49 protein-coding genes are annotated in these 50201 nt (G+C 71.7%); 17 read left to right on the forward strand and 32 right to left on the reverse strand.

The window, feature by feature from the left end:
- Window positions 1-215: 215 nt before the first annotated feature.
- The 3 genes from ACFHWE_RS20540 to ACFHWE_RS20550 form a co-directional block, all read right to left on the reverse strand.
- Window positions 216-1769, reverse strand: coding sequence for a BCCT family transporter (locus ACFHWE_RS20540; RefSeq protein WP_416603356.1), 1554 nt, complete (start codon window positions 1767-1769; stop codon window positions 216-218).
- Between the two features lie 233 nt (window positions 1770-2002).
- Entirely contained in the window at window positions 2003-2827 is an 825-nt protein-coding gene (locus ACFHWE_RS20545) for an aldo/keto reductase (protein ID WP_416603357.1), read from the reverse strand.
- An 89-nt stretch (window positions 2828-2916) separates the two neighbouring features.
- Window positions 2917-3927, reverse strand: a complete 1011-nt coding sequence (locus tag ACFHWE_RS20550; protein ID WP_416603359.1) for an NADP-dependent oxidoreductase — start codon at window positions 3925-3927, stop codon at window positions 2917-2919.
- Window positions 3928-4120: 193 nt separating this feature from the next.
- Here ACFHWE_RS20550 and ACFHWE_RS20555 point away from each other — a divergent pair, with 193 nt between their 5' ends.
- Both ACFHWE_RS20555 and ACFHWE_RS20560 read left to right on the forward strand, forming a co-directional pair.
- Window positions 4121-5170 carry an endonuclease/exonuclease/phosphatase family protein gene (locus ACFHWE_RS20555; protein ID WP_416603360.1) on the forward strand — a complete coding sequence of 350 codons (1050 nt, stop codon included), beginning with the start codon at window positions 4121-4123 and terminating at the stop codon, window positions 5168-5170.
- A 45-nt stretch (window positions 5171-5215) separates the two neighbouring features.
- On the forward strand, window positions 5216-5533 hold the full coding sequence (locus ACFHWE_RS20560) for a type II toxin-antitoxin system PemK/MazF family toxin (RefSeq protein WP_416603361.1): 318 nt from the start codon (window positions 5216-5218) through the stop codon (window positions 5531-5533).
- Between the two features lie 24 nt (window positions 5534-5557).
- Here ACFHWE_RS20560 and ACFHWE_RS20565 read toward each other — a convergent pair whose 3' ends face one another.
- The gene (locus tag ACFHWE_RS20565; RefSeq protein WP_416603362.1) at window positions 5558-6514 is read right to left on the reverse strand and encodes an AraC family transcriptional regulator; all 957 of its coding nucleotides are present in this window, start codon (window positions 6512-6514) and stop codon (window positions 5558-5560) included.
- A gap of 90 nt (window positions 6515-6604) precedes the next feature.
- On the opposite strand from ACFHWE_RS20565, the gene ACFHWE_RS20570 reads away from it, so the two are divergent.
- The gene (locus ACFHWE_RS20570) at window positions 6605-7429 is read left to right on the forward strand and encodes an NAD-dependent epimerase/dehydratase family protein (RefSeq protein ID WP_416603363.1); all 825 of its coding nucleotides are present in this window, start codon (window positions 6605-6607) and stop codon (window positions 7427-7429) included.
- Between the two features lie 38 nt (window positions 7430-7467).
- Here ACFHWE_RS20570 and ACFHWE_RS20575 read toward each other — a convergent pair whose 3' ends face one another.
- On the reverse strand, window positions 7468-7947 hold the full coding sequence (locus ACFHWE_RS20575; protein WP_416603365.1) for a hypothetical protein: 480 nt from the start codon (window positions 7945-7947) through the stop codon (window positions 7468-7470).
- A gap of 290 nt (window positions 7948-8237) precedes the next feature.
- On the opposite strand from ACFHWE_RS20575, the gene ACFHWE_RS20580 reads away from it, so the two are divergent.
- Window positions 8238-8846 (forward strand): hypothetical protein, encoded by a 609-nt coding sequence (locus ACFHWE_RS20580; RefSeq protein ID WP_416603366.1) that lies wholly within the window; start codon window positions 8238-8240, stop codon window positions 8844-8846.
- Window positions 8847-8922: 76 nt separating this feature from the next.
- On the opposite strand, the gene ACFHWE_RS20585 is transcribed toward ACFHWE_RS20580, so the two are convergent.
- From ACFHWE_RS20585 to ACFHWE_RS20605, 5 genes are read right to left on the reverse strand one after another with little or no spacing between them, the layout of a single operon-like run.
- Entirely contained in the window at window positions 8923-9789 is an 867-nt protein-coding gene (locus ACFHWE_RS20585; protein WP_416603367.1) for a biotin-dependent carboxyltransferase family protein, read from the reverse strand.
- Window positions 9786-10400: a 5-oxoprolinase subunit B family protein gene (locus ACFHWE_RS20590; RefSeq protein ID WP_416603369.1), complete on the reverse strand. Its 615-nt coding sequence runs from the start codon at window positions 10398-10400 to the stop codon at window positions 9786-9788. Before ACFHWE_RS20590 ends, ACFHWE_RS20585 begins: the two co-directional genes overlap by 4 nt.
- 17 nt (window positions 10401-10417) lie before the next feature.
- On the reverse strand, window positions 10418-11176 hold the full coding sequence (locus ACFHWE_RS20595) for a LamB/YcsF family protein (RefSeq protein ID WP_416603370.1): 759 nt from the start codon (window positions 11174-11176) through the stop codon (window positions 10418-10420).
- 29 nt (window positions 11177-11205) lie between these two features.
- Window positions 11206-12702 carry an SDR family oxidoreductase gene (locus ACFHWE_RS20600; protein ID WP_416603371.1) on the reverse strand — a complete coding sequence of 499 codons (1497 nt, stop codon included), beginning with the start codon at window positions 12700-12702 and terminating at the stop codon, window positions 11206-11208.
- Window positions 12674-13177 (reverse strand): DUF4383 domain-containing protein, encoded by a 504-nt coding sequence (locus ACFHWE_RS20605; RefSeq protein WP_416603374.1) that lies wholly within the window; start codon window positions 13175-13177, stop codon window positions 12674-12676. The genes ACFHWE_RS20600 and ACFHWE_RS20605 overlap by 29 nt, the downstream gene beginning before the upstream one ends.
- Window positions 13178-13271: 94 nt before the next feature.
- On the opposite strand from ACFHWE_RS20605, the gene ACFHWE_RS20610 reads away from it, so the two are divergent.
- Entirely contained in the window at window positions 13272-14222 is a 951-nt protein-coding gene (locus ACFHWE_RS20610; protein WP_416603376.1) for a MerR family transcriptional regulator, read from the forward strand.
- A gap of 52 nt (window positions 14223-14274) precedes the next feature.
- On the opposite strand, the gene ACFHWE_RS20615 is transcribed toward ACFHWE_RS20610, so the two are convergent.
- Window positions 14275-16476 carry an MMPL family transporter gene (locus tag ACFHWE_RS20615; RefSeq protein ID WP_416603379.1) on the reverse strand — a complete coding sequence of 734 codons (2202 nt, stop codon included), beginning with the start codon at window positions 16474-16476 and terminating at the stop codon, window positions 14275-14277.
- Window positions 16477-16587: 111 nt separating this feature from the next.
- Window positions 16588-17775, reverse strand: a complete 1188-nt coding sequence (locus tag ACFHWE_RS20620) for a lycopene cyclase family protein (protein WP_416603380.1) — start codon at window positions 17773-17775, stop codon at window positions 16588-16590.
- A gap of 62 nt (window positions 17776-17837) precedes the next feature.
- Between ACFHWE_RS20620 and ACFHWE_RS20625 the strand changes: the two genes are divergently transcribed.
- Together ACFHWE_RS20625 and ACFHWE_RS20630 are read left to right on the forward strand one after the other, a co-directional pair.
- Window positions 17838-18587, forward strand: coding sequence for a class I SAM-dependent methyltransferase (locus ACFHWE_RS20625; RefSeq protein WP_416603382.1), 750 nt, complete (start codon window positions 17838-17840; stop codon window positions 18585-18587).
- Window positions 18577-20157: an FAD-dependent oxidoreductase gene (locus tag ACFHWE_RS20630; RefSeq protein WP_416603383.1), complete on the forward strand. Its 1581-nt coding sequence runs from the start codon at window positions 18577-18579 to the stop codon at window positions 20155-20157. The genes ACFHWE_RS20625 and ACFHWE_RS20630 overlap by 11 nt, the downstream gene beginning before the upstream one ends.
- A 225-nt stretch (window positions 20158-20382) precedes the next feature.
- On the opposite strand, the gene ACFHWE_RS20635 is transcribed toward ACFHWE_RS20630, so the two are convergent.
- The 4 genes from ACFHWE_RS20635 to ACFHWE_RS20650 are packed head-to-tail and all read right to left on the reverse strand — an operon-like array spanning window position 20383 to window position 24990.
- Entirely contained in the window at window positions 20383-21393 is a 1011-nt protein-coding gene (locus tag ACFHWE_RS20635; protein WP_416603386.1) for a DUF5914 domain-containing protein, read from the reverse strand.
- Window positions 21390-22409, reverse strand: coding sequence for a phytoene/squalene synthase family protein (locus tag ACFHWE_RS20640; RefSeq protein ID WP_416603388.1), 1020 nt, complete (start codon window positions 22407-22409; stop codon window positions 21390-21392). The genes ACFHWE_RS20635 and ACFHWE_RS20640 overlap by 4 nt, the downstream gene beginning before the upstream one ends.
- A complete protein-coding gene (gene crtI, locus ACFHWE_RS20645; RefSeq protein ID WP_416603420.1) occupies window positions 22406-23866 on the reverse strand; it encodes a phytoene desaturase family protein in 1461 nt (486 codons plus the stop codon). The genes ACFHWE_RS20640 and crtI overlap by 4 nt, the downstream gene beginning before the upstream one ends.
- 14 nt (window positions 23867-23880) lie before the next feature.
- Window positions 23881-24990 carry a polyprenyl synthetase family protein gene (locus ACFHWE_RS20650; RefSeq protein WP_416603421.1) on the reverse strand — a complete coding sequence of 370 codons (1110 nt, stop codon included), beginning with the start codon at window positions 24988-24990 and terminating at the stop codon, window positions 23881-23883.
- Window positions 24991-25213: 223 nt separating this feature from the next.
- On the opposite strand from ACFHWE_RS20650, the gene ACFHWE_RS20655 reads away from it, so the two are divergent.
- The 6 genes from ACFHWE_RS20655 (at window position 25214) to ACFHWE_RS20680 (ending at window position 30909) form a co-directional block, all read left to right on the forward strand.
- Window positions 25214-25729, forward strand: coding sequence for a MarR family winged helix-turn-helix transcriptional regulator (locus tag ACFHWE_RS20655; RefSeq protein WP_416603389.1), 516 nt, complete (start codon window positions 25214-25216; stop codon window positions 25727-25729).
- 68 nt (window positions 25730-25797) lie between these two features.
- A complete protein-coding gene (locus ACFHWE_RS20660) occupies window positions 25798-26589 on the forward strand; it encodes an aminotransferase class IV family protein (RefSeq protein WP_416603390.1) in 792 nt (263 codons plus the stop codon).
- Window positions 26590-26789: 200 nt separating this feature from the next.
- Entirely contained in the window at window positions 26790-28394 is a 1605-nt protein-coding gene (locus ACFHWE_RS20665; RefSeq protein ID WP_416603422.1) for a BCCT family transporter, read from the forward strand.
- 37 nt (window positions 28395-28431) lie between these two features.
- A complete protein-coding gene (locus ACFHWE_RS20670) occupies window positions 28432-28905 on the forward strand; it encodes an Hsp20/alpha crystallin family protein (protein ID WP_416603392.1) in 474 nt (157 codons plus the stop codon).
- Window positions 28906-29059: 154 nt separating this feature from the next.
- Window positions 29060-29680, forward strand: a complete 621-nt coding sequence (locus tag ACFHWE_RS20675; RefSeq protein ID WP_416603393.1) for a copper chaperone PCu(A)C — start codon at window positions 29060-29062, stop codon at window positions 29678-29680.
- Window positions 29680-30909 (forward strand): Dyp-type peroxidase, encoded by a 1230-nt coding sequence (locus ACFHWE_RS20680; RefSeq protein WP_416603396.1) that lies wholly within the window; start codon window positions 29680-29682, stop codon window positions 30907-30909. Before ACFHWE_RS20675 ends, ACFHWE_RS20680 begins: the two co-directional genes overlap by 1 nt.
- 303 nt (window positions 30910-31212) lie before the next feature.
- Here ACFHWE_RS20680 and ACFHWE_RS20685 read toward each other — a convergent pair whose 3' ends face one another.
- Complete coding sequence (locus tag ACFHWE_RS20685; RefSeq protein ID WP_416603397.1) at window positions 31213-31701, reverse strand: SUKH-3 domain-containing protein; 489 nt, start codon at window positions 31699-31701, stop codon at window positions 31213-31215.
- Window positions 31702-31710: 9 nt separating this feature from the next.
- Entirely contained in the window at window positions 31711-32412 is a 702-nt protein-coding gene (locus ACFHWE_RS20690) for a polymorphic toxin-type HINT domain-containing protein (RefSeq protein ID WP_416603399.1), read from the reverse strand.
- Here ACFHWE_RS20690 and ACFHWE_RS20695 point away from each other — a divergent pair.
- On the forward strand, window positions 32332-32622 hold the full coding sequence (locus ACFHWE_RS20695) for a hypothetical protein (RefSeq protein ID WP_416603424.1): 291 nt from the start codon (window positions 32332-32334) through the stop codon (window positions 32620-32622). The genes ACFHWE_RS20690 and ACFHWE_RS20695 overlap by 81 nt on opposite strands.
- A 247-nt stretch (window positions 32623-32869) precedes the next feature.
- Here ACFHWE_RS20695 and ACFHWE_RS20700 read toward each other — a convergent pair whose 3' ends face one another.
- The 4 genes from ACFHWE_RS20700 to ACFHWE_RS20715 are packed head-to-tail and all read right to left on the reverse strand — an operon-like array spanning window position 32870 to window position 37434.
- Window positions 32870-33250, reverse strand: coding sequence for a CPCC family cysteine-rich protein (locus tag ACFHWE_RS20700; RefSeq protein WP_416603400.1), 381 nt, complete (start codon window positions 33248-33250; stop codon window positions 32870-32872).
- An 8-nt stretch (window positions 33251-33258) separates the two neighbouring features.
- Window positions 33259-34959 carry an RHS repeat-associated core domain-containing protein gene (locus ACFHWE_RS20705; RefSeq protein ID WP_416603402.1) on the reverse strand — a complete coding sequence of 567 codons (1701 nt, stop codon included), beginning with the start codon at window positions 34957-34959 and terminating at the stop codon, window positions 33259-33261.
- A complete protein-coding gene (locus ACFHWE_RS20710; RefSeq protein WP_416603403.1) occupies window positions 34854-36980 on the reverse strand; it encodes a hypothetical protein in 2127 nt (708 codons plus the stop codon). The genes ACFHWE_RS20705 and ACFHWE_RS20710 overlap by 106 nt, the downstream gene beginning before the upstream one ends.
- Window positions 36981-36984: 4 nt before the next feature.
- Window positions 36985-37434 (reverse strand): ATP-binding protein, encoded by a 450-nt coding sequence (locus tag ACFHWE_RS20715; protein ID WP_416603404.1) that lies wholly within the window; start codon window positions 37432-37434, stop codon window positions 36985-36987.
- A gap of 195 nt (window positions 37435-37629) precedes the next feature.
- Between ACFHWE_RS20715 and ACFHWE_RS20720 the strand changes: the two genes are divergently transcribed.
- Complete coding sequence (locus tag ACFHWE_RS20720) at window positions 37630-38448, forward strand: helix-turn-helix domain-containing protein (RefSeq protein WP_416603406.1); 819 nt, start codon at window positions 37630-37632, stop codon at window positions 38446-38448.
- A complete protein-coding gene (locus ACFHWE_RS20725) occupies window positions 38445-38621 on the forward strand; it encodes a DUF397 domain-containing protein (protein WP_416603408.1) in 177 nt (58 codons plus the stop codon). Before ACFHWE_RS20720 ends, ACFHWE_RS20725 begins: the two co-directional genes overlap by 4 nt.
- 55 nt (window positions 38622-38676) lie before the next feature.
- Here the strand turns inward: ACFHWE_RS20725 and ACFHWE_RS20730 are convergent, their stop codons facing one another.
- From ACFHWE_RS20730 to ACFHWE_RS20745, 4 genes are all read right to left on the reverse strand, one after another.
- Entirely contained in the window at window positions 38677-40011 is a 1335-nt protein-coding gene (locus ACFHWE_RS20730; protein WP_416603410.1) for a M16 family metallopeptidase, read from the reverse strand.
- A gap of 128 nt (window positions 40012-40139) precedes the next feature.
- On the reverse strand, window positions 40140-42440 hold the full coding sequence (locus ACFHWE_RS20735) for a polyribonucleotide nucleotidyltransferase (RefSeq protein ID WP_416603411.1): 2301 nt from the start codon (window positions 42438-42440) through the stop codon (window positions 40140-40142).
- Between the two features lie 289 nt (window positions 42441-42729).
- Window positions 42730-42999, reverse strand: a complete 270-nt coding sequence (gene rpsO, locus ACFHWE_RS20740; RefSeq protein WP_028648340.1) for a 30S ribosomal protein S15 — start codon at window positions 42997-42999, stop codon at window positions 42730-42732.
- A gap of 242 nt (window positions 43000-43241) precedes the next feature.
- Window positions 43242-44189: a bifunctional riboflavin kinase/FAD synthetase gene (locus ACFHWE_RS20745; protein WP_416603412.1), complete on the reverse strand. Its 948-nt coding sequence runs from the start codon at window positions 44187-44189 to the stop codon at window positions 43242-43244.
- A gap of 202 nt (window positions 44190-44391) precedes the next feature.
- On the opposite strand from ACFHWE_RS20745, the gene ACFHWE_RS20750 reads away from it, so the two are divergent.
- Entirely contained in the window at window positions 44392-45267 is an 876-nt protein-coding gene (locus ACFHWE_RS20750) for an alpha/beta fold hydrolase (protein WP_416603414.1), read from the forward strand.
- 292 nt (window positions 45268-45559) lie between these two features.
- Here ACFHWE_RS20750 and ACFHWE_RS20755 read toward each other — a convergent pair whose 3' ends face one another.
- The 6 genes from ACFHWE_RS20755 to infB all read right to left on the reverse strand — a co-directional run.
- Window positions 45560-45844: a type II toxin-antitoxin system RelE family toxin gene (locus tag ACFHWE_RS20755; RefSeq protein ID WP_416603415.1), complete on the reverse strand. Its 285-nt coding sequence runs from the start codon at window positions 45842-45844 to the stop codon at window positions 45560-45562.
- Window positions 45837-46130, reverse strand: a complete 294-nt coding sequence (locus ACFHWE_RS20760; RefSeq protein ID WP_028648344.1) for a type II toxin-antitoxin system Phd/YefM family antitoxin — start codon at window positions 46128-46130, stop codon at window positions 45837-45839. Before ACFHWE_RS20760 ends, ACFHWE_RS20755 begins: the two co-directional genes overlap by 8 nt.
- A 57-nt stretch (window positions 46131-46187) precedes the next feature.
- Complete coding sequence (gene truB / locus ACFHWE_RS20765; RefSeq protein WP_416603416.1) at window positions 46188-47075, reverse strand: tRNA pseudouridine(55) synthase TruB; 888 nt, start codon at window positions 47073-47075, stop codon at window positions 46188-46190.
- A 57-nt stretch (window positions 47076-47132) separates the two neighbouring features.
- Window positions 47133-47570 (reverse strand): 30S ribosome-binding factor RbfA, encoded by a 438-nt coding sequence (gene rbfA, locus ACFHWE_RS20770; protein ID WP_416603417.1) that lies wholly within the window; start codon window positions 47568-47570, stop codon window positions 47133-47135.
- A 2-nt stretch (window positions 47571-47572) separates the two neighbouring features.
- Window positions 47573-47869 carry a DUF503 domain-containing protein gene (locus ACFHWE_RS20775; protein WP_416603423.1) on the reverse strand — a complete coding sequence of 99 codons (297 nt, stop codon included), beginning with the start codon at window positions 47867-47869 and terminating at the stop codon, window positions 47573-47575.
- Window positions 47870-47955: 86 nt separating this feature from the next.
- Window positions 47956-50201 (reverse strand): translation initiation factor IF-2 (gene infB, locus ACFHWE_RS20780; RefSeq protein WP_416603419.1); only part of this gene is annotated, 2246 nt, incomplete at its 5' end.

Consider the following 50201-nt stretch of genomic DNA (forward strand, 5'->3'; position numbering starts at 1 on the left):
CGGCGCCCTGGACGAGGGCAACGGGCGGATGGTGATCGACACCCTGCGCGCCATGGCCGCCCAGGGCTGCTCGGTGGCCATCGCCACCCACAATCCCTCCGTGCGCGACGTCTGCGACACCGTCCTCGACGTCTCCACCCGGCAACCGGCCGCCGCACGGGTGTGAACACACGCTCCCGGGGGTCGGCCGGTGCGCACCGGCCGACCCCCGGCGGTCACTGCACGTCGCGGATCTTGATCACGCCCGCGGCGGCCTCCTGCTTCAGGGAACGCACCAGCCCGGCCATCATGATGAACGCGATCACGAAGAACGGCAGCCCGAACACGATGATCGTCTGTTGCAGGGCGTCCAGGCCGCCCACACCCGACGCGGTGAGGACGGTCGCGGCGACCACGCCCTCGGTGACGCCCCAGAAGACGCGCTGGCGGGTGGGGCTGACGGGCGAGCCGGAGCAGAGCATGTCCACCACCAGCGACGCGGAGTCGGAGGAGGTGGTGAAGAAGATGACGACGATGAGGATCGACACCGCCGACACCAGCGTCGTCAGCGGGTAGTGGGTGAGGAAGGCGAACAGTGCCCCTGGCACGTCCTCCTCGACGACGACCCGTTCGACGAGCCCGCCGCCCTGGTTCCACTCGATGTCGAAGGAGGACAGGCCGAACACGCTGAACCAGATGATGCTGAACCCCGTGGGGACGGCCAGGGCTCCGATGACGAACTCGCGGATGGTGCGGCCCCGGGAGATGCGGGCGATGAAGATGCCCACGAACGGCGACCAGGTGATGGTCCACGCCCAGTAGAAGACCGTCCACGACCCCTGCCAGCCGCTGTCGTTGAAGGTGTCGTTCCAGAACGCCAGGGAGACGAGCGAGTCCAGGTAGATGCCGGTGGTCTCGATGATGCCGCGGGCCAGGTACACCGTGGAGCCCGTCACGAACACGAAGACCAGCAGCGACACGGCCATGACGATGTTGATCGAGGACAGCCACTTGATGCCGATGTCCAGGCCGGTGGCCACGGAGGTCACGGCGACGGCCGTGACGACGGTGATGAGGATCAACTGGGTGAGGCGGGTCTCGGGGACGCCGAACAGTTCGTTGAGGCCGCTGTTGATCTGCATGGTGCCCAGGCCGATGGTCACCGACACGCCGAACAGCGTGCCCAGGACGGCGACGATGTCGACGGCGCGGCCGATGGGCCCGTGGATGCCGTCGCCGAGGAAGGGGTGGAAGACCGAACTGACGCGGAAGGGCAGCCCCTTTCGGTACACGAAGTAGCCGAAGGCGAGCGCCGGCAGGCAGAAGATCGTCCAGGTGTGCAGGCCGAAGTGGTAGAGGGTGAAGGCCATGGCCTGCTCGGCCGCCGCCGCGGACTCGGGGGGCACGTCCTGCTTCGGCGGATCGGCGAAGTGGCTGATGGGTTCGGCCACGCCCCAGAACATGAGGATGCTGCCGATCCCGGCGGCGAAGAGCATGCAGAACCAGACGAGGCCGCCGTATTCGGGTTCGCTGTTCGGCGGCCCCAGCCGGACGCTGCCGTATCGGCTGAGCGCGATCCAGATGAGGAAGCCGAGGAACGTGGTCACGCCGAGGATGTAGAGCCAGCCGAGCTTGTCCATGATCCAGGTGGACACGGCCCCGAAGCCGGTGTCGACGGCCTCGGTGAAGAGGATCGCGCTCGCCACGAAGGCGATGACCAGGATGACGGAAACAGCGAAGATGACCGGATCCGTCCGGAAACCCATTCTTTTGGTCAGTTTGTCGATCATTCCCCGCGCTTTCTGTCGCACTTTTCCCGGGCCTGAAGCGGCATCGTGGTCCCTGGTCACAGCAGACTACGGCGCATGGGCGGGTTTTCCTTGGAGGGTGCGCGAGGGTGGACCTGATCATTCCGATATGAGGAACGTCTATTTGGTTTTGTCCGGAAAAGCGAAACCGCCCCGGCCTTCCCGGCCGGGGCGGTGCACCGGGCGGGCCCCGTTCCCGGGAGCCCCGCCGCGGCTCAGGCCACGTTGAAGGTGGCGGGGTCGGGACCGACCCGGGTGTCGCGGTTCAGCGCGGAGACCGCGGCCATCTGGTCACCGTCGAGTTCGAAGTCGAAGACGTCGATGTTCTCGCGGATCCGCGCCGGGGTCGCCGACTTGGGGATGACGACGTTGCCCAACTGGAGGTGCCAGCGCAGCACCACCTGGGCGGCGCTCTTGCCGTGCTCGGCGCCGATCCCGGCCAGCACCGGGTCGTCGAGCAGTCCCTTGCCCTGCCCCAGCGGGCTCCACGCCTCGGTCAGCACACCGCGCTCGGCGTCGGCCGCGCGCATGGCCTCCTGGGTGAGGTAGGGGTGCACCTCGATCTGGTTGAGGGCCGGAACGGTCTCGCACTCGGCGGCGAGGCGGTCCAGGTGGTCGGCGTTGAAGTTGGAGACGCCGATGGACGCGGCGCGTCCCTCCGACAGGATCCGCTCGAAGGCCTTCCAGGTCTCGACGTACAGGTCCCGCTCGGGGGTCGGCCAGTGGATCAGGTACAGGTCCACGTAGTCCAGGCCGAGCCGGTCCAGGCTGCCCTCGAAGGCCTTCAGCGTGGTGTCGAAGCCCTGGTCGGCGTTCCACAGCTTGGTGGTGACGAACAGGTCCTCGCGCGCGATCCCGGATTCGGCGACCGCCCGGCCCACACCTGCCTCGTTGCCGTACACCTTGGCGGTGTCGATGGAGCGGTAGCCGGCCTCCAGCGCGGTGGAGACCACCGCGTGGGCCTCCTCGTCGGAGATCTGGAAGACGCCGAACCCGAGCTGCGGCATCGTGCGGCCGTTGTTGAGGGTGACGTACTGCAAAGTATGCCCTTCCGTGGCTGTTCTGGTGTGAGGGGGTGTCCGGGCCCCGCGCGGGTCGTGCGCTCGGGGGGCAGGGGCCCGGCAGTATCTCAGGGCGCCAGGCGCACCAGCATCTTGCCGGTGTTGGCGCCGCGCATCATGTCGAGGAAGGCCCCGGCCGCGTTCTCGATCCCGGTGACGACGGTCTGCTCGATGTGCAGGTCACCGCTGGCCACCCATGCCGCGGCCCTCGGCACGTACTCGCGGGAGATATCGCCGTGGTCGGTGACGATGAACCCGCGCAGGCTCAGGCGCTTGCCGACCGCGAGGAAGAGGTTGTCGGGGCCGGGCACCGGCTCGGTGGCGTTGTAGGCGGAGATGGCGCCGCACATCGCGATCCGGCCGAAGGGGCGCATCGCGGCGATCGCCGCGCGCAGGTGGTCCCCGCCGACGTTGTCGAAGTACACGTCGATCCCCTTGGGCGCGGCCTCGGCGAGCTGCCCCTCCAGGTCGCCCTCCCTGTAGTCGATCGCGGCGTCGAAGCCGAAGTCCTCCAGCAGTCGGCGCTTCTTCTCCGGGCCTCCCGCCGATCCGACCACCCGGGTGGCGCCGAGGCGCCGCGCGATCTGGCCCGCGGTGCTGCCGACCGCGCCCGCCGCACCGGAGATGAACACGGTGTCGTTCTCGTTGACCGGCGCGATCCGGGTGAGGCCGACGTAGGCGGTGAGGCCGGGCATGCCCAGAGCGCCCAGGTAGGACTCGGCGGACACCTTGGAGGTGTCGACGACCTGCGCCTCGTGGGCGTCGAGCAGAGCGTACTCGCGCCAGCCCGCCTGGTGGAGGACGGTGGAGCCGACGGGGACCGTGTCCACCCCCGAGGCGGTGACGGTGCCGACCGCGCCGCCCTGCATCACCTCGCCGAGGCGGAACGGCGGCACGTAGGACTTGGCGTCGTTCATCCGGCCGCGCATGTACGGGTCCACGGACATCCAGTCGTTGCGCACCTGGACCTGGCCGGGTCCGGGATCGGCCACGGTGGTCTCGACCAGGGAGAAGTCGGACTGCTTCGGCTCTCCGACGGGTCGGGCGACGAGGTGGACTTCCCTGCTGGATACGGGCATGGTGCTCCCCTGTGTGCCGGTGGCGGTGTGGCCGGGCGGAACTGGTCCTCCCGGAGGGCGTACCCGCCCACACTAGCGACGGTCCCTCCCGTGGCGGCGGCGCGGCACGGCGATAGGCGCCCCGCGAACCACACCGCGCTCTCCGGAGTCCGACCGGAGGGAGACGGCGGCGGGACGACGGAGGGGACAGGGCATGGAGCGGTCGACAGGGGTGGCGGATCCGGCCGAGGGTGCCAGGCCGCGGAGGAGTGCCGCTCTGACCTGGCCTGTCGCGGTGTCCGCGGGCGCCTTCGCGGTGTTCGCCCTGGTACGGGCCTTCGGTCTGGAGCGGGGTTTCCCGGCCGTGCCGCTGCTGGCCTACACGCCCTACGTGCTGGCCGCCGCCCTGCCCGTCGCGGTGGGCGCGGCCGTGCTCCGCCGGTGGGCGTCCGCGGCGGTGCTGGCCCTGGCGGTGCTCGTGCTGGCGGTGGCGGTGGTGCCGCGCGCGGTCCCCCACGGGATCACCGGCACCGGGGGGCCGCAGGTGCGGATCCTGACCCTCAACACACTGATGGGCGGCGTCGACCCGGCGGACCTGGTGGTCCTGGTGCGCGAGCGCGACGTGGACGTCCTCGCCCTCCAGGAGGTCACCCCCGCCCTGGTGGAGGGGCTGGCGGCGGCCGGGATCGGAGACGTGCTGCCCCACGTGGTGGACCACTCGGGGACGGGGGTGCACGGCAGCAGCGTGCACTCGGTCTTCTCGCTGACCGACCTGGGCGACCCGGGGCGGGAGATCGGGGCGTTCCACATGGCCCGCGCGCGGGCCGAGGTGTCCGGGCGCACGCTGGAGGTGGTGTCGGTGCACCCGGTGCCGCCCGTGTCCCCGGCCGCGGTGCGCGCCTGGGAGGAGGGGCTGGCGGCCGTGGCCGAGCTGCCGGGACCGGGGGCGGGTGTGCTCGGTCAGGCGGAGGGGCAGGACGACCCGCTGAAGCCGGATGTGCGCGTCCTGGCGGGGGACTTCAACGCCACGCCCGACCACGCCCGGATGCGCGAGGTCCTGGACATGGGCTATGTCAGCGCCGCGCGGATGGCCGGGGACGGCCTGACGGGCACCTGGCCCGCCGACGGCTTCCCGCCACGGGTGGCCATCGACCACGTGCTGGTGCGGGAGGGGATGGGTGTGGGCGCTTACGAGGTGCTGGACGTGGCGGGCACCGACCACCGGGCCGTGCTCGCCGAGGTGTCGCTGCCCGAACCCCGGTGAGGACCGCGCCGCGATGCGCGGCCGCGTTTCGCGCCGGGGCGCCGAATGAGCGCCCCTCCCCCGGTACGCGGACGTCTGTACTGGGCCGATATCGGTTTCGGGCGCAAGCCCTGGCTGGTGGTCTCCAACAACCACCGCAACCGCTCCCTGGGTGACTGTCTGGCGGTGCGGTTGACCACGACGCGGAAGGAACCGCGGCCTACCGTCGTCCCGCTGTGTCCGGCCGATCCACTCGTGGGCTGGGTCCTGTGTGACGAGCTCACACTGCTCTACGCCGAGGACCTGGCGGAGGACGCCGGGGCGCTGAGCTTGGCGACCATGACCTCGGTGGTCACCGGGCTCCAAGCGGCACTGGCGCTGTAGACCTTTGCCCGGCCCCGGTGGCGCTCAGCCGACCCGGGCGGGGACGGCGGCGGACCGGGCGCGGTACTGGGACGGGCTGACCCCGGTGTGCTTGCGGAAGGCCGTGCTGAAGGCGAAGGCGCTGCCGTAGCCGACGCGGGCGGCGACCGATTCCAGGCCCAGGGCGGGTTCGGCGACGAGCAGGTCGCAGGCCATGCTCAGGCGCCAGGTGCGCAGGTAGGTCATGGGCGGTACGGCCATCGCCTTCTGGAAGCGCGCGGCCAGGGTGGCGCGGGAGACCGCGCAGGCGCGCGCGAGCGCCTCCAGGGTCCAGGGGTGGGCGGGGTGTTCGTGGATCTCCTCCAGGGCGCGCGCCACCACCGGGTCGCTCTGGGCGGTGAGCCAGTTGGGGGCGGCGCGGGGGTGGTCCTCGATCCAGGCGCGGACGGCCATGACGAGCAGGGAGTCCAGGAGGCGGTCGTTGAGGCTGGCCTGGGCGGGCCTGCCGGAGGCGATCTCGCGGGAGAGCAGGTCCACGAGGACCGGGTCGACGCGGCCGCCGGGCAGGACCGCCATGGTCGGCAGGGCGGCCAGGGCCAGGCGGCCGACCTCGCTGTCGTCCTCGTAGGTGCCCACGATCATGGTGTCCTCGCCGTCGGGGTCGTTGCCCCAGATCCCCACGCCGTGGCTCATGGTCAGGTGGACCTCCCGGCCGTCACCCGAGACGCAGCGCTGGCCGGGGAGGATGGTGATGTCGGGGGTGTGCCCGCCGCCGTCGGAGACCACGTAGGGGTCGGGTCCGCGGATCAGGAGCAGGTCGCCGGTGGCCAGGTCGGCCTCTCCGTGGGGTCCGGACACGTGTGCCCGGCCCGAGGTGACGACGACGAGGCTGAGCGCGGCGTTGTCGCGCACGTCGATGGCCCAGGGCGAGCCCATCACGGCGCGCAGGGTGCAGGCGCCCCGGGCGCGGGGGCCGTCCAGGAGGTGGGCGAGGGGGTCCATGCCGCCACTCTACGCCGCTTTGGACGATCGCTTATGGAATCCAGAATCCAGGCCATGTCCCGTCTGGCTTCGCGCTGTTGTACTGGGGCCATGACGACACACGACCGTATTCTTGTCACCGGCGGCACCGGCATGACCGGCCGCCGCGTCACCGACCTGCTCCGACAGCGCGGAGCCGACGTGATCGTGGGCTCACGCAAGGGCGAACCGCCCTTCGAGTGGCACGACCCGGCTACCTGGGACGCCGTGCTGGAGGGCACCACCGCCGTCTACCTCTGCTACCACCCCGACATCGCCTTCCCCGGCGCGGCGGAGGCCCTCGGCTCCCTCGCCGAGCGGGCCGCCGGGGCGGGCGTGGAGCGCGCGGTCCTGCTCTCCGGGCGCGGTATGGAGGAGGCGCTCGTCTCCGAGCGCGCGGTCCGCGAACACCTGCCCCGGGCGACCGTGGTGCGCTGTGCGATGTTCGCGCAGAACTACTCCGAGAGCTTCTTCCTCGACCAGGTGCGCGGCGGCACGGTGGTCCTGCCGGTCGCGGACGTCCCCGAACCCTTCGTCGACCTGGACGACGTGGCGGAGGCGACCGTGGCCGCGCTGACCGCCGACGGGCACGCCGGGCAGGACTACGAACTGACCGGGCCCCGGTCGCTGACCTTCACGGAGGCGGCCGCGGTGCTGTCCGGGGCGTCGGGGCGCCCGGTGGCGCACGCGACGGTGGATCCGGAGGCGTTCGCGGCGGGCGCGCTCGCGGAGGGCCACCCCGCCGAGATCGCGCACGGCATGGTGGAGCTGTTCGGGCAGATCCTGGACGGGCGCAACCGCGAGCCGGGGGACGGGGTGCGGCGGGTGCTGGGCCGTCCCGCACGGGACTTCACCGAGTACGCCCGCCGTGCCGCCGAGGCGGGGGCGTGGGGCTGATCCGGGTGCCGGGCGCCGCCTCGACGGGCGGCGCCCGCTCAGTCGGCGGTCGCGGAACCGGTGCCGCCCCGCCGCCGGGCGAGGAGGAAACGGGTCCAGAGCACGCCCAGCCCGATCGGGAGGGAGAGCGCGGCGACGGTGATCAGGGCCGAGAGGATCCACTCTCGGGAGCCGTCCGGCCCGTAGACGCGGTCGGGCGCGCCCGCGTCCACGGCGGGGATCGACGCCCCGATCAGACAGGTGTCCTGGTCCGCGGCGTGCAGTGTGGTGTCGCGGGGCCCGCCGCCGTCCTCGGAGGTGAAGGAGCCCAGGCAGTAGCAGGACTCGTGCCCGGGATGCTGCACGCACGACAGGTGGGCCGGGACGAACACGCCGGGGGTGCCCTCGCCGCGCGCGGCGCGGATCCCCTGGTCGAGCCCGGACACTCCCATGTAGCCGAGCAGCCCCGCCAGGATGAGGACGACGAGGGCGAAGAAGGGCGAAGGGGGGCGGGACACGGTGTCGGTGTTCGTGCTCATGCCGGTCGCCCCCGCGCCGCACGGCACGGCGGTCCGGATCGCTCGTCGACGGTCCTCGCCGTGTCGGTGGACACCGCTACGGACAAGCCGGAACCTCCAATGCGGACATTGCAGACAGGGGCACCATACAGCACGAAGAGCACCCTTTCTGTCGCGATCGGACACCCTCGCCCGCACCGTGCGCCGGGGGGAGCACGACCTGGGCCGACATCGGCCGGAAAAGGTGGAAAACCCGTGGAAAGCGGGTAACGGGAAAGCGGCAACCTCCACGACATCCCCAGGAGTCCCCCGTGGTCCTGTACGCCCAGCGCCCCCTGCGCGCGCTCCTCCAACTCGTCGCCGACCTCATCGCCCTGGCCTGGATCTACCTGTGGGTCAAGGTGGCGCTGGCGCTGCGGGAGACCATCACCGCGCTGGAGCGGCCCGGCGAACTGCTCGCCGAAGCGGGGTCCGGCGTCAGCGAGCACATGGACACCGCCGCCGGGCACGCGGAGGGGATCCCGCTGGTGGGCGACGAGATCGCCGTTCCCTTCACCCAGGTGGGAGAGGCGGGCACCTCGCTGACCAACGCGGGCACCTCCTTCCAGGAGTCGGTGGCCGAACTGGCGTTCTACCTTCCGCTGCTGGTCGCCGTCCTGGCGCTGCTGCTGCTGGCCGCCACCTGGCTGCCCGCGCGCGCCCGCTGGATCCGGGCGGCGAACGCGGCGGGGCGGACGAAGAAGCTGGACCCGGCGGCGCGCGACCGGCTGCTGGCGCTGCGCGCCCTGACCTCGGCACCGACCCGCAAGCTGGCGGGCGTGCACGCGGACCCGGCCGGGGCCTGGCGGTCCGAGGACCAGAAGACCATCGAGGCGCTCGCCGCACTGGAGCTGAAGCGGCTCGGCCTGCGCAGGCGCTGAGCACTGGCCGGGTGGGGACGTGCGGCACCGGCTACGGGCACCGACCGGGCCGGCGCACGACTGCACCGTGTACCCCTCACCGGCCCGGGTGGGGCGTGAAGCGCACCCGGGTGCCGGGGGCCGCCTGGGCGGCATCGGGCAGGTCGGCCGAGCACACCACCGCGATCACCGGGTAGCCGCCGGTCACGGGGTGGTCGGCGAGGAAGAGCACGGGCTCCCCGCCTGGCGGCACCTGAAGGGCACCCGCCACCATCCCCTCGCTCGGAAGCTCGCCGCCGCGCGCCCGCCGCAGCACCGGCCCCGACAGGCGCGCCCCCACCCGGTCGGTGCGGGCGGTCACCCCGTAGACCGCGCCGAACAGGGTGTCCAGCGCCCCGGCGGTGAACCAGTCCTCGCGGGGCCCCGGGACCGCCCTGAGGCGGACTTCCGGTCCGCCCACGGGGGCGACCGGGGCGTGGTCGGCCACGGGGAACCGCGCGGGCGGCGCGCCGACCGGCAGCAGGTCGCCGGGGCGGGGCACCGCCGGGCCGAGCCCGGCCAGGACGTCGGTGCTGCGCGAGCCCAGGACGGGCGCCACGTCCACCCCGCCGCGTACGGCCAGGTAGGAGCGGAGCCCGCGCCGGGCCGCGCCCATGGACAGCTCCGCGCCGTCGGGCAGGCGCAGCACGGTGTTCAGCGGCACCGGCCGACCGTCCACCGCCAGGGGCACGGGCGCCCCGGTGACGGCCACGGTGACCGCACCGTGCGCCCGAACCCCGAGCCCGCCCACCGTGGCCTCCAGCGCGGCGGCGCCGACGGGGTTGGCCACGAGGCGGTTGGCCAGGGCGTGGGAGCGGGCGTCGGCGGCGCCGGAGCGGCCCACGCCCAGGTCGGCGCAGCCGAACCGGCCCGTGTCCTGCACGGTGGTCAGCGGCCCGGTCTCCAGGACCTCCAGCGCGATCACCGCGCCTCCGTGAAGCGCACGCGCACCCCGGGGCGCAGGAGTCCGGGCGGGTCCCGGTCCAGGTCCCACAGGCGCACGTCCGTACGGCCGATCAGTTGCCAGCCTCCGGGCGAGGCGCGCGGGTACACGCCCGTGAACTCCCCGGCCAGCGCCACCGAGCCGACGGGCACACGGGTGCGCGCCTCCCCGCGCCGGGGCACGCGCAGCCTCGGATCACCGCCGGTCAGGTACCCGAAACCGGGGGCGAAGCCGCAGAAGGCGACGGTCCACACGGTCGCGGTGTGCGCCCGGACGACCTCCCCGGCCGTGAGCCCCGTCAGCCGCGCGACGTCGGCCAAGTCCTCACCGTCGTAGCGCACCGGCAGCGTCACGGCCCCGGCGTCGGCGGCGTCCCCGCTCTCCCCGGTGAGGGGCAGTGCGGCGACGGCGGCGGCGACCTCCTCCGGGTCGGCCCCGGGCTCCAGGCGCAGCAGCACGGTGCGGGCGGCGGGGACGGTGTCTCCGACACCCGGCGGCGGGTGCTCGGCCAGGGCCGCGCGTAGCGCGATCACCTCGGCCGCGTCGGCGACCTCCACCAGGAGACCGGTGTCGGCGCATTTCAGGACGCGCACACCCCTCCCCCTCCCTGTCAGTCCACGAACGGTTCCAGGGCCACGCCCTCGGCCCGCAGCCTCTCGGCGACGGCGGCGGCGGTCTCCACAGCGCCGGGGCTGTCACCGTGGACGCACAGGGAGTCGGCCTCGATGACGATCTCCGTACCGTCGGCCGCCTCGACCGGTTCACCGCGGGCGATGCGCAGGCAGCGTTCGGCGATCGTGTCGGGGTCGTGCAGGACCGCGCCGGGTTCACGGCGGGAGACCAGTGTGCCCTGGGGGGTGTAGGCGCGGTCGGCGAAGGCCTCGCGGCGGGTGCGCAGCCCCGCCTCCTCGGCCAGGCGCAGGAATTCCGAGCCGGGCAGGCCGAGCACCGCCAGACCGGGGTCGTAGGCGGTGACGGCCTCGACCACGGCGGCGGCCTGCGCGGTGTGGTGCACGATCGCGTTGTAGAGCGCCCCGTGGGGTTTGACGTAGCGGACGCGCTCCCCGGCCAGGGAGGTGAACGCGGCCAGGGCGCCGATCTGGTAGACGACCTCGTCGGTGAGTTCGGCGGGCGGCACGTCCATGAAGCGGCGCCCGAACCCGGTCAGGTCGCGGTAGCCCACGTGCGCGCCGACGGCCACACCGCGCTCGGCGGCCCGTCTGGTGGTGCGGCGCAGCACGGTCGGGTCGCCGGCGTGGAACCCGCAGGCGACGTTGGCACTGGTCACAATGGCCAGGAGCGCCTCGTCGTCGCCGAGTTCCCAGCGCCCGTGCCCCTCGCCGAGGTCGGAGTTGAGGTCGATGCGCACCGGACTGCCTCCCTCTGTCCGGTTCGAGCCTACGCGGTCGGCGGCGCCTCCCGGGAGGCGCGGGCGGCGATGTTGCGGGCCATGTCACCGAAGACCAGGCCGTGGAAGAGCGTCACCGCCTTCCAGTAGAGGTGTCCGGCCAGGCCGCGCGGCCGGAACAGGGCGCGCTGGCGGTACACGGTGCGCCCGTCCTCACGCTCCACCGACATCTCCAGCCACGCCAGGCCGGGCAGTCGCATCTCCGCTCGCAGCCGCAGCAGCCTCCCCGGTTCGATCTCCTCCACCCGCCAGAAGTCGAGCGAGTCGCCCACGCGCAGGCGGGCGGGGTCGCGACGCCCCCTGCGCAACCCGACCCCGCCCACGGCGATGTCGATCCAGCCGCGCGCGGCCCAGGCCAGCGGCCACGAGTACCAGCCCCGTTCGCCGCCGATGCCCTCGATGACGCTCCACAGCCGCTCGGGCGGGGCGTCCACGGTCCTCGTGCACTCGTCGGTGTAGAGGCTGCCACCCGCCCAGTCCGGGTCGGTGGGCAGCGGGTCCGACGGGGCGGTCGGCCAGGCCGCCGACGACCACCGGGTGTCCACGTTCGACTCGTTCACACGGCGCAGCGCCAACTTCACCGCCTCGTCGAACCGGAGCCGCTCGTGGTCGCCGAGCAGGTCGGACAGGTCGTCCTCACGCATCACCGAGTCGTGGCGCAGCGACTCCACCAGCGGGCGGGCGATGGAGGGCGGGACCGGGGTGATCAGCCCCACCCAGAGGCTGGACAGGCCCGGGGACAGGACCGGCACCGGGATGATGAGCCTGCGGCTGATCCCGGCCACCGCGGCGAACCGCTGGATCATCTCGGCGTAGGTGAGCACCTCCGGACCGCCCACGTCGAAGGTGCGGTCGGTGTCCGGCGGCAGGTCCGCCGCCTCCACGAGGAGCCTGAGCACGTCGCGCACGGCGATGGGCTGGACGCGGCTGCGCACCCACCGGGGCGTGGTCATGGCGGGCAGGCGCTCGGTGAGGTGGCGCAGCATCTCGAAGGAGGCCGAGCCCGAACCGATGATGACCGCCGCGCGCAGGACGGCGGCGGGCACCGGGGAGGCGAGGAAGATGTCGCCGACCTCGGTGCGGGAGGCCATGTGCGCCGAGAGCGCCTCGCCCGGCGGGGCGAGCCCGCCGAGGTAGACGATCCGGCCGGTGCCGGCCCGCTCGGCGGCGCGCGCGAAGGTGCGGGCGCCCTCGGCGTCCTGAGCGGCGAACCCGCTCCCGCCGGCCATGGCGTGGACCAGGTAGTAGGCGACGTCCATGCCGGTGAGCGCCTCGTCCAGCCCGGAGCCGTCGGAGACGTCCCCCTTGACGACCTCCACCCGGTCGCGCCAGGGGTGGTCGCGCAGTTTCTCCGGGGTGCGCGCCAGGCACCGAACTCGGTGCCCGGCGTCCAGGAGCCGGGGGACCAGCCGCCCCCCGACGTAGCCGGTCGCCCCGGTGACCAGTACGCGCACGGCCTCAGACCGCCATCCGGGTCGGCTGGCCATAGGCCGCGTCATACCGTCGGCGCCACTCGCGGGCGATCCGGTGGGGGTCGCCCGTGAGAAGACCGGCGCTGCCCCTGCCGTATACGCCGAAGGCCATCATCGCGAAGCCGACGACGCCGAGGACGGCGCCGGGCGCCGAGAAGGCGAGGACGTTGGGGCTGAGGTTCATGAGGTAGAGGTTGGCCAGCCCGCCCACCGCGAACAGCAGGCCCGTGGTCGTGCAGACGGTGGAGGAGAACCTGCCTCCGACCGCCGCGGCCCCGACCAGGAACGACCCGATCGCCACCGCGATGAAGCCGAGCACTCCGTCGGTGGACATCCCCACGATCACCTCTCCCTGTTCTCCGACCAGCGGAATCCCGACCATCAGTCCCACCACGCCGAATCCGATGAACGCGAGTCCGATCAGCACCGATCCCGTCCGGTGGACGGTGTCGAAGTGCCGGCTCGCGCTGTGCTTGGTGTGTGCGTCCATCGTGCCGTTCCTTTCGGTGTTTCCCCAGATAGAGTCGGTCGCACACGCTCGGCACCACAAGTCGCGTCGCTTGTGCGACGTTTTGGAGGGGATCATGAGCGGCACTCTCTCACCCGGGGCGGCGGCCCGCCTGCTCGGCGTCGCCCCCTCGACCCTGCGAAGCTGGGACCGGCGCTACGGGGTGGGACCGCACGGGCGCAGTCCGGGCGGGCACCGTCGCTACACGCCCGAGGACATGGACCGTCTGCGCGAACTGTGCCGGCTGGTCGGCGAGGGGGTGCCCCCCGCCGACGCGGCGCGGCGGGTACTGGCGGAGGACGATCCGGCGGCCCTGCCCGGGTCCACGCCCCCCGCCCCCAGGGCCACCGGTGACGGAGCGCCCGCCTCCCTCCGGAACGCCCCGACCCTCCGCAGTGTGAACCACGCCGCGATGCGCCTGGACGCGGAACTGGTGGAGGAGCTCCTCGAAGACGTCTTCACCGAACGCGGCGTCGTGGCCGCGTGGGAGGAGCTGGCGATGCCGCTGCTGTACGGGATGGGACGCAAGTGGGAGGCGTCCAAGCAGTACGTGGAGGTGGAGCACCTGCTGTCGTGGTGCGTGTCGTCGGTACTGCGCCGGGTCCAGGGGCCGACGCCCGGGGGCGGGGGGCGTCCGGTGCTGCTGGCCTGCGGGCCACACGAGACGCACAGCCTGCCGATGGAGGCGCTGGCCGCCGCGCTGCGGGAGGCCGGGGAGCCCCACCGGATGCTCGGTCCGTGCACGCCGGTGGAGGCGGTCACCGCCGCGGCGCGCCGCTCCGCGCCCCGGGCGGTGGTCGTGTGGTGCCAAGGCGCGGCGCCGGGTGCCGAGTTGGCCCTGCTGGCGACGGTACGCGCGGTCTCCGACTCCACGCTGACCACGCGCCTGCTCACCGCCGGTCCCGGCTGGGGCGGCCTGCCGGAGGCGATGCGGCTGCGTGACGGCCACCTCTCCTCGCTCGGCGAGGCGTTCCGTGTGCTGGTCCCGCACACGGCGGCCCCCCGGACGGGTCCGGGGGGCCGCTGAAGGGGGCGGCGCGGCGGCTCCCCTTGTCGGCCGCCGCGCCGTCGGCTCCGCGCTACCGGGCGGTGCCGTTCTCCGGGGCGTCGGAGCCGGTCGGCGTCTCCACCGCGTCCCGGGCGGGGGCCGCGCGGCGGGCGCGGCCGGGCCACCACACGGCCGGCCCGATCTCCAGCGACAGTGCGGGCACCAGCACGGTCCGCACCAGGAGCGCGTCCACGAGCACGCCGAAGGCCACGAGGAACGCCAACTGGAGCAGGAACAGCAGCGGGATCACCGCCAGGGCGGCGAAGGTCACAGCCAGGACCACCCCGGCGGAGGTGATCACCCCGCCGGTCACGGTCAGGGCGCGCAGGACGCCCTCGCGGTGCCCGTGCTCCAGGGTCTCCTCCCGGGCCCGGGACATGAGGAAGATGCTGTAGTCGATGCCCAGCGCCACCAGGAACACGAACGCGAACAGCGGCACCACCGGGTCCGCGCCGGGCAGGCCGAGCAGACGGTCGAACACCAGCGCGCCCACGCCGAGCGCGGCGGCGAAGGACAGGACGTTGACCGCCATGAGCAGCAGCGGCGCCACGAGGGAGCGCAGCAGCGGGATGAGGACGAGGAAGACCACCGCCAGTACCAGCGGCACCACCACGGTGAAGTCGCGCTGTGCGGTCTCCAGGGTGTCCAGGTCGGTGGCGCTCACGCCGCCGACCAGGGCGTTCGCCCCCTCCACCGAGCGCAGTCCCTCGCGCAGGCCCCGCACGGCGTCGAGCGCCTCGGGCGACTCGGGGCCGACTGTGAGGACCGCCTCGACGAGTACGCGGCCGTCCTCCTCCAGGGGCGGTGTGTCGGCACCGGGCGGACCGGGTTCGGTGACCGGTGCGGCCTCGCTCACCTGGTCGAGTGCCTCGGCGGTGCGCACGACCTCGTCCAGGTGGTCGGCGTCGGCGACCACGAGGGCGGGGGCGGCCGACGCCTCGGTGCCGAACCCGCGTTCGAGGACCTCCTGGGCGTCGACCGCCTCGACCTCGGTGCGGAACACCTCGGCCTGTCCGGTGCCCCCGGCGTCGAACTGCGGGGCGAAGGCCGCGGCAGCGACCAGGGCGGCGGTGGTGGCGATCCAGGCCAGGCGCTGTCTGCGGGCCACGGCGGTGGCTAGGCGGCCCCAGAAGGGGTGGCGCTCCACGACCTCGTCGAGGCTTCCCCCGGCCTCGCGGGAGCCGTGCGGTGCCAGGGGCCAGAACGCGGCCCTCCCGGAGAGGGCGAGCACGGCGGGCAGGAAGGTCATCGCCGACAGCAGTGCGGCGACGACTCCGATGGCGACCACGGGCCCCAGGCTTCGGGTGGAGGCCAGGTCGGCGGCGAGCAGGCAGAGCAGGCCGAGGATGACGGTTCCACCGGAGGCCAGGACCGGACCGGTCACCCCGCGCACGGCGGCCAGGACCGCGTCGGGGACGCGGTCTCGGGCGGCCAGCTCCTCCCGGTAGCGCGCCACCAGCAGCAGGGCGTAGTCGGTGCAGGCGCCCACGACCAGGATGAACAGGATGCCCTGGCTCTGGCCGTTGAGGCTGACCAGTCCGGTGTCGGCGGCCAGGTAGACCAGGGCGCCGGACAGGCCCAGGGCGAGCAGACAGGCCAGGATGACCAGGACCGGCAGCAGGGGCGAGCGGTAGACGGCCACGAGGATGACCAGGACGGCGGCGACGGCCACGAGCAGCAGGGTGGAGTCGATGCCGCCGAAGGCCGCCGCGAGGTCGGCGGCGTACCCGGCCGGCCCGGTGACCTGGGCCCGCAGGCCGTCGACGGGCTCGTCGGCCAGGAGCGCGCGCAGGTCCTCGACCGCTTCGCCGGTGTCCGCCCCGGCCCCGATGGGGACGACGAATTGGGCGACCGAGGGGTCCTCGGTGCCGGGGAAGGGCCCGACGACCTCTCCGGAGACCCAGGGCTCACCGGCGACGGACTCGGCGGCGGCGCCGATACCGGCGAGTTCGTCCCCGGTGATCTCCGGCCCGTCGGTGCCGTCGTCGCGGGAGTAGACCACGACGGCCGGCACGGCGTCCGCGCGGTCGAACCCCTCGGCGATCTCACCGGCCTCGGTGGACTCGGCGCCCACGGGCAGGAACGCGCCGGGGTCGTTGGTCTGCACCTCGCCGAGCTTGCCCAGGAAGGCGCCCAGCGGTCCGGCCCCGGCCAGCCACACCAGGGCGACCAGCAGCGCCGCGCCGATCCACCGGCGCGAGCCGCGCCCCGGTCGGCGATCGCTCTCGTCCACGTCCCGATCCCCCTTGCAAAGACTACTCGAAAAGTAAGTCTCTTGTTTTTCGAGCTTGTTTTCGGCATGACTCTACCGCAGTCGGACACCGTCGCGAACCCGCCCCCCGGTTCAGCGCCGACGGCGCCCCCGCAGCGCGTACCACACCTGGTCCAGCGAGGTCAGCGACATCGCGCCCACCGGGGTGGACAGCCCCATCGCCAGTTCCCGGCCCAGACCGGAGCCGCCGTCGAGGAAGGCCAACACGTCGCCGAAGGGGTGGGCCGCGAACAGTCCCGCGAAGAACTCCGCGCCCCGGATCCGGCCCGTGTCCAGCGCGCGCAGCATGACCGCGTCCATCGCAAGATGGCGCCTCCGGTGCGGCACCGGCGGCACGGGCACCCGGCCCTCCTCCAGCGCCCGCGCCACCGCCGCAGCCTGCCGCCCCACCCCGCTGAACGTGTACCCGGTCGAGGGCCGGGTCGCCCCGCCCGCCGTGCCCACCCGGAACACGCGCCGCCCCGCCCTGGGCCGGAAGGGCGCGTCCGTCATCGGGATGACCCCCTGCTCGGTCGCGGTCACCTCCACCTCCGGCAGCCCCAGCAGAGCGCAGTAGTCCGCCAAGGCCCGCTCGTACTCGGCCACCGTGAGCACGGCGGGGCCGAACTCGGTGTACTCCACCAGCGCCTCGCGCCGCGACAGCGGCAGCACGTAGCCGAAGGCCACCCCGGCCGGGGGCTGCGGAGGGCGCAGGTCCATCAGCACCGCGGCTCCTGGGTCGAACGCATCGGAGGCCGTGCGCACGAACCAGCCGCGGAAGTGCTGGAGCAGGTGGGTGCGCCCCCGCGGCGGCGGGCTCGGCGGCCGCGAGTCGAACACCCACGACGCGGTCAGGCGCTCCCGCGCCCCTCCGGGACCGCACGCCTCGACCACGGCCCGTTCCGCGCCGTCCTCGATACCGGTGACCAGCAGCGGCAGGGGGTCCACGTGCGGCCCGGCCAGGGCCCGCACGTGGGCGGCCACGTCCACGGACCTGAGCATCTTGTACACGTAGGGCGCCGCCGGTGAGGAGTGGCCGGTCCCGTCCGGGCCGATGACCGACAGGTGCTCCCACCGGGCGGCGAGCAGGCCGTCCCACGGCCCGCCGTCGGGCTCCCAGAAGCACCAGGTGCGCGCGGGCGGCGTGTGCGGGCCGGGCGGCGGCTCCAGGAGCGCGACGCGCAGCGGTCGACCGCCCCGGTCGTTGACCCCGCCCAGAAGGTGGGTCAGGGTGAGCCCAGCGGCTCCCCCGCCGATGATCGCCACGTCGTAGTCGGCCATGCCCCCAGCATGCACCGGGGACCCCGCGCACGCACGCCGGCACGAACCCTGGAGAGGCCACTGTGAACACCGCAGCCCTGAAGGGCGAACCGGTCACCGCCGAGTTCGACCACGCGGCCCACGCCTACGACCGCCTCGTGGCGGCCAACCCCGGCTACCACTCCCACCTGCGTACCTCCGCCCGCCGCCTGGGACTGGACGGCACAGGCGAGGGGCTGCGGATCCTGGACCTGGGGTGCGGCACGGGCGCCTCCACCAAGGCGCTGCTGCACGTGCTCCCCCGCGCGCGGATCACCGGCGTGGACGCCTCCGAGGGCATGCTGGAGTCGGCACGCGCCAAGCCGTGGCCCGACTCGGTCTCCTTCCACCGGGCGCGCGCCGAGGACCTGACCCCGCAGTGGGCCGCCGAGCACCTGGGCGGGCCCGCGGACGCCGTGTTCGGCGCCTACCTGATCCGCAACTGCCCCGACCCCGACGCGCTGCTGTCGACGGTGCGCGACCTGCTCCGACCGGGCGGGCGGCTGGTCCTGCACGAGTACTCCGTGGCCGACTCCGTGGCCGCGCGCACGGTGTGGTCGGCTGTGTGCTGGGGGGTGGTCATCCCCGCCGGCCGGGCGCTGACGGGCCGCGGCGACCTGTTCCGGTACCTGTGGCGCGGCGTTCTGGACTTCGACGGCCGCCAGGCCCTCCTGGAGCGGATGCGCCGCGCGGGCCTGGCGTCGGTGGCCAGCGCGCCGCTGCCCGGATGGCAGCACGGGATCACCCACACCTTCGCGGGCCTGCGCCCCGAGGAGGCCGACGGTGGCCGCTGACACCACCGGTCCGGGACGGGTGCGCGACCCGCTGGCCGAGGCGCTCGCGCCCGCCCCGCCGACCGGTCCGCGCCCCGCGTCCACCCCCCGGGTGGCCGTGGTGGGCGGCGGCATCGCCGGGCTCGCGACCGCCTGCGCGCTGGCCGAACGGGACGTGGAGGTGACGGTGTTCGAGAGCGAGCCGTCGCTCGGCGGACGCCTGCGCGGCTGGTCCACGACGCTGGCCGACGGCTCGACCGCGACCATGACGCGGGGGTTCCACGCGTTCTTCCGGCAGTACTACAACCTGCGCGCCCTGCTGCGCCGGGCCGACCCGGCCCTGGAGGGCCTCGTCGCGCTGCCCGACTACCCGCTGGTGCACCGGGACGGGCCGCGCGACCGCTTCGCGGGCCTGCCCTCCACCCCGCCCTGGAACGCGGCCGTGCTCGCCGCCACCAGCCCGAGCTTCCCGGCGCGCGACCTGGCCCGGGTGAACGTCCCCGCCGCCCTGCAACTGCTGGACGTGGACGTGCCCGGCACCTACGAGCGGCTGGACCACCTGAGCTCCCGCGCCCTCCTGGACGCGGTCCGCTTCCCGCCCCGCGCCCGGCACCTGGCCTTCGAGGTGTTCACGCGCAGCTTCTTCTGCGCCCCGGAGCGGCTGTCGGCGGCCGAACTGGCGGTGATGTTCCACATCTACTTCCTCGGCTCGTCCGAGGGGCTGGCCTTCGACGTGCCGCGCTCACCCTTCCCCCGGGCCCTGTGGAACCCGCTGGCGGCACACCTGGCCGCGCTGGGGGTGCGCCTGCACACGTCCCACGCCGTCGAGACGGTGGTGCCGGGCCGCGGAGGGCACCGGTTCTCGGTGCGTACACGCGACGCGTCGGGGGCCGTCGCCAGCACCGGCGCCGACGCCGTGGTGCTCGCCGCGGACCCCGGCGGCACCCGCGGCCTGGTGGCGGCCTCGCCCGGCCTGGGCGACGGCCCCTGGCGCGACCGGGTGGCCCGGCTGGAGACCGCGCCGCCGTTCCTGGTGTCGCGGTACTGGCTCGACCGCCCGGTGCGGCCGCACCGGCCCGCCTTCCTGGGCACGGCGGGCCACCCCTCTCTGGACAACATCAGCGTGCTGGAGCGCTACGAGGACGAGGCGCGGGCGTGGGCGCGGCGCACCGGCGGTTCGGTGGTGGAGCTGCACGCCTACGCGCTGGAGGCCGGGGGCGACCCCGAGGCGGAGCGGCGCGCGCTGTGGAAGCAGGCGTGCGCGGTCTACCCCGAACTCGCCGGCGCCCGCGCGGTGGACTCCCGGCACGAGACGCGCGCCGACTGCCCGCTGTTCCCGCCGGGCGGCTACCGGGACCGGTGCGGCGTGCGCTCACCCGACCCGTTCGTGGTGGTGGCAGGCGACCACGTGCGTACGGACCTGCCGGTGGCGCTCATGGAGCGCGCGGCCACGAGCGGCCTGCTCGCCGCCAACGCGCTGCTGGAGCGGTGGGGGCGGCAGGGGCACACGGTGTGGACCGTACCCCGGCGGGGCAGGTCGGCGCCGCTGCGCGCCCTGGCGCGGTGGGCGCGGCGGCCGCCGCGCAGGTGACGTCCGCGGTCGGGGCTCCCCTTGCTGCCACGCGCCACCGGCCCCCGACGGGCGCCCCGGCGGGCGGGGACGCACAGCCGCACCCGCGACGGGGGCACCCGCTTCGGACGCCCACCCGTACGGTTCACGGGGGCACGCCCGCCCCTACCGTCGGCCGCGACCGGGCACACGGGCGCGCCCCGGATCCATCGCCGTACGGGGCGGCGCGGGGCGCCCGCCCCGGGCTCACCCGGGCCAGCGCCCGGAACTGCGCAGCAGGTAGCGCCGCTCGGCGTAGGCGAGGTCGTCCCGCCACAGGCGCCGGGCGGCGGCGCGCATGGCGGGGCGCACCAGTGCCCCCGCCGCGCGGCGGGCCAGGGCGAACCCGGGGCGCTCGGAGGTGGCGACGGTGGCCTCGATGACCGCCGTGCGCGGCACCCCGCGCCCGTCCGTGCCCAGGGGCGTGGCGTGGGTCTCCACCACGCTGCCCAGCCCCTCGCCCTCGATGATGCGCATGACGACGGTGCGCGGCCCGGGACAGTGGAACTCGGCGCGCACCGGCACGCCCCACCGGCCCGTCACCCGGAAACCCACCTCCACCACCATCCGGTCCGGGTCGGGGTCGCCGCCCTCGGGCAGCTCGATCACCCTCAGCCCCACGAACGAGTAGGGGTGGAACCACGAGCCGTGCCAGGGGTCGAGCCGGTTGGCCACCACGTCCTCGGGTTCGCACCGCCCGGCCAGGCTCTCCACCGCGGCCAGGCTCCGCGCCCCCTCGGGCCGGTGGGGCACCACGGGTTCGGGGGTGGGCTCCTCGCCGCCCTCCCGGTCCAGACGCACCCACACCAGGACGCCGTCGTCGTGGACCGGGTAGGGGCTCCACCCGGGGAAGCCCTCCTCGCCCAGGGACAGGCCGTGCCACCGGCAGACCAGCCGCCCGGAGTCCACCGTGCCCCGGCACAGGGGCGCCCCCAGGTGGGGGCAGGCCCCCGGACCCGCATGGGCGGTCCCGTCCGGCGTGCGCCAGGCCACCAGTTCGGTGCCGGCCACCACGCGCCCGAAGGGCCGGTCCGAGCGCACCTCGGTGCTGGCGGCCAGCACGAACCAGTTGCCGGAGGGGCGGGCGAGCGCGCGTTTGAGGGCCGCGCCGATCACCGCGGGCCGGGCCTCCCTCCAGGTCGGATCCTGGGCCTTCCAGGTGGTGGCGGGCATGCGGCGCAGGGGCAGGCGCCGGGGTCGGGGCTCGGGCATCGTCATGTGACTCCTCCAGAGGGGCGGGAACCGGAGCGCCCGTCCCCACCGCTGCGGGGGCGCGGCACCCGGCCGCCGCGGGAGCGGGCGACCAGCGCCCGGGCCAGGGCGGGGACGGCCGCGGCCGCCTTGCGCAGGTCCGACACGCGGTGCCGGGCGCTCCACACGTCGTAGTCGGCGGCGCGGATCTCGTCCAGGATGGCGCGGTAGAGCCGGAAGGCCGTGGCGACACACGGGCGCGCCACGGGGGAGAGCATGGCGATCCCCGGCTCCGCCCACCGGTAGACGTCCTGGTTGGCCTCCACCAGTTCGGCCAGGGCGTCCCGTACCCGCGGGTGCGGGGCCCGGATCCGCGCGCAGTGCTCCAGCAGGGAGCGGTCCACACCGTGCGCCGCCAGCACGTCCCCGGGCAGGTAGACACGGCCGCGCCGCAGGTCCTCGGCGGTGTCGCGCAGGAAGTTGGTGAGCTGGAAGGCCTCGCCCAGCGCGGCGGCGTGCGGGGCGGCCTCCTCGCGGGGGGCGACCGTGCCCAGGACGGGCAGCACCTGGAGGCCGATCACGGCCGCCGAACCGTACATGTACTCGCGCAGGTGGTCGAGGTCGCGGTAGGCGGTGACCGTCAGGTCCATGCGCATGGAGTCCATGAACGCCGTGAAGTGAGCGCGGGGCAGCCCGTAGCGCTCCGCCGTGTGCGCGAGGGCCGCCAGCACCTCGGCGTTCGCGGGGTCGCGGGCGGAGACGCCCGCCAGCACCCGTTCCAGGTCGGCACCGATCCCGTCCAGGAGTGCCGCCCGGTCCCGCGTCGTGCTCTCCGGCGGCGGCTCGTCGACGATGTCGTCCACCCACCGGGCGAACCCGTACAGCGCGTGCACACCGGGGCGGCGGTCGGGAGGCAGCACCCGGGTGGCCGTGAAGTAGGTGCGGCCGTGGCGGGCGTGCAGGTCCCGGCACCGGAGGTAGGACTCGCGCAGCCGCGCCCCGGTGATCCCGGCGGCGTCCAGTTCGGCCCTCGCCGTGCTCATCGGCGCCCTCCCGCCTGGCGGACCACCTCGGCGGCGGCGAGCTTGCCCGAGATCAGCACGGTGGGCAGGCCCACCCCGGGTGAGGTCCCGCACCCGGCCAGGACCGCGTTGGCGGTGCCAGGGACGGTGTTGCGGGGGCGGAAGGGGCCGGTCTGGGCGAAGGTGTGCGCCAGCGAGAAGGGGGTGCCGTGGGCGAGCCCCTGCCGCACCCAGTCGGCCGGGGTGACCAGCCGCTCGGTGCGGATCGAGTCCCCCAGTCCGGTGAGCCCGCGCTCCTCCAGGACCCCGACCAGGTGGTCGCGGTAGCGCGGCCCCTCACGGTCCCAGTCGATGTCGCCGGCGGCCAGGTTGGGGGCGGGGGCGAGCACGTACAGCAGGTGGCGGTCCTCGGGGGCCAGGGACGGGTCGGTCCGGGTGGGCTGGGTGACCAGCAGCGAGGGGTCGCTCATGGTGGTCCCGTCCCGGATGATCTCGGTGAAGGTGCGCTGCCAGGCGCCGCCGAAGGAGATCGTGTGGTGGCCCCACCCCCGCCAGGTGCGGTCGGTGCCCAGGTGCAGCACGACCGCCGAGGGCGAGTGGCGCAGGGGCACCGGGCGCCGGGGCGTGTGGCCGAGCATCCGGTGGGCGGCCGCCAGGTCGGGGGTGAGCACCACCTGGTCGCAGGGCAGGCGCTCCCCCCGCTCGGTGAGCACGGCGGTGACCCGGTCGCCGGAGCGTTCGAGCCGCGTGACGGGGTCGCCGTAGCGCAGGGCGCCCCCGGCCTTGGCGACCGCCCCCGCCAGCGCCTCGCCCAGGGCGCGCATCCCGCCCCGGGGGAAGTACACCCCGGCCACGGTGTCCATGTAGGCGATGACGGCGTAGGCGGCCAGGGCGCTCTCGGGGGCCACACCCGCGTACAGCGACTGGAAGGAGAAGATCCTGCGCAGCCGCTCGTCGCGCACGCGGCGGCCCACGGCCGGGGCGAGCCTGCCGAACCCGCCCAGCGCCAGCAGCCGCAGCAGGTCGGGGCGGAGCAGGTCCAGCGGCGAGTCCACCCGGGCGTCGATGAACGAGCGCATCTCCACCTCGTAGAGGCGGGTGAGCCAGTCGCGCAGCCTCAGGTAGCCGTCGGCCTCGCGCTCCCCGGCGACGCGGGCGACCTCGGCGGCCATCTCCTCGCGGCCGGTGCGCACGTCGATGGTGGAACCGTCCGCGAAGCGCGCCCGGTAGGCCGGGTCCAGCGGCACCAGGTCGAGCCGGTCGGCGACCCTCTCGCCCACCGCCCCCAAGGCCTCGCCGATCAGGTCGGGCATGGTCAGCACGGTGGGTCCGGTGTCGATCCGGAAGCCGTCGAGGTCGAGCCGTCCGGCACGACCGCCCGGGTGCTCCTCGCGCTCGACGACGGTGACCTCCCGGCCTGCGCCCAGCAGGTGCAGGGCGCAGGCCAGCCCGGACAGTCCGGCCCCCACCACGACCACCGGTTCTCGCCGCTTCACGAGGGCTCCTCAGAGGTCAGGGCGGCCAGGCCGCGCAGTCCTTCCAGCGCGGGTCCGGGTGCGTCGGCCCCCTCCAGCCAGGCCAGGCCGCGCGCGGAGAGGTCCCGGCACCTGCGCCGCACCAGGTCGCGGGCGCCGACGCGGTCCAGGGCGTCGGCCACCTCGGCGGGGTCGGGGTCCGCACCGGGCAGGCCCACCCGGTCCAGCAGGGCCGACGCGGCGGCGTCCCCCCGTTCGCGGGCCAGGCGCACGCCGGTGGCCAGGAGCAGGGTGCACTTGCCCTCGCGGACGTCCTCCCCCACCGGTTTGCCGGTGCGGGCGGTGTCTCCGTAGACCCCGAGGAGGTCGTCGCGCAACTGGTAGGCGACGCCGACGTCCCTGCCGTAGCCGCGCAGCGCGTCCACGGTGGCGGTGTCGGCACCGGCCATCGCCGCACCGAGGTGCAAGGGGCGCTCGACGCTGTAGGACGCCGTCTTGAGCAGGTCCACCCGCAGGGCGGCCTCCTCCGAGCGCTCGCGGCGCGCCTGGGCACGGACGTCGAGGAACTGCCCGGCCATGATCTCTGTGCGCAGGCGGCACCACACGGCACGGGCGCGTTCGGGTTCGGGCACCCCGGGCAGGGCCTCGGAGAGCATGTCGTCGGCCCAGACCAGGGCCAGGTCGCCCACCAGCACGGCCAGTGCCTCGCCGTAGCGGCGGGGCTCGCCCGCGAGACCTTCGGCCCGGTGCTCGGCGATGTGGCCGGCGTGCACCGAGGGGCGGCCCCTGCGGGTCAAAGAGCCGTCCATCACGTCGTCGTGGACGAGGGCACAGGTCTGGATGAGCTCCAGAGCGGCGCAGGCGTGGAGGGCGGCGTCCGCGGGGTCCCCGGCGGTCGCACCGCCTCCGGTGAGCCACCCCCACCAGGCCAGCCGGGAGCGCATCCGCTTGCCGCCGTCCAGGGTGAAGCCGACGGTGGTCCCGGCCAGACCGAGGGGGAACCCGGCGTCGATCTCCTCGGCCTCGTGGAGCCTGCGTGCCAGGTAGCGGCGCAGGGCCTCGTCCAGGGCCGCTCCGACGTCCCCGGGTGCGCGCTCCTCACGGGGGGAGCGCGTGTCAGCGTTCAGGATGGGGTTGACGGTGTCCTCCCGTGTGCACCTTGTGTCGTTTCGGACAAAATAGTTCAGATTTCATAAATCTCGGTAACCGAACTACTTCCCTATCATGGCCGGACCAACCGCGTCCGACGGGGACCGCCGCGCCCGGATCGCCCGGACACCGCGAGCCGGAGACGTCCTACACTTCCAAGAACAGCCGGAAAGCCCCGGTCCCGTGAACGAGAGAGGAACCATGGACACCGCGCCTGCCTCATCCTCTCCCCGCCACGGGCACGGGGGGCCGGAGGACGGGCGGCGAGCCGCGCTCTACACCGCGCTCCAGGAGGGCGGTCAGCGGCTCGCGGTGGAACTGGTGCGCCTGCTGCACCGGATGGCCGACTCCAGCGGGATGAACCCGACCGACTTCCAGTGCCTCACCCTGCTCCAGGTCTCGGGCACACTCACCCCCGGCGAGATCGCCGAGAGCCTGTGCATGTCCACCGGCTCGGTGACCGGCGTCCTGGACCGGCTCGAACGGCGCGGACTGGTGGAGCGCACCAGGCACCCCGAGGACCGGCGCAAGGTCGCCGTACGCCTCACCCCGGGCTCGGGCCGCCCCGACACCGCTTCGGGCACCGGCATGCGCGAGGCCATGGTGGGGCTGCACGCCGACTACACCGACGACGACCTGGCCGTCATCGCCGACTGGCTGGAGCGCGTGGGCACGGTGCTGGACGGTGTCGCCCGGGCTCCGCGCCCGCAGGCCTGAGGGAGCCCGGCCACACCTGCGCGGAACCGGGACCGCCCAAGGTCCCCAAGTGCCATCATGGTGACGCGATGGAACTGAACGGACGCCCGGTCGGCGCGGGGGAACTCGCCGGCCTCGCCCTCTACGGCTACGGGCACTTCACCACCATGCTCGTCACGGACCTGCGCGTACGCGGCCTGGACCTGCACACCGCGCGCCTGGCCGAGGACTGCCGCGCCCTGTTCGGCACCGACCTGGACCTGGTCCGGGTCCGGGAACTGGTCCGGCGCGCCGCCCGCTCCGGCCCCTCCCCCCGCGTCGTGCGCGTGAGCGTCTTCGACCCGGACCTGGACCTGGCCCGTCCGGCGGCCCGCGCCCTGCCCCAGATCCTGGTCACCACCCGGCCCGCCCCCGACCCGGAAGCGCCGCCGCGCCCGCTGCGCCTGGGCACCCGGCTCTTCACGCGCGACACCCCGCAGGTCAAGAGCACCTCCCTGTTCTCCACGATCCGCCAGCGCCGCGCCGCCCAGCTCGACGGCCACGACGACGCCCTGTTCACCGGCCCCGACGGCCGGATCTGCGAGGGCCCCACCTGGAACATCGGCTTCCTGGACGGCCGCGGCATCGTGTGGCCCCAGGGCCCCAGCCTGAACGGCGTGACCGCGCGCCTGGTCGATCGCGCCGCCCGCGACCTGGGCGTCCCCGTCGCCACCCGCCCGGTCACCACCGCGGCGGGCCTGCGCCTGGCGGGCGCGTTCACCACCAACGCCGCGACCGGGGTGCGGCCGGTGACCACGATCGACGGCGTCCGCCTGCCGTGCCCGCCCCTCATCGCCAGGCTCTCCGAGGCCTACCGGGCGCTGCCCGGCCAGCCCCTCTGACCCTTCTTGTCATGTTTTGTCGGTGAAACTCTGCTTATTCGCATTCCGGGACATCTCCGCGCGATCGGCCTAGCATCCGACACAGGGTGGCTTTGACCTGCGCAAATCCATCCGTGTCACCGCACGAACACTGACCGCCGTCCCGGCCGACAGGGCATGACGACGTCCCCGGGGCTTGGGAAGGAGCCACTATCTCAACCCTGCGTCAGTACCTCCGGGAACACACCAACCCACCCGTCTTCCTCGTCTCCAGCGCCGTCATCCTCGCCTTCGTCGTCATCGGCGTGGCCGCCACGGACGCGCTGCTGGCCGCCGCGGAGGGCACCCGCGACTGGATCGGCGAGAAACTCGGCTGGCTCTACGTCCTGTCGACCACGTTCTTCCTCGGCCTGGCCGTCTTCCTCATGCTCAGCCGGTTCGGGAAGATCCGCCTCGGCCCCGACGACTCGCGCCCCGAGTTCGGCACCGTCGCCTGGTTCGCCATGCTCTTCACCACCGGCATGGGGATCGGCCTGGTGTTCTGGGGCGTGTCCGAACCCGTGCACCACCTGACCTGGCCGCGCAACTCCGACTACCTGGTCGACGAGGGGGATCCACCCCCGGTGGAGGCGGCCGGAGAGGCGCTGTCGCTGAGCCTCTTCCACTGGGGCTTCCACCCGTGGGCGATCTACATCGCGCTCGGGCTCTCCCTGGGCTACTTCGCGTTCCGCAAGGGGCTGCCGCTGCGCCCCGCCTCGGCGCTGTACCCGCTGCTGGGCGACCGCGCCTTCGGATGGCCCGGCCACATCGTCGACGTCCTCGCCGTGTTCGGCACCATCTTCGGTCTGGCCACGTCCCTGGGCCTGGGCACGCTCCAGATCAACGGCGGCCTCAACCACGTGTTCGGGATCGCGGTCAACCCGTTCGTGCAGTCGGTCATCATCATCGTCGTCACCTGCGTCGCACTGCTCAGCGTGCTCGCCGGGATCGACAAGGGCATCCGCCGCCTGTCGGTGATCAACCTGTGGCTGGCGTTCGCGCTGATGATCATCGTGTTCGTGTTCGGCCCCAAGCTGTGGATCATCGCCAGCACGGTCAGCGCCGCCGGCCAGTACCTCGCCGGCGTGATCCCGCTGAGCCTGTCCTGGCCGAGCCCGCTCGCCGACCCGCAGGCGGCCGAATGGACCTCCGCCTGGACCATCTTCTACTGGGGCTGGTGGATCTCCTGGGCCCCCTTCGTCGGCATCTTCCTCGCCCGCATCTCCTACGGCCGCACCATCCGCGAGTTCGTCGTCGGCGCGCTGTTCGCCCCGGTGGGGGTCTCGATCCTGTGGTTCGGCGTGTTCGGCGGCTCCGGCCTGTACTACGAACTCTTCGAGGGCGCGGGGCTGTCGGCCCTGGCCGAGGAGGAGCGCGCGTTCCGCCTGGTCGACCTGATGCTGGACTTCGCGCCGGTGCTCGGCGACACCATCGCACTGCTGCTGATCGTCGTGGTCACGGTCTTCTTCATCACCTCCTCCGACTCCGGATCACTGGTGGTGGACACCCTGACCAACGGCGGCGACCCGCACCCCAAGCGGGCCCAACGGGCGTTCTGGGCACTCTCCGAGGGGGCTGTCACGCTCATCCTCCTCGTCCTGGGCGGGGAGTCCGCCCTGTCGGCGCTCCAGGCGGCCTCCGTCGTCACCGGCCTGCCCTTCGCCCTGATCCTGCTGTTCATGGTGTGGGGGCTGATGAAGGCCCTGGCCGAGGAACCACCCCCCGGCCGCGTCAGAGACCTCGGCCCGGAGGAGCGCAGCCGGGCCAAGCGCCCACCGACGGCGTGAGACCAGACAGACCCACCGAGAACCGCAGGAGACCGGCATGAGCCCCAAGAAGTTCAGCAACCCCTTCCACGGGGTGGCCGACCTGATCACCGAGATGACCCGCATCTCCGACACCATGTCCTCACCCGAGGCCGGCCACGCGGGGGAGGCCGAGCGCGGCTACGCCGACGCCTGGACCCCGCCCACCGACATCCTCGCCCAGGGCAACGACCTCATCATCCGCTGCGACATCTCCGGGGTGCGCGAAGGGGACTTCTCCGTGAGCCTGAGCGAGCACGTCCTCACCATCATCGGGGAGCGGCGGCGGGACGATGACGACGTCGTGTACTACTCCTCTGAACGGTTCATCGGCGCCTTCCGCAGGGAGATCAGCCTCCCCGAGGGCGTCAGGGACAGCGACATCGAGGCCAACTACGACGAGGGGCTGCTGGAGGTGAAGGTGCACGGTGGCGCCCACACGACCCCGCCGAGCACGATCAAGGTCGGCAGGCGCAGGCCCCGCCGCACCTGAGGGAGCCCGCCCCGGCGGCCCGCGACCGGTTGTTCCGGCGCGGGCCTTTTCCGTGCGCGGAGATCTTTACGCGATCGCCGGGAACCGGACGCCGCCCCCGCCCGACTCCCGAGGTGAACGGCCGCACCCGCGGCCCGACACACGAGGGTGATCCATGCGCCAGTACACGATCCGATCCGTCGCCGCCGCCTCGCTGCTCGCGCTCGCCGCCACCGCCTGCGCGAACCCCGGTGAGGAGGCCGCACCGGAGGACACCGCGAGCCCGGAGACCGCTGCGGAGGCCACCGCCGCCGACGGCTTCGAGATCACCGACCCGTGGATCAAGGCGGCCACGCAGGACGACGGCATGACCGCCGTCTTCGGCGAGGTGGGCAACACCTCCGGGGAGGAGGTGAACATCGTCGCCGCCCAGGTGGAGGCCGCCGGGATGGTCGAACTGCACGAGGGGTACATGGAGGGCTCCGAGATGACCATGAGCGAGATCGAGGGCGGCTTCGTCATCCCGGCCGGGGACGTCTACACCCTGGAGCCCGGCGGCAACCACATCATGCTCATGGAGCTGGGCCGCGACCTGGAGGCCGGCGAGGAGATCACCGTGACCGTCGAGTTCGCCGACGGCTCCACCGCCGAGTTCGACGCCCCCGTCCGCCCCTACAGCGGCGCCAACGAGGAGTACGACGGCGGTGAGGACCACAGCGAGCACGGTGACCACGACATGGAGGGCATGGAGGAGTCCGAGGGTATGGACGGCATGGAGGAGCACGGAGACCACTGATGGGCGCTGACCAGAGCAACGGCCCGAGCCGCCGCGGCCTGCTCCTGGGCGGCGCCGCGGGGCTCGGCGCCGCCGGGATCGGGGCGGCGGGGGCCACCGCCGCCCACCAACTGTGGGCGGACCCGCAGCAGACGGCCGAAGCCGCCGGGGCCGGTCTCCACGGCCCGGACACGGTCCCCTTCCACGGACGCAGGCAGGCCGGGGTGGAGACCCCGCCCCAGGCCCACGGCACCTTCCTGGCGCTGAACCTGAAGGAAAGCGCCGACGCCGAGCGGGCACGGCGCCTCATGGTGATGCTCAGTGACGACGCGGCCCGCCTCACCCAGGGCAGGCCCACCCTCACCGACACCGAACCCGAACTCGCCGAGGTCCCCGCGCGCCTGACCGTCACGTTCGGGTTCGGCCGGGGGCTCGTGGAGCGCGTGGACCCGAACGCGGTCCCGGAGTGGCTGGGGCCGCTCCCCGAGTTCGACCACGACCGGCTCCGCCCGGAGTGGGGCGAGGCCGACCTGGTGGTGCAGGTGTGCGCGGACGACCCGGTCACCGTCTCGCACGCGGTGCGCGCGCTGATGAAGAGCGCCCGCCCCTTCGCCGGGGTGCGCTGGTCGCAGAGCGGGTTCCGCCGCTCCCACGGCGCCCAGCCCGACGGCACGACCATGCGCAACCTCATGGGCCAGGTGGACGGCACCGTCAACCCCGAGCCGGGCAGCGAGGACTTCGAGCGCCTGGTGTGGGGCGGCGGCGGTCCCGCGTGGCTGGAGGGCGGGACTGGTCTGGTGCTGCGCCGGATCGCCACCGACCTCGACACCTGGGACGAGGTGGACCGGCCCGCCCGCGAGGCGGCGGTGGGCCGCCGCCTGGACAACGGGGCGCCGCTGGGCGGGGAGAACGAACATGACGAGGTGGACCTGGAGGCCACCGACGGCGACGGCCTCACCGTCATCCCGGCGTTCTCGCACATCCGCCGCGCCCGCACCGGCAACCCCGACGAACGGATCTTCCGGCGCGGCTACAACTACGACCTGCGCGACACCGCCGACCCCGAGGCGGGGCTGCTGTTCGCCTCCTACCAGGCCGACCCGGTCCGCCAGTTCGTCCCCATCCAGAGGAAGCTGGACGAGCTGGACCTGCTCAACGAGTGGGTCACCACCGTCGGCTCGGCCGTGTTCGCCCTCCCCCCGGGCTGCGAGGAGGGCGACTACGTCGGCCGCCCCCTGTGGGAGGCGTGAGCGGGCCGGAGAGAAAGGTGACGGGGCCGTGCGGGCATGGAGGGTGTGTCCGCGCGGCCCTGGTTCGTTCCTCATGCAGGTCGCCCCTGGCTGGAAATCACGTGGCGCCAGTCGAAGCGAGCACCCAGGGGTTCCTCACCCCTGGCAGCTTTGCCGAACAGTCTGACCGAGACCAAGAACTGGATCCCAAAAAAGGGTACAGATCCGCACCTGCACTTGTTCACAACTGCGATTTATCCCGCCCGCAGGAAAGCCAGACCCGGGACAAGAAATCAACATAGGATGGAAGCTCTTCATTGAAGATCAAGGCCAAGGAGAAAGGCCTTCATCCGAATGGATGCATACCAGATCCCGATCAGCCATGACAGCTTGCTGAATACCCTCCTCCGGAGTATCACCCAGAAGCCAGATATACCCAAGACCACCGGCCATCATACGGCCAGATGCCGTCAGAAAAACAGAACTATAGCTCAACCACTCCCCCACGGGAAAACAGGATTCTCCTACTAGGCCAGACATCTCTTCGAAGAAAGAAAACCCCATAGAATCCGCAGCAAGTGGATCAACATTAAAAGGCTCATAGTTTCCAAAATGGGCATCGCTATTTTCAACAGGCCCGAAAGAAAGCCCCCCAAAAGACCTGATTAAGTCTAGAGCCACCCGATTTTCGGGATATCCCCTAGAACGCAGCTCACAGTACCAAGGATCTGCATCCCCGAAAATTCTTCCTGGATACCATCCAGCATCTTCCATAGCTTTCATCACATCAGAACTCAGTCTGGCAAAGTCCATGAAGAAACCTCAATACGAGATGTTCAACTCACCAAGCAGAGTCCGACACCTTCCACACGACTGCCCGACATTTCCATGCTCCGCCGCCCTGGACGACTGCCCATTTCGCGTCTGAAGGGTCCGCATACTCCCACCACTGATCGCCGACTCCCCCTCGCTCCTCTGGGCCTGAATCAGACAATGAACTTCCGCACACCCATTGTGATGACCCGTTCTGTTAGAAGTTTCCTCCAAAGCACCTGAAGCAGATTCTCCATGCCTATTCCTACCATAATAGACTTGACCAGAAGGTGAGGTGTATTCGGAGGCAAACTTATTACCAGGAAGATTTCTGACTTCGTCGGCATAGCCTCGAAGAGGGTCACTGCAGTTATGGGTGAGGGTGTCTGTCTCACCGACAGTCACGTGGAACGTGTGGACGCCCTGGACGGTCAGGTTATGGACCGTCGCGGGCTGTGTCCAGACCCCGACCGCGGACACCTGCACCCACGTACCAGCCGAGGTCTGCAACCACATCCCCGGAGCCAGGTCGATCGCATCGACCCACTCCTCCAACTCCGGGACCCAGAACGGGTGCTCGTCGGTGGCGATCACCGTGTCCCCGACCGCGACCGGCCCGGGAACCCCCGCATGCTCCCCACCCGCCTCGGACTCCTCACCCTCGGGAGCCTCACCCTCGGGAGCCTCGCGCTCGGTGGTCGGATCCACCATGACCTGCACCAGGGTCTTGGTGCCCGATCCGATGAGGACGATCTCGCCGAAGCGGAGCCAGAGAGCATGCGGTTTCGCCTCTACCACCTGCCCGCGCGTCTGGCCCGCCACGCCCGACGGCGGTTCCTGCGCCTGGAGAGCACCTGGCCCTGGGCACAGGCGTTCACCACCTGCTGGCAGCGGCTGACCGCTCTGCCGGCCCCGGCCTGACCATCAGCCCCTCGCCCCGACGAGCAGAAGGAAGGAGGAGGGGCGCAGTCACCGGGTTCGTGGAGCCCGGCGCACACCGCGGCGACACGCGAGGGCCCGTCCCTGCCCGGACCAGGGACACCACGGGCGAGGTACCGGATCAGAACAGGGGATCAGCCCGCTGACGAATCAGGGTCAAATCGAGAGCAGCACAAAACCCAGGAAATCGAAATCCCCGAACCCCGGCGGTGGAAATCGCCGCAGTCCACTAAAATCCCCCAGGCAAGCGCCAGAAAGAATCCCTCCACCAATAAAGAAGCGTCCTGTCGTCCGGCCACGGGCCCCGGTGCAATGAATCATAGTCTTCAAAGTCATCGATTTCTAAATCGATCATGCGCCATCCTGGATCACGGACCTCGTATTTAAAATTATTTTTTACCGCTTCGACGGTCTCACCCGAATGCGGATTGGCCTCTTTAAATACCCTCTGAGCCTCATAGAGTGAGGCCTTGTTCGCCCCTCCCTGCATCCTTGGCCATCGAAGCTGCACCGGGTCGTCTTCCCAATCACATACAGGGCATATCATGTAGGTTCCCGGAGGTTCCTCGTGCACCCTGAATCCACAACACGGGCAAGGGAATAGGATCAACAGTCCCTCTATTTCTTAGTTCCAGGCTGCCGGTTGAAGTAATCCATTGGATCGTCCGGCTCAAAGTAGGCAACTATCCCCCTTTCACTCTTCACACCGAATTCACCACTCTCCGGATCGAGATGATAGTTCGTATTTCCATCCGCCTTTACTTGCACCCCAGGACGCAGACCGTCACAATCACACATGAGATCTTCAGCAGCATATCGATATTCCACTTGACTTTCGATCCCCATGTCCTTGGCATGCCTATCGTAATGATCATCGAGGTTCGAACGACTAGTCCAATCACAATTATGGCTGAGGAGGTCCAGGTCGCCCGCAGTCACGTGGAACGTGTGGACACCCTGGACGGTCAGGTTATGGACCGTCGCGGGCTGTGTCCAGACCCCGACCGCGGACACCTGCACCCACGTACCAGCCGAGGTCTGCAACCACATCCCCGGAGCCAGGTCGATCGCATCGACCCACTCCTCCAACTCCGGGACCCAGAACGGGTGCTCGTCGGTGGCGATCACCGTGTCCCCGACCGCGACCGGCCCGGGAACCCCCGCATGCTCCCCACCCGCCTCGGACTCCTCACCCTCGGGAGCCTCACCCTCGGGAGCCTCGCGCTCGGTGGTCGGATCCACCATGACCTGCACCAAGGTCTTGGCACCCGACCCGATGATCGTGGCCAGCACCGTCCGCGCGGTCTGCTCACCGCTCTCCGGATCGGTGGCCAACACCTCATCGCCGACCTCGACCTCTTCGATCGGCTTGGTCGACCCGTCGGCCATCAGCACCCGTGTACCGGGAACGAAACTGTTGCAATCAGGTTCTGGAAGATTATCGAGCTTGCGTTCGGACCTCACCAGGCCCTTGACACCGCTGATCAACTCGCCACCCAGATCAGCGACCCTGCGGCCCAGCTCCGCGGCCTTGCCCCACCGCAGCCCGTACTTGACCGCGATCTTGCCGGCCAGACCACCCACGAACATCGACGCGACGTTCAGCGCGGTCTCACCGCACGCCCCCAGATCACCCGTGGTGAAACACTCCAGCCCGGCGGTGATCCCCAACTCGTCCGCGACCAACTGGGCCAAGCCCGTCGCGGCGGCGATCAGCTTCTGCTTGGCCTCTTCTTTCTCCGCCTGGGCGTTCAGGTACTCTTGCGAGGGGCCGTGCTGCGCCTGGTAAGTCGTTCCACCACCGGAACTGCCGCCCTGAGGATTCCAATTCCTTCCTCGTTCGCGCGATTCACCGGGCTCAGCATCGTATTTGATGTATTCGTTGCGGCTGTAGTCGTACATCCCCTTTCCACCACTGGGGACATTGACATTGACTATGTAACCGCCAGGACCGCAGATATCGATACACAGAATCGACAACCCGTCAGGATCGGTGAAGGTGACCGGGTTGTTGTTGGCGTAAACGTAACCGTGCATCTGCTGGTGGTCGGTCACGTCCATGATCGGATCGACCGAGATGAACCGGCCCAGCTCCGAGTCGTAGGCGCGCGCACCCAACTGGGTCAGTCCGGTGGAGGCGTCGATCGTGCCGTCCACGAACCCGCGTTCAGAGGGCCATTGCCCCGAGCTGTTGCGGTCGGTGCCGAACACCGTCATGTACCGGTGGGCGACCTCGCCGGTACGGGCGTCCACCGCGGCCTGTCCGGTCCCGTGGTGGTCGGCGTAGAGCCAGGACAGGGTGCCGTCGTTCTCGCGCACCGCCACGGTCCCCCCGCGAAGGAGTAGAACCGGGTGGCCTCCTCCACCAGGGTCTGCCGGTCCAGCCTCAGCTCCATACCGGGCAGGTACAGGGTGGAGGCGTCCTGCGCGTGGCGGATCAGTCGCTGGCCGTCGGCGTCGTAGACGTACGAGGTCTGGGAGCCGTCCTCCTCGGTGACCTGGGTCAGGTTGCCCTCGGCGTCCCACTCCAGTTCCTGGTCGCGGGAGGGGGTGGTGCGGCCGGTCATGTTCCCGGCCTCGTCGTAGGTGTAGGTCTCCAGCCGGTCGCCGCCAGGGCCGGTCTCCTCCACCTGGGTCAGCGCCTGGGGGCGCAGCCCGGTGGCGTCACCGTGGGTGTAGGTGCGGGTGGTGCCGCCGCCGGGGCCGTGCTGGACCCCGGTGGTGCGGTTGCCCAGGGTGTCGTAGGTGTAGGAGTGCCAGTATGGGGCAGCCCCGCCCAGGTCGCTGACCGCCGGTTCATCGTCACAGGCCTGCTCGCCGGTGGCGTTGGGTGTCCACACGTCCGTCAGGCGGCGCATGTGGTCGTAGGTGAAGCACTGCACGTCCGACTGCAGTCCGGCGACGGTGGGCTCGTTGCGCAAGTCGAGGACGTTGCCCGCGTCGTCGTAGGTGCAGTACTGGTGCACCAGCGAACCGGTGACCCCCCGTTCGGGGATCAGCGTGGCCTCGGACATGCGTCCGGTGGCCTGGTCGTAGCGGGTCAGGTAGGTGGCGTCGGTGGTGGACTCACCGATGTCCATCGTGCGCTGGAGCAGTTCACCGGTGTTGCTGTAGACGGCCGAGGCGACGTAGTCGGTGAACCCGGACATCTGGGTGGGCATACCGAGGTCGTTGTAGGTGTAGGCCACCGATTCGCGGCCCAGGTTCCCGGCCGCGGGCAGGGTCTGGGACTGCACCGACCCGTCCGGGTTGTAGGCGGTGGTGAACCGGTAGCGGCCCGAGAGCCCGGGTTCGCTGGAGGGGATGAGGATCTCGGTGGTGGCCGGCCGGTAGAACTCGTCGTAGCGCACCACCCGGGTGGTGTAGGAGCTGCCGTCCACGTAGCGGGTGGAGGAGGTCAGGTGCCCCTCGGCCAGGGTGTCGTAGACCCATCTGGCGCGCAGGTCGCCGTCGGTGGAGTCGTCGTAGAGCCCGGTCTGGCGGCCGATGGTGTCGTAGGAGTAGGCGAGGGTCTCACCTCGGGCGTCGGTGCTGGTCACCAACTGGTCGAGCTGGTTGTAGGCCATCGTGGTGGTGCCGGCAGCGGGGTCGTCGGTCTGGACCAGGCGACCGCGCAGGTCGTAGGTGTAGGTCCAGGTGTTGCCCTCGGGGTCGGTGACCGTGGCCAGCTCGTTGTTCTTGGCGTAGGTGTAGGCGATGGCGTCGTAGTTGCCCGTGGGGGTAGGGCCGTGGTGGGTGCGCACCTCGGTGAGGCGCCCCTGTGCGTCAGTTAGGGAGGTGGTGGCCACGCCGCCCTCGGGCGGGGTAACCATCGTGCGGTCGGCGTGGTGCTCGGTACTGGTGCGCCAGCGCTCCTGCCCGAAGGCCACGTGCACGATGTCGGTGGTGCGTCCGACGCCGTCGTAGACGGTCTCGGTCTGGCGGGGGATGTCGGCGTCGTTGGCGGCGACGAAGAGGGTGTCGGCGGGTTCCTGGTCGTTGTAGTACGCCTGGCGCTCGGTGACCACCTGGCCGCGGGTGTCGTGGAAGGTGTCGGTGATCAGCCGCCCGCCTTCCTCGGCCGGGCTGGGGACCTGAGTCTGGCGCGGGCGCAGGAACGCGTCGTAGATCTCGTAGCTGGTGGTGTACTCGGTGGCCGTCTGCAGGCTGTGGGTGACGATCGAGCAGCCGAGGAGAACAGGCCGGTCACGGGTGCTGTCCTGGGCGGAGGCATGAAGTCGATCAAGGTATTTCTCCTTCCATAAAAGGAATCTTGTGGTTTGTGGGGACGGCGGCAGGGGCGTCCGCCGTCCCCGTGGTCCCGCACCGCGCCGGGGGCGGGGGCGCGGCGCGGGGGTCACATGGTCACCGGGAGAAGACCGCGCGGACGGTGGTCTCGCCGCCGGGTGCCTGCGTCCAGTCCCAGTAGGCGCACACGGCCTCGACCAGGCGCAGCCCGTTGCCGTCCGGCCGGAAGGGGTCCAGGGCGGGGATCGCCGGGGGTGTGGCGTCCGCGCCCGGCAGGGGGCCGTCGTCGGTGACCCGCAGTTCCAGGTGGCCGGTGCGGTCGATCTCGACGCGGACGGTGCCGCCGGGCAGGCCGGAGGCGCTGTGTCGCATCGCGTTCGTCGTGAGTTCGGAGACCACCAGCGCGACCGGTTCGGCCAGGCCGGGGCGGCTGCGGGTGGCCTGGGCCGCCCAGCGCCGCGCGATGGCGACGTGGGCCAGGTCGGGGCCGAGCAGGAGGCCCGACGTGGCAGGGGTTCCACGCAGTCGGCGCGGCAGCGCGGAGGGTGGGGCGGTAGGGTTGCGCATGTCTCACCTCGGGTCGTTCGGGGTGGGTCCCAACCCCGGTGGCCGGTCGCGACGACCACCGGGGTTTCCGTGTCGTTCTGTAGTCCCTTCACCACGAACCCTGCCAACGCCGCTGTTCTCCGGTCTAGGGTTACCGCTGAACCCGGTGAAAGTTCTATCCCTAGCGGTAGTACTCGGTAGAAGGACGGTGGGTGTGTGAAGGACGACATCGGTGAAGGCTCGGCGCGGTCCCGGTTCGGGAAGCTACTCAAGAGAACCCGTGGTCAGGCCGGTCTCACGCAACAGGAGCTCGCCGCTGTGTCCATGGTCGCCCAGAGCACGATCAGCGATCTGGAGCTGGGCAAAAAAGGGACACGGCGGGAGCCCGTGGTACGTCTCGACAAGGCTCTTACCGCTGGCGGGGTACTTCTCGGGGCCTGGGACGCGGCGTTCTCCGGGGTGGGGATGACCGCCTACTTCCGTGAGGTCGCCGAGGCCGAACAAGCGGCCACGAACATCCGGGACTACTCGCTGGGTCTCGTCCCGGGGCTCCTGCAAGTCGAGGAGTACGTGCGGGCGATCAGCGAGATCGCGGAACCCGACGCCGCTCCGGAGGTGATCGACCAGATCGTGAAGGCCCGCCAGCAGCGGCAGCGCATCCTCGACCGCTCCCACCCGCCCAGGGTCACCGCCCTGCTGGATGAGGGGGTGCTGATCCGGCGGTTCCGCAACCCCCGGGTGATGCCCGCACAGCTCGACCACCTCATCGAGCTGTCCTACCGCTCACGGGTGGATATCCAGGTCATCCCGAGCGATGCGGAGGGGCACGCGGGTTTGGGCGGCTCCTTTACGCTGATGGAAGCCCCTGGTACCGGTGCGTTCGTCTACGTCGAGAGCCAGCAGACCGGTGTATCGCTGAAGCAGCCGGAGATCGTGGCACGCTATGACCGAACCTTCGCGGATCTGAGGAGCGCCGCCCTGCCGGTTTCGGCATCGCGGTCCACGATGGAAGAGATTCGAGGCAACATCCGATGATGACCGAGAGCTGGGAGAAATCCAGCTACAGCAACGGCAGCGGTGGACACTGTGTAGAGGCCCGGCTCGCGGCGGGCGGGACGGCCGCCGTCCGCGACACCCAGAACCGCGAACTCGGGCACCTCGACCTGCCCGCCGCCGAGTGGGTGGCGTTCCTGCGGTCAAGCCGCTAGAGCCGCCAGAGGGGGCGCCGAACCGTTCCCGGCCCGGCGCCCCGGCCCACATCCCCTAGAACGCGCGGTTCTCGTCGTAGGGGCCGATGACGGCGAGCGCGCGCGGACGGGCCAGCAGCTCGGCGGCGACCTCGGCCACGTCCGCCTCGGTGACAGCGTCGAAGAGCGCCAGGTCCTCGTCCACGGACATGTGGCGGGGGTGGTTGAGCTCGTGCCCCAGCAGCCGCCCCATGCGGGCGTTGGTGCTCTCGTTGGCCAGCACCCACGCGCCCTGGATCTGGCCCTTGGCGCGGGCCAGCTCCTCGGCGGTGATCCCGTTCGCGGCGGCCTTGGCCAGCTCGTCGCGGCACACGCCGATCACCTCGTCGGCCTTCTCCGGCAGGCAGCCCGCGTAGACCTGGAACAGGCCCGTGTCGGCGTAGCCGATGTGGTAGGCGTGCACGGAGTAGGCCAGGCCGCGCTTCTCCCGCACCTCCTGGAACAGGCGTGAGGACATGCCCCCGCCCAGCGCGGCGTTGAGCAGGCGCAGGGCGTGCCAGCGCTCATCGGTGCGCGGCAGCCCCTCCGAACCGAGGATGATGTGCGCCTGCTCGGTCTCGCGGGACACCACGACCGTGCCGTCGTAGACCGCCACCCGGCCGTCGGCGGTGCGGGGGCGGGCGGGGCGGGCGTCCCCGGCGGCGGCCAGCTTCTCGGCGAACATCTCCCGGACCAGCTCCACCACCCCGTCGTGGTCCAGGCTCCCGGCGGCGGTGACGACCAGCTCACCGGGGACGTAGGCGTCCCGGTACTGCTCCATGATCCGGTCCCGCGACAGGGCGCGGATGGTCTCGCCGGTGCCGAGGATCGGCCGCCCCAGCGGGCTGTCGGCGAAGAAGTGCGCGGCGAAGACGTCGTCCACCAGGTCGGCGGGCTCGTCCTCGTACATGGCGATCTCCTCCAGGATCACGCCGCGCTCGGTCTCCACCTCGCCCTCGTCCAGGACCGAGTTGGCCACCATGTCGCCGACCACGTCGACGGCCAGCGGCAGGTCCCGGTCCAGCACCTTGGCGTAGTAGCAGGTGTGCTCCTTGGTGGTGTAGGCGTTGTGGTCGGCGCCCACCCCGTCCAGGAGCGAGGAGATCTCCAGGGCCGACCGGGTCCGGGTCCCCTTGAACAGCAGGTGCTCCAGGAAGTGCGCCGAACCGGCGTGCCTGCCGTCCTCGTCGCGCGAACCCGTGGTGGCCGAGATCCCGAAGGCGGCCGAGCGCCCGCCGGGGACGTCCTCGGTGACCACCCGCAGGCCGCCGGGGAGCACGGTCCGCCGCACCAGCCCCGATCCCCCCTCGGGCTCCAGAAGGGTGAGGGTGGTGTCCGGCTCCTGCTCGGCTGCGATGGGGACAGAACTCATGGATCCTTCTTCTCGTCGGGTACGCCGGGGGCGCCTGTCGCGCACGACCCACCGGTCCAGCAGAGCATACGCGCCGGGGGCGGCCGCACCCCTGGTGCGACCGCCCCCCGAAGCTGACTTTTTCCTGATCAGGTGTTCTCGGAACGGCCCCCGGAGGAGCGGCGGCGGCGACGGCGCGGAGCCCCGCCCTCCTTGTCGCCCGAGGCGTCCTCGTCGGAGCCCTCGGCGGAGTCCTCCGCGGAGGCGGCGACGACGGCCGCCTCCTCGACGACCTCGACCGGGGCGAGCGAGAGCTTGCCGCGGTCGTCGATCTCGCGGATCTCGACCTGGATCTTCTCACCGATGCCGAGCACGTCGTCGACGTTCTCGATCCGCTTGCCGCCGTGCAGCTTGCGGATCTGCGAGATGTGCAGCAGGCCGTCCTTGCCGGGCAGCAGCGACACGAACGCGCCGAACGTGGTGGTCTTGACGACGGTGCCCAGGTAGCGGTCGCCGACCTCGGGCATCGTCGGGTTGGCGATCTGGTTGATCGTGTCCCGGGCCGCCTCGGCCGAGGGGCCGTCGGTGGCGCCGATGTAGATCGTGCCGTCGTCCTCGATGGTGATCTCGGCACCGGTGTCGTCCTGGATCGAGTTGATCATCTTGCCCTTGGGGCCGATGACCTCGCCGATCTTCTCCGTGGGCACCTTCACCGTGAGGATGCGCGGAGCGTTCGGGCTCATCTCGGCGGGGCTCTCGATGGCCTCCTGCATCACGTCCAGGATCGCCAGGCGGGCGCCGCGGGCCTGCTGGAGGGCGAGGGCCAACTGCTCGGCGGGGATGCCGTCGAGCTTGGTGTCCAACTGGAGCGCGGTGATGAGCTCGCGGGTGCCGGCGACCTTGAAGTCCATGTCGCCGAACGCGTCCTCGGCACCGAGGATGTCGGTGAGCGTGACGAACTCGTCGCCCTGGCTGATCAGGCCCATCGCGATGCCCGACACCATCTCCTTCAGCGGCACGCCGGCCGCCATCAGGGACATGGTGGAGGCGCAGACCGAACCCATCGAGGTGGAGCCGTTGGAGCCCAGCGCCTCGGACACCTGCCGGATGGCGTACGGGAACTCCTCGCGCGAGGGCAGGACCGGGAGCAGGGCCCGCTCGGCGAGCGCGCCGTGCCCGATCTCGCGCCGCTTGGGCGAGCCCACCCGGCCGGTCTCACCGGTGGAGTAGGGCGGGAAGTTGTAGTTGTGCATGTAGCGCTTGGTCTTCTCGGGGTTGAGAGTGTCGACCATCTGCTCCATGCGCAGCATGTTCAGCGTGGTGACGCCCAGGATCTGGGTCTCACCGCGCTCGAACAGGGCGGAGCCGTGCACCCGCGGCAGCACGCCGACCTCGGCGCTGAGCGAACGGATGTCCTTGGGTCCGCGGCCGTCGATGCGGACCTTCTCGCGCAGCACGCGCTCGCGCATGAGCTGCTTGGACAGCGACCGGAAGGCGGCGCCGACCTCCTTCTCACGGCCCTCGAAGGCCTCGCCGACCCGCTCCGCCGCGAGCGCCTTGACGCGGTCCAGCTCGCCCTCGCGCTCCTGCTTGTCGGCGATGGTCAGAGCCTTGGACAGCTCCTCGCGGACCGCGGACTCGACGGCCTGGTAGGCGTCCTCCTCGTAGTCGAGGAAGATCGGGAACTCGGCCGTCTCCTTGCTGGACTGCTCGGCGACGGCGGCCTGGGCCTTGCACAGGACCTTGATGAAGGGCTTGGCGGCCTCCAGACCCTCGGCGACGGTCTGCTCGTCGGGGCCGACGGCGCCCTCGGCGACCAGCTTCAGGGTGCGCGGGGTGGACTCGGCCTCGACCATCATGATCGCCACGTCGCCGTCCTCCAGGACGCGGCCGGCGACGACCATGTCGAAGGTGGCGTTCTCCAACTCGGAGTGGGTGGGGAAGCCCACCCACTGGCCCTCGACGAGGGCGACGCGCACGCCGCCGATGGGCCCGGAGAAGGGGATGCCGGAGATCTGCGTGGACATCGAGGCCGCGTTGATGGCGACGACGTCGTACAGGTGGTCGGGGTGCAGCGCCAGGATCGTCTCGACGATCTGGATCTCGTTGCGCAGGCCCTTCCTGAACGACGGGCGCAGCGGCCGGTCGATCAGGCGGCAGGTGAGGATGGCGTCCTCGGAGGGACGCCCCTCGCGCCGGAAGAAGGAGCCGGGGATGCGGCCCGCGGCGTACATGCGCTCCTCGACGTCCACCGTCAGGGGGAAGAAGTCGAGGTTGTCCTTGGGGCGCTTCGAGGCGGTGGTGGCCGACAGGACGACGGTCTCGTCGTCCAGGTAGACCGACGCCGAACCTGCGGCCTGCTGAGCGAGCCTGCCGGTCTCGAAGCGGATGGTACGGGTGCCGAAGCGACCGTTGTCGATCACGGCCTCGGCTGAGAACACGCCCTCCATGGGCGACCTCCTACTACACGTTGTGGGGCGCATCCGCGCGTGGGCGGTGCGCTGGTCCTCGCCCGCGTCGTGCCTCGGAAGTGATGACGGCCGGTCATCGATCGAAGTCCACGGCGCCCCTGAGAGGCGTGCCGGAGACCACTACCGAGGACCGGCCCCTGTGGCCGAGGAAGGATCACGGGACCTGTCTGTCTATGCTTCTGTGCGTGCACGGGACCGGGCCCCGTACGTGTCACACCCTACTCCCACCGAAGGGGCGGGGGTGGCCGAAACCACCCCCGCGGCCACATCAGCGGCGCAGGCCCAGACGCTCGATGAGCGAGCGGTACCGGGTGATGTCCTGCTTGGCGATGTACTTGAGCAGGCGGCGGCGGCGGCCGACCATCAGGAGCAGGCCGCGACGGCTGTGGTGGTCGTGCTTGTGGCCCTTGAGGTGCTCCGTCAGCTCGGTGATGCGGTGCGTGAGCAGCGCGACCTGGACCTCGGGAGAACCGGTGTCGCCCTCGCCGGTGCCGTACTCGGAGATGATCTTCGCCTTGGTGGCGGTGTCGATCGACACAGCGCTCCATTCTTCGTTAGCGGTACGCGGGACGCCCCGGCCGGGACCGGGGGCAGACGCGGTGACCGCGCGTACGAACAGTCACCGTCGCGTGTGTCGTGCGCGGGCCCGCCGCAGAGGGCGTGGGCGCACCGCGCTCCCCGCCGGCGGACCCTCCGGAGGGAGGGGCGGAGGCAGGGCACACGTGGACGTCTCCACCTTACCCCAAAGGGTGAGGCCACGGGCCGATCACCTACCGGGCGTCACCGTGCGAGCACCTCGCGGCAGCGGTCGACGTCGCGGTGCATGGCGGCGATCAGCTCGTCCAGGCTCGCGAACTTCTCCTGCCCCCGGATCCGCTCGGTGAAGTCCACCGCCATGTGCGCGCCGTACAGCTCCAGGTCGTCGCGGTCCAGGGCGTAGGCCTCGACCGTACGCTCCGTGCCGTCGAACTGGGGGTTGGTGCCCACCGAGATCGCCGCGGGCCACCGCGACTCGCCGCCCCCTTCCACGGGGCCGGTGTGGCTGAGCCAGCCCGCGTACACGCCGTCGCCCGGCACGGCGGTGTCCGGTGCGAGGTCCATGTTGGCGGTGGGGAAGCCGAGCAGCTCGCGGCCGCGCGCCGCACCGTGCACCACCTCGCCCTCCACCCGGTGCGGGCGCCCCAGCAGCAGCGCGGCCTCGGCGACCGCCCCCTCGGCGAGCAGGGCGCGCACGCGCGTGGAGGTGATCGTGCCGCTGTCGGCGACCAGGCGCACACCGTCGACGGTGAAGTCGTACTTGCCGCCGAGCTCCTCCAGAACCGGCACGTCGCCGGCGGCCCGGTGCCCGAATCGGAAGTCCTCGCCCACCACCACGGCGCGGGCGCGGAGCCGGTCGACGAGCACGCGCTGGACGAACTCCTCGGCGGTGAGCGCGGACAGTTCGGGGGTGAACGGCAGCACGCACACCTGGTCGGCCCCCTGCTCCTCCAGCAGGTCGACGCGCCGGCCCACCGGGGTGAGCACGCCCGGGCCCGCCCCGCGCAGGACCGCCTCCGGGTGGGGGTCGAAGGTCATCACGACCACCGGGACCCCGAGTTCGCGCCCCCGCCGCCGCGCGGTCCCGACGATCGCCTGGTGGCCGCGGTGCACGCCGTCGAAGACACCGACCGCCACCACCGAACGGCCCCATCCGGAGGGAACGTCCTCCAGCCCTTCCCAACGCCCCACCAGTGGACTCCCCTCGCACCTGTTCGTGAACGAACGACCACGACGCACACTATCGGCACGCGCCGGGTCCCCCTGAATCCAGGGTGCCACCGCCGCGGGCGCTCCGTGCGCGCGTGGACACCCGCAGCGCCCGCGGCGGAGACCGTCCGCCCTGAGCGGACAGGGGTCGACCCGGCCCCCTCCCCGCCGTAGCGTCCCCTCCATGACGCGCATCGACATCGGCCGGACCGTACTGGGCTACGAGGAGAGGGGCGAGGGCCCGCCGGTGGTCCTCGTGCACGCGGCGGTCGGGGACCGCCGGATGTGGGACCACCAGTTCGCGGCGCTGGCCGAGAGCCACCGGGTGGTGCGCTACGACTGGCGCGGCTACGGCGAGTCGGACGACGCCTCCGGGGCGGTCGCCCACCACGAGGACCTGCTGGCCCTGATGGACGCGCTGGACATCGAACGCGCCGCCCTGGTGGGGGCGTCGATGGGCGGCGGGTTCGCGGTGGACGCCGCCCTGACCGCGCCGGAGCGGGTGAGCGCCCTGGGGCTGGTGTGCGCGGCGATGACGGGGCGGCCCTGGCCGGAGAGCTTCACCACGGCGGCGGGCCGGGCCATGGCCGACGCGGTGCCGCCCGAGCGCCTCGCGCGGTACCGGCGGGGGCACGCCGACCCCGCCCCGGAGGACGTGGACGCGATGGCCAGGGCCCAGGCCCGATTCTTCGTGCTGGGGCCGCACCGGGACCCGCGGGACCTGCCCGAGGGGGTGTGGGAGCGGCTCCTGGAGCTGTACCGCGCCACCTTCCAGCGGATGTGGAGCGGCCCGCCCGGCACGGAGGCCCCGCCCGAGCCGCCCGCCGAGGGCCGCCTGAAGGAGATCGGCGTACCGGCCCTGGTGGTCAAGGGGGGCCGGGACGTCCCCGAGATCCAGGAGATCTCCGACGTGTACGCCGCGGGCCTGCCGCAGGCGCGCCTGCTCGACCTCCCCGGATCGGGGCACATGCCGTCCCTGGAGTGCCCCGCCGAACTCACCGGTGCCCTGGTGGACTTCCTGGCCGGGCACGGGTCCGGCGTGTGGGAACGTCATAGGTGACCCGGAGCGACCGGCGCCCGCTGCTCCTGCCGCGTCGTGGCCGCGCGCGATGACGCTCACGACGGCGGAACACCTCGGGAGGATCGGCCGTGGACGAGAAGCGACGCGAGAAACTGGCCCGGTACTACGACCACCACGACCTCGGCGAAGAGATCGCCCGGGGAGATCTGACGAACGCATCCAAGCGGTGCTCGACAGGATCCACCGATCCTATGTGGAACAAGAGGTCCAAGCCACTCCCTGCCCACCGAGAACACCGAAGACCACCACCGACACGGCGTGATTCCAACGGTCAGCGCCTCCCCGAATAACGATAGGCGTCAGCCCTGCCCTGAATATCGAGGACGACAACCGTGTGCGCCTCATCGTCGATCCGGTAACGCACACGGTATGTGGAGCGGCGCGCCACCCACTGTCCACGGAACGGGACTTGAAGGGGTTTCCCCACCCGTCGAGGCGCGGATCGAAGATCCCCGTCCACCAACTCCCACACAGCCGAGGCGATCTTGACCGGGAGTTCCTCCACAAGCGCGCGGCGAGCAGGCCGGACCAGAACAAGGTCATACCGGTCACTCATGCCTGACCTCACGTTCCACTCGCTCCCGCAGGAGTTCGGCCATCTCCTCAGCGGTCGTCACATCGCCCGCTTCAAGTGACTTCTCGGCTTCACGCAGCCGCTCCTGCTCCTCCGGGCTCTCCAAAAGGGCGAACGTCTCCATGAGCGACTCGTAGTCGTCCACGGAGATCACCACGGCAGAAGGCTTCCCGTTGCGCGTGATGGTGATGGAGTCGTGGGTTCTCTCGACGGCATCGATGATCTTGGACAGCTTGTTTCTGGCTTCCGCCAGCGGCAGCATCATCATGCACATGATTCTAGCCACAATGAGGGTTCATGTACATGATGAGCGCCAATAAACAGGTCAGGCGGGGTCGAAGACGACCACCGGCTTGGTGTGGTCCCGGCGGTTCTCCCCCAGCGCCACCACACGGCCGTCGGGCGCGAACAGCCCCACCGGGCCGCCGCCCGATCCCTGGACCGCGATCCGGTTGCCGTGCCGGATCCGCCCCGTCTCCTCCTCGGTGAGCTCCCGCGCCGGGAACGCCGCCGCCACCGCCAGAGCCAGCGGGATCTGCGTGAACTCCTCGGCGAGCTGCTCCAGGGTGCGCGCCCGCGCCAGGTCGTAGGGCCCCACCCGGGTACGGCGCAACGCGGTCAAGTGGCCGCCCACCCCCAGGTCAGCGCCCATGTCGCGGGCCAGCGACCGGATGTAGGTGCCACTGGAGCAGGTCACCTCGGCGTCCACGTCCACGAACACGCCGTCGGCGTCCGCCACCCGGCGCACGTCGGAGACGGTGAAGGCGCTCACCGTCACCTCGCGCGCCTTGAGCGCGACCTCCTTGCCCTCCCGAGCCGACTTGTAGGCCCGCTTGCCGTCCACCTTGATCGCGCTGACCTGCGGCGGCACCTGCTGGATCCGCCCGGTGAGCCGGACCACGGCCTCCCGGACGTCCTCGTCGGAGACGCCGGAGGCGTCCGTGCGCACCCCCGGCTCGCCCTGGGCGTCGTCGGTGTTGGTGGCCAGCCCCAGCCGGACGGTCGCCTCGTAGACCTTCTCCGTGAGCGCGAGGTGGCCCAGGATCTTGGTGCCCTTCTCGATCCCCAGCACGAGCACGCCCGTGGCCATCGGGTCCAGCGTTCCGGCGTGCCCCACTCTGCGGGTGCGCGCCAGTCCGCGGGTCTTGGCGACCACGTCGTGGGAGGTCCAGTCGGCGGGCTTGTCGACGACCAGGACACCGCTCTCGGCCATGGCTCTCCTAGGGAAAAGGGGCGGCGGCGCGTTGGCGCCGCCGCCCGAACGTTGGCTCTACTCGTCCTCTTCGAGTTCGCGGGGGGCCTTGTACGGGTCGGCCTCCCCGGCGTGCCGGGCACCGGTGGCCTTCTGGGCCACCTCCTCGTCGGACCTGCGCGCCTGGGCGAGCAGCTCCTCGATGTGCTGAGCGTTCTGCTGCACCTCGTCGAAGACGAAGGTCAGGCTCGGTGTGTGCCGGATGCCGGTCTGGCGGCCCACCTCGCTGCGGATCAGGCCCTTGGCGCTCTCCAGGGCGGCGGAGGTGCCCGCCTTCTCCTCGGGCGAGCCGAACACCGTGTAGTACACCGTGGCGTCCCGCAGGTCGGCGGTGATCCGGGCGTCGGTCACCGTGACGAACCCCAGGCGGGGGTCCTTGACCCGCCGGTCCAGCATCTCGGCGACGATGCGCTGGATGCGGTCGGCGATCTTCCGCGCGCGAGCGGCGTCAACCATGGTCAGTCTTCCTCTTCGTTGAAGAGCCGCTGCCTGGCGGACAACAGCTCCAGTTCGGGACGGCCCGCGACGAACCGTTCACAGGAGTCCATGAGCTCCCGGGCGTGCGCGGCCGTCGACGAGACCACCGCCACACCGATCTTGGCCCGGCGGTACAGGTCCTGGTCGGCGGTCTCGGCGACCGACACCGAGAACTTGCGGCGCAGGTCGGCGACGACCGGGCGCACCACCGAACGCTTCTGTTTGAGTGAACGGACGTCCCCGAGCAGGACGTCCAGGGACAGCGCCCCAACGTACACGTGGATCACCTGTGGGTGTGTGAGCCGTCAAAGGAGGAGCCCCGGCCTCGCGGCCGGGGCCCCAGTGGGATCAGACTCCGCGAGGGTCAGTCGCGGGGCTTCTCCTGCATCTCGTAGGTCTCGATGACGTCTTCGAGCCTCAGGTCGTTGTAGCCGACACCGATACCGCACTCGAAGCCCTCGCGGACCTCGGTCGCGTCGTCCTTGAACCTGCGCAGCGACTCCACGGTGAGGTTGTCGGAGATGACCACCCCTTCGCGGATGAGCCGCGCCTTGGCGTTGCGGCGGATGAGGCCGCTGCGGACGATCGAACCGGCGATGTTGCCGATCTTGGGCACCTTGAAGACCTCGCGGATCTCGGCGCTGCCGAGCTGGACCTCCTCGTAGACGGGCTTGAGGAGACCCTTGACGGCGGCCTCGACCTCGTCGATGGCCTTGTAGATCACCGAGTAGTACCGGATGTCCACGCCCATGCGGTCGGCGAGCTCGCTGTTCTTGCCCTCGGGCCGAACGTTGAAGCCGATGATGATCGCGTCGGCGGAGGACGCCAGGTTGATGTCGTTCTGCGTGATCGCACCGACACCGCGCCCGATGACCCGGATGGCGACCTCGTCACCGCCGGAGTCGATCTTGAGCAGCGACTCTTCGAGGGCCTCCACGGAACCGGACATGTCGCCCTTGATGAGGAGGAGCAGCTCGGAGCGCTCGCCCTCCTTGAGGCGGTCCTGCCAGGTCTCCATCGTGACCCGCCGCGCCGACTTCGCCTGCTGGGCGAAGCGCTCGCGCGCCTCGCGCTGCTGGGCGATCTGCCGGGCCACCCGGTCGTCCTTGACGACCAAGAAGCTGTCGCCGGCGCTGGGCACGTTGGTCAGACCCAGCACCTGCACCGGGCGGGACGGCTCGGCGCTCTGCACGTTCTGGCCGTGCTCGTCGAGCATGGCCCGCACGCGGCCGTAGGCGTCGCCGCAGACGATCGAGTCGCCCACGTCCAGGGTGCCGCGCTGGACCAGCACCGTGGCCATCGAACCGCGGCCGCGGTCCAGGTAGGCCTCGATGGCGATGCCCTGCGCGTCCATGTCCGGGTTGGCCTGGAGTTCCAGGGCCGCGTCGGAGGTCAGGACGATCGACTCCAGCAGGGAATCGATGTTGGTGCCCTTGAGGGCGGAGATGTCCACGAACTGGACGTCGCCGCCGTACTCCTCGGCCACCAGGCCGTACTCGGTGAGCTGCGCGCGGACCCGCTGCGGGTCGGCACCCTCGACGTCGATCTTGTTGACCGCGACGACGATCGGCACCTCGGCCGCCTTGGCGTGGTCGATGGCCTCGGCCGTCTGCGGCTTGACGCCGTCGTCGGCCGCCACCACCAGGACCGCGATGTCGGTGACCTTCGCACCTCGGGCACGCATGGCGGTGAACGCCTCGTGACCGGGGGTGTCGATGAAGGTGATCTTGCGGTCCTCGTCCTCCACCCGGGTGGAGACCTGGTAGGCGCCGATGTGCTGGGTGATCCCGCCGGCCTCGCCGCTGACGACGTTGGCCTTGCGGATGGTGTCCAGCAGCCGGGTCTTACCGTGGTCGACGTGACCCATGACGGTGACCACCGGCGGACGCGGACGCAGGTCCTCGTCGCCGCCCTCGTCCTCACCGAACTCGATGGAGAAGGACTCCAGCAGCTCGCGGTCCTCGTCCTCGGGACTGACGACCTCGACCGTGTACTTGAGCTCCTCGCCCAGCAGTTGCAGGGTCTCGTCCGGCAGCGACTGGGTCGCGGTGACCATCTCGCCCAGGTGCATCATCACCTGGACCAGCGACGCCGGGTTGACGTCGATCTTGTCGCCGAAGTCCGACAGCGAGGCGCCGCGGGACAGGCGGATCACCTGGTTGTTGCCGCTCGGGATCTTGACGCCGCCGAACGACGGGGCCTGGAGGTCCTGGAACTCTTGGCGCCGCTGCTTCTTGGACTTGCGGGAGCGCCCGGGACGACCGCCCGGACGGCCGAACGCGCCGGCCGTGCCGCCACCGCGCCCGCGACCGCCGCCGCCGGGACGGCCGCCGAAGCCGCCGGGACGACCGCCGCCGCCACCGGGACGCGGACCCGCGGGGGCTCCCCCGCGGCCGCGGCCGCCACCGGGACGTCCGCCCCGGCCGCCGCCCGCGGGCGCGGCCGGACGGGACGCGGGCATGTTCATCGGACTGGGACGCGGACCGCCGGGACGAGGGGCGCCGCCGCCGGGACGGGGACCGCCGCCCGGACGCGGAGCGCCGGAGGCGCCGCCGGGGCGCGGGGCGCGCTGGTCGCCGCCCTGGGGACCCGGACGCGGACCGCCCGGAC

The sequence above is a fragment of the Nocardiopsis sp. LOL_012 genome, assembly GCF_048060475.1.
In the GTDB taxonomy this organism is placed as follows: Bacteria; Actinomycetota; Actinomycetes; order Streptosporangiales; family Streptosporangiaceae; genus Nocardiopsis.

Bases quoted from the DNA above. Each gene is read 5' to 3' on its own strand.
- ACFHWE_RS20540 (WP_416603356.1), bottom strand. From the start codon at position 1,769: ATGATCGACAAACTGACCAAAAGAATGGGTTTCCGGACGGATCCGGTC.
- ACFHWE_RS20550 (WP_416603359.1), bottom strand. From the start codon at position 3,927: ATGCCCGTATCCAGCAGGGAAGTCCACCTCGTCGCCCGACCCGTCGGA.
- ACFHWE_RS20555 (WP_416603360.1), top strand. From the start codon at position 4,121: ATGGAGCGGTCGACAGGGGTGGCGGATCCGGCCGAGGGTGCCAGGCCG.
- ACFHWE_RS20560 (WP_416603361.1), top strand. From the start codon at position 5,216: ATGAGCGCCCCTCCCCCGGTACGCGGACGTCTGTACTGGGCCGATATC.
- ACFHWE_RS20565 (WP_416603362.1), bottom strand. From the start codon at position 6,514: ATGGACCCCCTCGCCCACCTCCTGGACGGCCCCCGCGCCCGGGGCGCC.
- ACFHWE_RS20570 (WP_416603363.1), top strand. From the start codon at position 6,605: ATGACGACACACGACCGTATTCTTGTCACCGGCGGCACCGGCATGACC.
- ACFHWE_RS20575 (WP_416603365.1), bottom strand. From the start codon at position 7,947: ATGAGCACGAACACCGACACCGTGTCCCGCCCCCCTTCGCCCTTCTTC.
- ACFHWE_RS20600 (WP_416603371.1), bottom strand. From the start codon at position 12,702: ATGGCCAGCCGACCCGGATGGCGGTCTGAGGCCGTGCGCGTACTGGTC.
- ACFHWE_RS20605 (WP_416603374.1), bottom strand. From the start codon at position 13,177: ATGGACGCACACACCAAGCACAGCGCGAGCCGGCACTTCGACACCGTC.
- ACFHWE_RS20610 (WP_416603376.1), top strand. From the start codon at position 13,272: ATGAGCGGCACTCTCTCACCCGGGGCGGCGGCCCGCCTGCTCGGCGTC.
- ACFHWE_RS20620 (WP_416603380.1), bottom strand. From the start codon at position 17,775: ATGGCCGACTACGACGTGGCGATCATCGGCGGGGGAGCCGCTGGGCTC.
- ACFHWE_RS20635 (WP_416603386.1), bottom strand. From the start codon at position 21,393: ATGACGATGCCCGAGCCCCGACCCCGGCGCCTGCCCCTGCGCCGCATG.
- ACFHWE_RS20640 (WP_416603388.1), bottom strand. From the start codon at position 22,409: ATGAGCACGGCGAGGGCCGAACTGGACGCCGCCGGGATCACCGGGGCG.
- ACFHWE_RS20655 (WP_416603389.1), top strand. From the start codon at position 25,214: ATGGACACCGCGCCTGCCTCATCCTCTCCCCGCCACGGGCACGGGGGG.
- ACFHWE_RS20660 (WP_416603390.1), top strand. From the start codon at position 25,798: ATGGAACTGAACGGACGCCCGGTCGGCGCGGGGGAACTCGCCGGCCTC.
- ACFHWE_RS20670 (WP_416603392.1), top strand. From the start codon at position 28,432: ATGAGCCCCAAGAAGTTCAGCAACCCCTTCCACGGGGTGGCCGACCTG.
- ACFHWE_RS20675 (WP_416603393.1), top strand. From the start codon at position 29,060: ATGCGCCAGTACACGATCCGATCCGTCGCCGCCGCCTCGCTGCTCGCG.
- ACFHWE_RS20680 (WP_416603396.1), top strand. From the start codon at position 29,680: ATGGGCGCTGACCAGAGCAACGGCCCGAGCCGCCGCGGCCTGCTCCTG.
- ACFHWE_RS20685 (WP_416603397.1), bottom strand. From the start codon at position 31,701: ATGGACTTTGCCAGACTGAGTTCTGATGTGATGAAAGCTATGGAAGAT.
- ACFHWE_RS20695 (WP_416603424.1), top strand. From the start codon at position 32,332: ATGCTCCCCACCCGCCTCGGACTCCTCACCCTCGGGAGCCTCACCCTC.
- ACFHWE_RS20690 (WP_416603399.1), bottom strand. From the start codon at position 32,412: ATGGTGGATCCGACCACCGAGCGCGAGGCTCCCGAGGGTGAGGCTCCC.
- ACFHWE_RS20715 (WP_416603404.1), bottom strand. From the start codon at position 37,434: ATGCGCAACCCTACCGCCCCACCCTCCGCGCTGCCGCGCCGACTGCGT.
- ACFHWE_RS20725 (WP_416603408.1), top strand. From the start codon at position 38,445: ATGATGACCGAGAGCTGGGAGAAATCCAGCTACAGCAACGGCAGCGGT.
- ACFHWE_RS20730 (WP_416603410.1), bottom strand. From the start codon at position 40,011: ATGAGTTCTGTCCCCATCGCAGCCGAGCAGGAGCCGGACACCACCCTC.
- ACFHWE_RS20735 (WP_416603411.1), bottom strand. From the start codon at position 42,440: ATGGAGGGCGTGTTCTCAGCCGAGGCCGTGATCGACAACGGTCGCTTC.
- ACFHWE_RS20750 (WP_416603414.1), top strand. From the start codon at position 44,392: ATGACGCGCATCGACATCGGCCGGACCGTACTGGGCTACGAGGAGAGG.
- ACFHWE_RS20755 (WP_416603415.1), bottom strand. From the start codon at position 45,844: ATGAGTGACCGGTATGACCTTGTTCTGGTCCGGCCTGCTCGCCGCGCG.
- ACFHWE_RS20760 (WP_028648344.1), bottom strand. From the start codon at position 46,130: ATGATGATGCTGCCGCTGGCGGAAGCCAGAAACAAGCTGTCCAAGATC.
- truB (WP_416603416.1), bottom strand. From the start codon at position 47,075: ATGGCCGAGAGCGGTGTCCTGGTCGTCGACAAGCCCGCCGACTGGACC.
- rbfA (WP_416603417.1), bottom strand. From the start codon at position 47,570: ATGGTTGACGCCGCTCGCGCGCGGAAGATCGCCGACCGCATCCAGCGC.